Genomic DNA, 57671 nt, shown 5'->3' with positions numbered 1-57671 from the left:
GCACAGCGCGCGATGTACGCGCAGCAGGCCAAGGACGCGGACATCATCATCACCACCGCGCTGATTCCCGGCAAGCCCGCGCCGAAGCTCATTACGGCCGAGATGGTGCAATCGATGAAGCCGGGCAGCGTGATCGTCGACATGGCAGGCGAGCAAGGCGGCAACTGCGAGCTGACGGTGCCGGGCGAGGCCGTGGTGCGTCATGGCGTGACCATCATCGGCTACACGGATCTCGCGTCGCGCCTGGCACGGCAGTCGTCGACACTCTATGCGACCAACCTGCTGCGCGTGGTCGAAGAGCTGTGCAAGACCAAGGACGGCACGATCAACGTCGACTTCGCCGACGACGCGATCCGCGGCCTCACGGTCATCAAGGAAGGCAACGTCACCTGGCCGCCGCCGCCGATCCAGCAGCCGGCCGCCGCGCCGAAACCCGCCACGCCGCCGGTCGCGGCAACCGCGTCCAAGGGGCACGGTCACGGCAGCGGCGCGCCGATGTCGGCGAAGTCGCTCGCCATCGTGTTCGCCGTCGGCGCACTGGCGTTCCTGCTGGTCGGCCAGTTCGCGCCGGCCACGTTCCTGTCGCACTTCACGGTATTCGTGCTGGCCTGCTTCGTCGGCTACATGGTGATCTGGAATGTCACGCCGTCGCTGCATACGCCGCTGATGAGCGTCACCAACGCGATCTCGTCGATCATCGCGATCGGCGCGCTGGTACAGGTCGCGCCGCCGTTGGGCGACGCGGCGGCGGAGGGCCGTCCGTCAGGACTGATCCTGGGCCTGGCGGTGGGCGCGCTGACGCTCACGGCCGTCAACATGTTCGGCGGTTTCGCGGTGACGCGACGCATGCTGGCGATGTTCCGCAAGTAAGGAGACGACAACCATGACTTCCAACCTGACTACCGTCTCCTATATCGGCGCGGCCATTCTGTTCATCCTCAGCCTGGGCGGGCTGGCCAATCCCGAGACCGCTCGGCGCGGCAACCTGCTCGGCATGATCGGCATGCTGATCGCCGTGATCGCCACGGTACTCGGCCCGCGCGTCTCGGCCGGGGGCATTCCGTACATCGTGGCTGCACTGGTCGTCGGCGGCGCGGTCGGCCTCTACGCCGCGAAGAAGGTGCAGATGACGCAGATGCCCGAGCTGGTCGCGCTGATGCACAGCCTGGTCGGTCTGGCGGCGTGCCTGGTGGGCTTCGCGAGCTACATCGATACGTCGGTGCAGTTCACGGGTGCCGAGCACGCGATCCACGAAGTGGAAATCTACGTCGGCATCCTGATCGGCGCGGTGACCTTCGCGGGCTCGGTCATCGCGTTCGGCAAGCTCTCCGGCAAGATCGGCGGCAAGCCGCTGCTGCTGCCGGCACGGCACTGGCTGAACCTGGCCGCGCTGGTGATCGTGATCGTGTTCGGCCGCGCATTCCTGCATGCGGAGACTATCCAGGACGGCATGACGCCGCTCATCGTGATGACGGTGGTGTCGCTGCTGTTCGGCGTGCACATGGTGATGGCGATCGGCGGCGCGGACATGCCGGTCGTGGTGTCGATGCTCAACAGCTACTCGGGCTGGGCGGCGGCGGCCACCGGCTTCATGCTCGGCAACGACCTGTTGATCGTGATCGGCGCGCTGGTGGGCTCGTCGGGTGCGATCCTGTCGTACATCATGTGCCGCGCGATGAACCGCAACTTCATCAGCGTGATTGCCGGCGGCTTCGGCACCGGCAGCGGTGCGCCCGCGGCGGCGGGCGGCAGTGCCCAGCCGGCCGGCGAAGTGGTGGCGGTGAGCGCGCTGGAGACGGCCGAGTTGCTGCGCGATGCGAAGAGCGTGATCATCGTGCCCGGCTACGGGATGGCCGTGGCGCAAGCCCAGCACACCGTGCATGAACTCACGAAGGTGCTGCGCGAGAAGGGCGTCGACGTGCGTTTCGCGATCCATCCGGTGGCCGGGCGCATGCCGGGGCACATGAACGTGCTGCTCGCGGAGGCGAAGGTGCCTTACGACATCGTGATGGAGATGGACGAGATCAACGGCGATTTCCCCGAAGCCGACGTGTCGATGGTGATCGGCGCGAACGATATCGTGAACCCGGCGGCGCAGGAAGATCCGGCGAGCCCGATCGCCGGGATGCCGGTGCTCGAGGTGTGGAAGGCCAGGACCTCGATCGTGATGAAGCGAAGCATGGCGTCCGGCTATGCGGGCGTCGACAATCCGCTGTTCTACAAGGACAACAACCGGATGCTGTTCGGCGACGCGAAGAAGATGCTGGACGAGGTGTTCGGGGCGTTGAAGGCCTGACGCGGAGCATCGCCGGGTGCGTGCGCGGGTCGAACGACAGCCGTCGGATAGTCGGCTGATCGGGGCCCGGCACGCCGGGCATGCGCATCGGGGAAGGCACGGCAGTGCGAAGCGGGGTGGTACGTTTCGCACTGCCTGCCGGTAAAAGGCAGCGATCGATTGCCGGCGCGCAGATCGACGATCGACGCGCACGATGCCGTTGGAACGGGAGGCCGCCGCATCGCTGGCGTGACGATCGCAGCGGCTTCGCCGGTTGCCGGAATGGTTCCGGTCGGCCGCTGTCCTTCCCGCCCCAAGGCGCGGTCGCGCCTGACCGCACGAACACTTGACGAACACCGAGGTCTCGCCTGCCGGCGATACCGTACTTGCCGCGAACGATACCGGCGCCTTTCTTCCCCGTGTCATGCCGCCGCGCCTTGTCCATCCCCGTGACCGCGCCGGCGACGATGCCGTCTATCCGGCAGCGAATCCAAGCTCCGCAAAACAGGTAATCCTTGCGTCGCAGGCGCGCGCCAATGCCGGATCGTGACTCGAAAAGAAGACGGTCCGGTCTGCCGCCAACGTCCTGAACAGGTCGATCAGAACCGCACGCGACGCGGCATCGAGCCCGCTGTCCGGTTCGTCGGCGATCACGACGGCGGGCGCGCCGAGCGTCGTCGCCGTCAGGAACAGTTTCTTGCGCGTGCCGAACGACATCTGCTCGAAGCGCTTCTCCAGATGCGGTGCAAGCCCGAATCGATCCGCCAGCTCGAGCGTGCGGGTGTCGACGACGGCATTCCTGGCGGCCGCGACGAGACCGAGAAACTCGCGACCGGTCTGGGACGGATACGCCAGGCAATCGTCGGGCACATACGCCAGCGCGGATTTCGCATCGTGCGGCGCGGTGCGCAGCGAATGGCCGCCGATCCACACCTCGCCTTCGTCCGCGTCGATCGCGCCGGCGAGAATGGCGAGCAACGTCGATTTGCCGCTGCCGGTTTCGTCGCACAGCGCCACGCATCCGGCACCGGATGCGTGGCTGAGTCCTTTGAAGATGACGCGCTTGTCGTAGCGCTTGCCGAGATTGTCGAAGCGGAGCATGGATCGGTAGTCAAACGAAAATTTGCCGGGCGAGCGTGACCTGGACCACGGTCAGCAGGATGCCCGGCAGCACGGATTGTCAGGACGCGTAGCGTTGCGGCAGATAGTGTAATGCGAGGCGCGGTGCGCCAGGGCACACGAAGGCGAGCCCAAAGTCGCGGCGCGCGGGTCATACGGCTCGGGTATGCTGGATGAATGCCATCCGGATGACCGACCCGGGCGGCAAAACCGCACACAATCACCGCGATTGCATCGCAACCACCGGCCACACCGGGCCGATTTCAACTCCGGAACAGGGACTCGACATGGCAGAACTGGACAACGCACTGTACGAACGGATCGGCGCGCTGAGCGACGCGGGCGATGCATTGATGGAAGACGGCGACTACGCAAGCGCACTGGCGAAATTCTGGGCGGGATTCGACCTGCTTCCCGAACCCAAGACCCAATGGGAAGCCGGAACCTGGTTGATGGCCGCGATCGGCGACGCGAATTTTCTTCAAGCGGACTACGCGGCCGGACGCGACACGCTCGCCCAGTCGATGCATTTCCCGAACGCGATCGGCAACCCGTTCCTGCACCTGAGGCTCGGTCAGTGCCAGTTCGAACTGGGCGATCTCGACCGCGCGGCCGACGAGCTGATGCGCGCGTACATGGGCGGCGGGCCGGAACTGTTCGAGGACGAGGACGGCAAGTATCTGCGATTCCTGGCGACGCGGGCGGAAGGCATCGAGACGCCCTGACGCGCCGTTCGTGCCGGCGGCCGGCGTCGCGAGAACGCTTCGACGCTTGCGCTGCGACGCCGGGCCTTTTCTCCGCGTGAGCGCGATTTGCCCATGAACCTGACCTTTCCCGTTACCACCCGATCCGACGCCGAAACGCTGGTTGCGATCCGCATCGCCGCGATGCGCGACAGCCTCGAACGCATCGGCCGCTTCGATCCCCGGCGTGCGCGCGAACGCTTTCTCGCGTCGTTCGACCCGGCGCTGTGCCGCTTCATCGAAGCCGATGGAGTGAACGCGGGCTTTTTCGTGGTTCGGCGGCAGGAAGACCACTGGCTGCTCGATCATCTGTACATCGTGCCCGAGCATCAGGGAAAGGGCATCGGCGCGGCCGTGCTGCGCAGGATCTTTGCCGAGGCGGACGAGATGCGCGTGCCCGTACGCGTCGGTGCGCTGCGCGGCAGCGATTCGAACCGCTTCTATGCGCGGCACGGCTTCGTGCAGGCGGACGAAGCGGAGTGGGACATCTTCTACGTGCGCGAACCGGCTTCGACGGCGGGGTAGATCGCATGCGGTCGCGCGCCGCGGTAACGCATCCGCGGCGTGTTCCGGACGAGCGCATCAGCGTTTTCCCGGATATGGAATGCGCGGTGTATGCCGATGATGCAGAGAGAATATAAATACACGATCCGAGGCCTATCATGACGACATCTGCAACAAACGGACCGAATGCGGTATCGCCTGAAACGAGCGGGGCGCCGGCGACATCCGACGATGCGGGTGGCGTACCGTCGATCCTGCTGGTCGACGACGAGCCAAGCATGCTGTCGGCCCTCAAGCGCGTGTTCCGGCCTGCCGGCTACGAGATCCTGACTGCGCAAAGCGGTGAGGCGGCCCTCGAGATACTGGCATCGACCGAAGTCGACCTGATCGTGTCCGACATGCGGATGCCGGGCATGAGCGGCGCGGAGTTCCTCGCGCGGGCCCGGGCGCTCTACCCGGACACGATGCGCATCCTGCTGACCGGCTATGCGGAGATCGCGTCGGTCGTGCAGGCCGTCAACGACGGCGGCGTCTATCGCTACCTGAACAAGCCGTGGGACGATCACGACCTGCTGCTGACTCTCGAACAGGCGCTGGAGCAGCGGCGCTTGCGGCGTGAAGCGGCCCGGCTCGCCGCGCTGACGGAAGCGCAGAACGAAGCGCTGCGCCGTTTCAACACGGAACTCGAAACGCAGGTTCGCGCGCGCACCGAAGAGCTCGGCCAGACCGTGATGTTCCTCGAAGCCGCGCAACGTGACCTGAAAAGCAGTTTCACCGCGATGGTTCAGGTCTGCGCGAGCATGATCGAGATGCGCTGCGGGTCCGCCAGCGGTCACGCGATGCGGGTCGGCGAGATTGCGCGGCGGCTCGCGCTGGCCGCCGGGATGAGCGAGCTGCATGCACAGGACGTCTATTTCGCGGGGCTGCTGCACGGCATCGGCAAGTTGTCGCTGCCGGACGAATTGCTGCACAAGCCGCTCGCGAAGATGACGGCGGAAGAACACGGCCTGTTCCTGCAGCATCCGCTGCGCGCGCAGATGGTGCTGACGCCGGTCGCGCAACTGCACAAGGTCGCGTCGATCGTGCTGCACCAGTACGAACGCTTCAACGGACGCGGCACGCCGGACGGGCTGGCGGGCGACGCGATCCCGATCGGCTCGCGGATCGTGGCGATCGCGCGCGATTTCGAAGGGCTGCGGAATGGCGACATCGGCGTGCCGCATTCGGTCGAACAGGCGATCGATGCGCTGCGCTCGCAGGCGGGCGTGCGTTACGACGCGCTGGTCGTCGAAAGTCTGGTCGAACTGATGCGGGACCCGGCGGGCCTCGGCATCGCGGCGTCCGTCGCGGAGATCAAGTCCGCGCAGCTGCGCGAAGGGATGCAGCTCGCCGACGATCTGCGCACACATCGCGGCGTGCTGCTGATGACCAAGGGCAGCGTGATGTCGGCGCACCAGATCGAACTCGTGCGCCGCTTCGAGACGCGCGAGGGGACGTCGTTCGACATCCTCGTGCTGGCCGGCCAGGCGGCCGCGAAGCCGGCGTCGAACGCGGGGGCAGCGCCGGCCTGAGTCCGGCCGCGCGGCCTGATGGCCGCGGTGCGCGACCGGGCGCCGCGGCAACGTACTCACCTCGATCCGGGCGCTCGATCATGTACGGCACCTACAACCTCCCGCTGGTCCTGCTGTCGCTCGCGATCGCGACGCTGGCCTCCTATACGACACTCGACCTGGCCGCCTTCATCTCGCTGCTCGACAACCCGAAGCTCAAGCGGGCGTGGCTGGGCGGAGGCGCGGTGGCGATGGGTGCCGGCATCTGGTCGATGCACTTCGTCGGCATGCTCGCGTTCTCGCTGCCGATTCCGCTCGGCTACGCGTTGCCGGATACGGGGGCGTCGCTGGCGATTGCCGTGCTCGTGTCGTACTTCGCGCTGACCGTCGTCACGCGCGCGCGACTGGGCTGGCGGCGGCTGCTCGCGGGCGGCGCGCTGATGGGCGGCGGGATCGCCGGCATGCATTACGCGGGGATGGCCGCGATGCGCATGGAGCCCGGCATTCGTTACGATGCCGGGCTGTTCGCGGCCTCGATCGGCATTGCGGTGATCGCGTCGACCGCCGCATTGTGGATCGCGCAGGCGCTGCGCGTGCAGCACGCGCGCCATGCGACCGCCCAGCGGGTCGGCGCGGCCTTCGTGATGGGGATTGCCATCACCGGCATGCACTACACGGCGATGGCGGCCGCCCATTTCGCGCCGGACGCACGGTGCGGAGCCGCGAACGGGGTCGACACGCCGTGGCTCGCGACGACCGTCGCGTTGTTTACGATGGGGACGCTGGTCGTCACGCTGTTGCTGAGCCGATTCGATGCGCGCACAACCTTCCTGCGCGGCATGACCGATACGCTCGAGCGGCTCGTGCGGGTGCGGACCGCGGAACTCGAACGCGCGTTGCATCGCTACGAACAGACGACGACGGTACTGCAGCACACGCGCGAGATCATGGCGACCGAGATCGACGAGCGCAAGGTCGCGCAGGCACGGCTCGAACAGGAGAAGGACGAGCAGCGGCGCTTGTTGCATGAACTCGAAGACACCCACGAGCAACTGCTGCAGTCGGAAAAGCTCGCGTCGATCGGTCAGCTCGCGGCCGGTGTCGCGCACGAGATCAACAATCCGATCGGCTTCGTCAGTGCGAACCTCAATACGTTGAAGACGTGGGTGCACGGTCTGCTCGACGTGATCGCCGCGCATGAAGCCGCGCTGCCGCAGCTCGACCCGGCCGCGCGCGACGCGCTGGCGGCGATGGGCCGCGCGGCGGACCTGGACTACGTGCGCGGCGAGATCGAGACCCTGATCGACGAATCGATCGACGGCGCGCTGCGCGTGCGGCGCATCGTGCAGGACCTGCGCGATTTCTCGCGTCCGGCCAGCGACGAGTGGAGCGTGGTCGATCTCCGCGCGGGCCTGGAAAGCACGCTCAACGTCGTCCACAACGAACTCAAGTACAAGGCCGACATCGTGCGCGATTACGGTGACGTGCCGCAGGTCGAATGTCTGCCGTCGCAGTTGAACCAGGTTTTCATGAACCTGCTGGTGAACGCGGCGCACGCGATTCCCGAGCGCGGCGTGATCACGATCCGCACGTCGAGCGATGGCGAGCAGGTGACGATCGCGATCAGCGACACCGGAACGGGCATGACGCCGGACGTCGTCCGGCGGATCTTCGATCCGTTCTTCACGACGAAGCCGGTCGGGCAGGGCACGGGGCTCGGATTGTCGGTATCGCACGGCATCGTCGAGCGCCATCGCGGCACCATCGACGTGACGAGCGAGCCCGGCCGCGGCTCGACGTTCTGCGTGCGAATACCGATCCGGCGGGCCGGCGGCAATGCGAGTGCGGGTTCGTTTGCAACCGCGGCCGTGGCGGAGGCTAGCGCCGATCCAGCAGCGTATCGCCAAGCACACTGAACGCCGCGCCCGGCAACGCGTGCAGATGCTCGACCACGCTGCTGACCGGATAGAACGCCTCGACCGAATCGTCGAGTATCCCGACGCCGATCAGTTCGACGCGCCGCTCGCGCAGCGCATCGACGCGTGCGCGCAGGTCGGAGCGCAGGATCGCCGGGTTGCCGTCGCCGGTTGCCGGATAGCCGTCCGACAGCACCATCAGGATCCGCCGCCGCGCGCGCTTCGCCAGCAGCCGCTCGGCGGCCCAGCTCAACGCCTCGCCGTCGGGATTCTCGTGGCCGCATTCGATGCAGGCGAGGCCGCTCGGGTTGTCGGAGTCGAACCGCTTGTAGACGCGCAGGTCGAGCCGTTCGACGAACCGGTTGTAGCCGAACGTGTCGCGGCCGGCGTCGATCCAGCGCTGGTAGTGCGCGCGCATCGCGGCATCCTCGACGGAGCTGTAGCCGAGCACTTCGCACGCGAAGCCGAGCTGCGTCAGCGCATCGCACAGCGCCGCCGCGCACAGCGTGGCGAGCTCGATCTTCTTGCCGGCCATCGACCCGCTGCAATCGATCAGCAGGCTGACGGCCGCGTCGCGTCCGGGCGCCGCACGCCGGACGCGGAACGGCGTGCGATAGCCGGGCGCGGTGACGAGGTGGGCGAGTGACATCCGGTCGAGCTCGCCGCGCTCCTGTTCGCGCTTCCAGCGCGTCTGCTCGTCCACTTTCAACGCACGTTCGAGTCGCCGCTTGAGCGGCTCGGTCTGCGCGCGGGCCGCACTTCGCAGGCGGTGCCAGCGCGCCGGCTCGCCCTTGCCGGTGAAGTCCGTCACCGTGTCGAACGCGGTGGTCAGCGGGACCGACAGCAGCGGCCGGCGGTCGGCGGACAGGGGAATCGTGCGTGGCGTTGCATCGCCCGCCGACGGCGCGTCGGCCGACGATTCGGTGTCGGCGATCGCACCGGCGCTCGATTCGGCCGAAACCGGCGCACGTGAGTCGTCCGGCGCGCCCTGTCCGTCCGATTCGAATTCGGCGGCGATGCTGTCGCTGTCGATCGTGCTACCCGGATCGGCCGTGAACATCATGTTGTTCGCGCCGGCCGACGCCAGCGCGCGCACGCGTTCGACGATCCGGCGCGCGGCGCGGATGCTGTCGGCGGTCGATGTGGCCGCACGGGCTTCGTCGACGAGATCGTCCGAAGCCGCCATCGTCGCGTCGAGCGACGGCACGCGCTCGATGGGGGACGGCGGTTCGTCCCACAGCGCGCGCTCGATGCGCCACATCAGCCGGTCGCGCCACGCCATGCGCGGCCACCGGCGGAGCGTGTCGGCGGACGTCGCGACCCGCATCCGCCGCAGGAATGTCATCGCGCCGGGATAGATCGAGGCGAGGCGACCGGCCGCGCGCCGATCGTCGATCGCCTGCGCAATGGCCCGCACCGCGGGCGACGCCAGCGCGGCAACCTCGTCGATCGCGCCGAAGCGGACGCGCGCCGCGTGGAGGTCGACGAGGCCGGTGATCGCGTCCTCGTCCACGTCGCCGGCGAGCAGCGTGTCGGGCAGCACCAGCAGGTCTGGCCGCGCAACGTGCCCGTCGCGCGCGAACCGGACCTCGATGCCGTGCCGTTGCGCGAGCGTGCGGGCCAGCCGGGTCAGGTGAAGCGAGCGCGCGTCGTCGTCCCGGTCCATCGCGTCAGGCCTCGACGTCGATGTAGTGGCGAATGATGCTGCGGATCAGGTCGGCGTCTTCCGTGCTGACCTTCGCATAGATCGTCGGGCCGGCGGCCGATTCGGGGTCGCCGGTGCGCAGCATCAGTTCGGCCCAGTCGATCAGGCGCCGCGTCGAGAACGCGCTGGCCAGATCCTCGCGGACGAACGCGGCGCGGCAGTCGGCCGCGATGGCCGCGAGCGTGCCGGCCATCGCCGCGGTCATGGCCGCGCCGAACGTGCGCTGCAGCACGCGCGCCTCGTCGGGGGGCGGCAGGTAGTCGAGGCGGTAGACGCGCCAGCGGTCGAGAAACGCCTCGTTCATCACGTTGGCGCCCTGGTACAGATGACGGAACTGCCCCATCGCGCCCACCGCATTGGCCGTCGCGAACAGCCGGAACGACGGATGCGGGACGACGATCTCGTTGCCTTTTTCCTTCAGCAACAAGCGGCCGGCCGGTTCGAGCACGGCCGTCAGCACCGCGAGGATCGCCGGTTCCGCGAAGTCGATTTCGTCGACGATGAGCCACAGGCCTTCACGCATCGCGGTCGGCAGCACGCCGTCGACCCAGATCGTCTCGCCGCCCTTGACGGTCCAGAACCCGACGAAGTCGCCGACCGTCGTCTGCCCGTTCATGTTCGAGCGCAGCACGCCATGGCCGGCCAGCGCGGCGGCCTGCTCGATGAGGCTCGTCTTGCCCGTGCCGGTGTGGCCGATCAGCAGGATGCGCCGGTTCTCGACGATGTCTTCCAGCACGTTCGTCGCGCGCGCGGTGAACAGGTAGGCCGGGTTCAGCGGCGGCACGAGCGGGCCGCCCGGGCCGCGCGGCATCGGCACGCCGCCCACCTGCACGACGTGCGCTGCAGCGCCGGCTGCGGCCGGGCGCGCGGCGTGCGCGCGGCGCAGGTCACGCATGAACGCGCCGCGATGGGCGGGCGCCGCACGGTCGCCGGCTTCGCGCCGGACGAAGCCTTCCTGGATCCACTTGTGCAGCTTCGCGTCGAGGTTGTCCGCATCGACGACCGTATCGACCGATGTGCTGCCGTCGGGCCGGTGATGCTGGATGCGGTACAGGTGCGCACGCTCGGAGCGGCTGACGATCCATTGTCCGGCGGACGGGTCCGCCAGTTGACGATAGACGCCGAGTACCGACGGGGCGGACGGGGGGGAATCAGCGGGTGCGTTCATGGTGGCGAGCGAGAGTGGGGGCGGCTGGCGCTTCATGCCTGCAATGCATCGCGTCGATTGTAGATTTTTTTGTCGTGAAGGAGGGCATGCGCGCGGGAATCGATTCGCTGCGATCCGGTGCGGCGCAGGCGGCGCGTCGGCCAGCCGGATCGGGCGAGCGCGATGGAATGGGCGTTGCGGCAGGGTTTTTCGGCCCCCTCGGCATGGCGCCGAACCGCTTTTATCGCGCCGCTCCACCGGCAAGGTTGCGGCTCGCGGGCCGTCACGCCTTGATCAACCGGGGGGAATTTCAGTACCGTAGCGGGCTTGATCGCCGGGTTTCGATCGCGCGTCCTCGGGCGGCTCGGCACGACATCCAGTTGCGCGCCGGTCGTCGAATCCGGCGAAGGAGGGTTGAGCGTGAAGGAGACAGCAATGGACGAACAGGTGATTCGTCGCGCCAGTGCGCTCGATGCGCCGGCCGTGCTGGGGATCTTCGATGACGTGATAGCGTGGTTCGTTTCCATCGGTAACGACGGGCAATGGGGCCGCGAGCCATGGTCGACGCAACCCAGGCGGATTGCGCTCGTGACCGACGCCTGTGCGCTGCCCGACGCGTGGGTTGCAGAGGATCGGGAAGGCCGCGTCCTGGGCGCATTGATCCTCGGCGAGTCGATGCCCTACGTGCCGCCGGCGACCGAGCCGGAGATCTATGTGCGCGTGCTGGTGGCGTCGCGCGATGCACGGGCGCGGGGTGTCGGCCGGCGCCTGATGGCCTTCGCCGATGAGCGCGCCCGGGCGGCCGGCGTGGGGCGCTTGCGGGTGGACTGCTATGGCGGCGGGACGGGCGCCTTGGTGCGCTTCTACGAGTCCTGCGGGTATGAGCGAATTTCAACCTTCGACGTGGACAGCTGGCCGGGGCAGCTGTTGGGACGTAGCGTGTGACGGTGCGTGGCCGCCACTTCGCGTGCGACGCATCAGCCGACGGGCAACACGCAGCCCATGAACAGGCCGCCGTACCGGGCGGCAATGGGGCGCTGCTGGGTACGGCGCATCGTCGATGAAGCGTTCCAGGTCGTGCCGGTCGGCGGCATTCGCGTGGAAGATCGCCTTGAACGCGGGTTTCGGTAGCCGCGAGAAGTTACCGTGACGATCCGGCGACGGGTTGAAACCGGGCTATTTCGCGTCCGTCCGGCCCCCGGCGATTTCGATCGACGTTTCCCAGCGGAAATAACCGGATACGGTGCCGTCGCGGTCGAACACGGCGAAATCGGCCGTACACGTGGTGGCGCCCGCGGCCAGCACGTCGCTGCGCCAGTAGTGGTCCTTCATCGGCTGGCACGACGGATGCAGCAGGTCGTCGGCGACCGGCATCGGGGTGGCCGCATCGCGAACCTCGGCTTCGATCGGCGTGACGATGCCCGCATCCTTCAGCGCGAACCGGACGAACAGCACGCTTGCTTCGGCGCGCAATGCCAGTGCGGTTTCGCGCAGGTGCAGCTGGTCGCCGGGCGACAGGCCCGCAAAGAGCCGGCTGTCGTTGTGGCCGAGCTGCGCGGTGTCGCCCGGGCTCACCACGTAGAGGTGCCGGCCGTCGATCGCGGTCGGCGCGTCGGGGTCCCGGCTCGCCTCGGGGTAGGCCGACAGCAGCGTGACGGCGTCGACGATCACGAGCACATCGCAACGAAGACCAGGCATGAGCGCTTCCTCCGCAACAAGTGGGTGACGCGGGCAGCCGCCGCGCGGCCGCCCGCCTGCCGCGATCAGTTATGGATCGAGATGAACGGATCCCAGGAGAAGCAGCCCTGGCTCTGGCAGTTGCGATCGATGATCTGGAACTGGAAGTGATAGGTCACGCGGCCGACCTTCAGGCATTCCGACGACCAGTAGTAGTTCGCGACCTTCTGGCAGGTCGGCACCTCCGGCTTGCTGGTGTTCGGCACCGGAATCGACGCTTCCGCGACCCGCGGCGTGGGCGTCGAGATCAGCTCGTTGCCGACGTTGCCGATGAACTTGTAGAACACCACCTGGTTCTCGAAGCCGAGCGACAGGCTCGTTTCGCGCCAGCGGATCAGGTCGCCGACTTGCGCCTTCAGGTCGAGTTCGCCGCCCGCCTGACCCGAAACCACGTTGTCCTGGTTGGTGACCATGTACACGTGCTTCCAGTCGATCAGCGTCGGGCTATTCGGATTCTTGCTGGGATTCGGATATTTTTTGAGAATGGTTTCGGTATCGAAAGAGACGAGCACATCGGTAACGCGTGACATAGAAGCTCCCGTTTGAATGAATGGGACTTATTGTTGCGAGAATGGCTTCGTGCGGCCGCCATCGCCTTGTCCTGCAAGGCTTTGTTCCGATCAAGCCATGTGCAGTCGAGATGGCGAATGCAGGTTATCCCGTTCGGTTAATTCTGGAAGCTGTAAAAGTAAACAGGGTATTTAATATTATTTCAGACGGTAATTTTAAAATTTAATTCAATCGATTCGATGTGTTACTTAAATGCGGCGACATTGAACCTGTTAATTGAGTGGCCGATTAATTTCGGGAGCGGCTGGGGAGGGGAGCGACTTGCCGGTAGGTCCAGCACCGGTGCAGCACGAACGTGGTCGGCGGAACCAGCAGCGCGATCGCGACGATGCTCATCCCGCGGGATACGTCGAGCGCTTCGGCAGCCCGCGCGAGCAGCATCGTTTCGACGAAGCCGGCCAGCGTGACCGCGAGAAAGCGCACCGCGTTGCGCGTGCACATCGTCGACGAGAAGCTCCACAGCGTATTCGCGAGATACGAGAACGCCGTCGCGCAGAGGAAGGCGATCGCGTTCGCCGTCACCAGCGTCGCATCGAGCCGCGCGAACAGCGCCGCCGCGACCAGCGTGTGGATCGCGGTCGAGCCGAGCCCGGACACGCCGAAGCGCACGAGCCGCGTGCGCTCGCCATGGAGCAGGCCGATCATGGCCGCCGGCGCCCGTCAGCGTGCGCCGATCCGCGCACGGGCCGGCTGCACGCGCCGGCGTGCGGTCTGGCGGCGCGCATCGCGCGCGACCCGGAGGTCGATCACCTTGCTGTGCGCCTGGTAGCGGCGGCGGATCAGGTAGACGGGCCGTTGCTTCGACTCGTCGTAGATCCGCCCGATGTATTCGCCGACGACACCGATCCCGATGAGCTCGATCCCGCCGATGAACAGCGTGACCGAGATCAGCGACGCGTAGCCGAGCACCGCATTGCCGAACAGCAACGTGCGGACGATGATGAACAAGCCGTACAGGAACGAGAGCGCGGCGATGCCGACGCCGATGTAGGTCCAGCTGCGCAGCGGCACGGTACTGAAGCTGGTGATGCCTTCCAGCGCGAAATTCCACAGCTTCCAGCCGGAGAACTTCGAGTGCCCGGCGCTGCGTGCGTCGCGCTGGTATTCGACGATCACGGTCTGGTAGCCGACCCACGCGAACAGCCCCTTCATGAAGCGATGCCGCTCGGGCAGGTTCCGCAGCGCGTTCACGACCTTGCGGTCCATCAGCCGGAAATCGCCGACGTTCTCCGGCAGTTTCACGTCCGACAGCAGGTTGTGCACGCGATAGTAGATCGCGGCCGCCGTGCGTTTCGCGAACGAATCGCACGCACGGTTGCTGCGCTTCGCGGCGACGACTTCCGCGCCGTCGCGCCAGTGCTCGATCATCACCGGAATCAGGCTGGGCGGATCCTGCAGGTCGGCGTCGAGCGGAATCACGGCATCGCCGAGCGCTTCGTCGAGGCCGGCCGTGAGCGCGGCTTCCTTGCCGAAGTTGCGGGTGAGATCGATCACGCGCACGCGCCGCTCGCCGGTGCTGATCCGGATCAGCCGTTCGAGTGTGTCGTCGCGGCTGCCGTCGTTCACGCAGACGATTTCGAAACGGATCGCGTCGATGGACGTCATCAGCGGAATCACGACGTCGAAGAAGTGCTCGACGGCCTCGCCTTCGTTATAGAACGGCACGACCAGCGATACGAGCGGCGTATAGAGCGATTCCCGCATGATGATTCCCCTTGTGATGTCCGTTTCACCGATGCATGCCGATGGTGGGTCGGCCGGTGCGGCGCAATCCGTACGCCGGGCGGTGGTGCGTTCTGGCCTGATGGGTGAACGCGGTTTCTGTCGAGTGATCGCGTGCGTCCGGCATCGACGGCACGTCGCGTCGTTCCCGGCCGATCCGGCTGACGAGCAGCCCGAGCGACGCCAGCGTGACGAGCGGCATGAACTGGAACGACAGATGCGGCACGACCACGAGGCCCGCGAGCGGCGTCAGCCACAGCAGCATCAGCCATTCGCGATCGAAACGCCGCCAGCCGTGCGTCCACGCGTAGCGTGCGTACCACGCGATCACGATGCCGTACCAGGTCAGGTCGTAGTCGTACAGATAGGGGCTGACGAGCAGGCAGGCGCACGCGAGGGTCGCGGCGCGCAGCGCGTACGAGCATGCGCCGCGCCATGCATAGACGACGGCGAGCGCCCCGAGCGCCGCGGACAGCAGTTGCAGGCCGCCGGCGACGTAGGCGGGCCAGCCCGCCAGCGCGGCCAGCGCGAACACCGTAGGCATCCGCGTGAGCTTCGCATGGCCGGCGCCGACGACCTGGTAGACATCGTGCATCCCGTGTGCGAATGCGATCCACGAGTCGGTGCCGAACGCGAGCGCGGCGAGCGCGACACACGCGGCGATCGTCGCGGCCCACGCGGCCAGCGCACGCCACTGGCCGGCACACAGCAGCGCGAGCGGGAACAGGATGGCCATCTGCGGCTTCATCATCAACATGCCGAAGCAGATTCCGGCCCGCACGGGGCGACGATTCAGGAGCAGCAGGCCGAGGCCGCCGAGCGTGGCGGTAAACAGGCTGGTTTGCCCGACGACGATGGTCACGAATGCGGCAGGGAAGGCCAGCGCGCACAGCCACGCGGTGCCGCGCTGCACGGTCGAATGCACGACGACGGCGAACAGCGCGTACGTGACGCCGAGCCATAGCACGACCGCCAGCGTGTACGGAAGCCAGCCGAGCGGCATGACCAGCAACAGCATGCTGGGCGGATAGAGCCACAGGAGTATGCCGTCCTCGAGATTGATTCCCGGCACGGCAAGCTGCTGGATCGCAAACAGCGCGTTGAAATGCCAGACGTCGGCGGCACGCCCGTGCGCGGCGAGCCACGCCGCGCTCCAGATCGCGGAGAAATCCTGCGACAGCGGGACCAGCGAAGCGCCAGGCTGCAAGTACAGCCGGGCAAGGTAGATGCCGACGCACAGCAGTTCGGCCAGCAACGCCCCGCCGGCATAGACGCGCACGCGCTCGCGATTGAGCCAGTGAGGGTAACGGCGCGGGCCCGCGATCGGGAGTTCCGGATGGACATCCGTCGCAGGATGGGCGTGGCGACCGGAAAGGGGCGTCTTCATCGCGAATTCCGGGGCGAGTGCCGCACCGTGCGGCGAACGACGACGAACAGCACGGCAAGCAGGACGACCGGACCGATCTGCGGCAGCTTCATCAACCGGTTCAGCATCTCGAAGATCGGCAGCAGCCAGGCGAGCACGATCACCGCCTGGTCGCCGGGCCGCCAGCCTTCCTCTAAGCCAAGGGCGATCAGGCAGAAGATCGCGATCCCGAGCCAGGTCAGTTCGTAGTGCCACAGATAGGGCGTGGTCAGCAAGGTAGCGACGGAGAGTGCGGCGCCGCGCAAGCGCATGTCGGGCGTGCGGCGCCACACGTCGACGGTCGCCGCGATGGCGAGCAGTGCGATGGCCGCCTGCGCGGCCAGCGCGACCGGCACCGACAAGCCTGCGAGCCGCAGCGCGGCGAACGGCGTCGGCGATGCGAGCCAGTACGACGGCAGCATGAAATGCTGGTCGCGCACCGTCGACACGGCCTCGCCGAGCCCATGCAGCGCGCCGACCCCGGTCAGTGCGATCCCGGCCGCCGCGAACAGCATCGCGCTGATTGCCGCGGCGCCGAACGCGCGCCACGCACGCGCCGCGATCAGCGCGAACGGGAACACGACGGCCAGTTGCGGCTTGATCGCGAGCAGCCCGATCAGCACGCCGGCCGCGACCGGGCGCTTGCCGAGCAGATGCAGCGCGAGTGCGGCGAGGCCGGCGGTCAGGATGCTGTTCTGGCCGAACAGTGCGGACAGGCACACCGCCGAATACGCGATCACGACGAGCGCCGCGGCGCGCGGCACGGGAAGATGCGCGCGCAATCCCGACAACCGCGAGATGGCGAACGCGTAGCATAAAAGACTGCCCGCCGAAAAGAGAACGTAAGCGGGCAGGAAAGGCACAAGGGCAACCGGCGCGATGAACAGCAACATCGTCGGCGGATAGAGCCAGGGAAGCGGCCGATGCTGCAGATACGCACCGAAGTGCGCGGATTCGGCCTGCAGGAATGACGAGGCGTCGTAGGCCGATGCGGCATGGCCTTGCAACACGAGATGCGATGCGGTCCAGAACACCGAGAAGTCGATACCCGGGCGGACCGTGTCGCTCGAGGTAAAGCCATCGGACACGACACCCCACACGACCGCCAACGCGACGAAGAGCATCAGCATGATGCAGCTGTACGGAATGATCCGGTCGGCTGTCAGCCATTGCGCACGGCGTATGGCGCGAACGCGCGTCCCACGATCGGCTGTGTACATGATTCCCCGTATATGTGTAGAGGCTGCCTGGCGTGTCGCAGCCGTTTGTGTTGTCGTGCCCGCGGATCGAATCGCGCTCAAATGGCGCTGTCCGGTGAATTCATTGTTGAAGAAAAAACCGCGAGATGCAAACCGCTCACTGAAAGCCGGTATCTGGATTGACTGATGACGCACGTGAAAACCGCGTTTTCAGGGTTGAGAAATCGATGCGGCGGCATTTCATGTTTCTGCTTTGAAACATTCGGCCATTTTGACCGGCTCCGCATCCTGCCGGCGGCATGACACGCAGGCCGCTTCGCGCGTTCGGGAAAGTCCCGAGTAAAAATTTTTGACCCTTTGCGCAGCGCGGCGGCGGGCATTCCGGCTTACGACGCTTGCGGGAAAACCTATGTCAAATTTGAAACATTTCGCGTATCGGGCCCCGGGCCGGGGAACGCTGGCATCGCCGGAACCCTTGATGCGCCTCGATTTCGCTCCGGGTGGCCTGCTCTTTGCGTAAGCGTTGGCACGGCAGTCGACGAGGTGACGACCAGGCGGTCCCGGCAAGAAGCAGACGGAACCCGCTTCGGAATCACTTGCGGAAAGGCAGGCCGGAGCGCGTCGGGGAATACGCAGCTCCAGGTCGGTCAACCGCACGAGTTTTCGTCGAGTGACCCATGAGGCCCGGTATCGTCAGGGCAATAAGAAATTGGCATGGCCAAAGACGGGGAATAAAAATGAAAGACCACAGCACATCGCGGCTCGCAAACCGCGTTAAAGACACATTGCAGCTTTGCGGGGAGTTGCTCTCCCGTTCAACTGGATTCCATGCGTCGAACGGCAGTCGTGCCGTTCAGGTCGATCGGATCGTCCGGTTCATCCGGCCGGTCGCACCGTACACGCCTCTCTCGCGCTCAGCCTCGCTGATACCCGTTCGCACGGACAGGGGTGTGCCTCCCCGTTCCCGCAGCTGAGCGGCGCGTTCCGATTTTTCGAGTAGTGCCGGTGGTGCCCGTCCCGACGTCCTGAAGGACGAAGGGTAATTCGTAGCAGTCCGAAAGGAGATTATTTTATGCGAAGAGTCATCGAAAAGATCGCCTGGTTCGCTGAGGATCAGGACGCCGTGACGGCCATCGAATACGGCCTGATCGCGGCACTGATCGCGGTCGGCACCGTCGTTGCGTTGACGGCGATCGGTACGGACCTGTCGACCGTGTTCAGCACGATCACTTCAAGTCTGGACGCGGCGGTAACAGCACTTTGATGGACGGTACGACGAACGGCGCATCCGAATCGCTCGTCGACACCACACGGCATCAACACCCACTCTCGACGTATCGATGCAAGGTCATCCGACCAGCCGGCACGCGAGGGCTTTGAAAGTCACCACGCAAGGAGATCATCATGACCAAGTTCATTCAACAAGCCGCCCGTTTCGTTCGCGATGAAGACGGCGTGACCGCCATCGAATACGGCCTGATCGCGGCACTGATCGCAGTCGGCATCATCGTGGCAGTCACCGCGGTCGGCACGCAACTCAAGACCGTGTTCACCACGATCGCTGCCGACCTGACCGCGGCCGTTTGAGGCCGTTGAAAAGCAGAGCGTGCGGACGGCCCGGCCGGTGCAGCGTTCGAGCCGCTCCCACGCATCTGATCACCCGGTACCGGAGACCATCATGCAAACCAGGGTGCGTATTGCAAGCCTCGGGATCGGCGACGAGCAGGGCATGGCGTCGATCGAGTATGCGTTCCTCGCTGCGACGTTGGCCGTCGCGGTGCTGGGCACAGCAGTCACGCTGAAAGGCTCGCTTGCCGATACGTACGCGGTGATCGCAACGGCCGTCCTGGCCGCCGCGGCCACCGCGCTGGCGATGGTTTCCTGATCCTTCGATTCGCTCCGCGAGGTTCGCCATGTTACCCGTTGCGCCGCCTTACCCGATTCCGTTGTGCGTGACGCTGCTCGCGGTCGCCGCGGCCGGCACGGACATCGCGGCCCGCCGCATTCCGAATCGCCTCGTCGCGTTCGGCCTCGCCGGTGCGCTGGTCGCCCAGTGCCTGCTGCACGGCGTCCTGGCAGGCGCGCTCGGCTGGCTCGCCGGCGCGGCGACCGGTTTCGCACTGCTGCTGCCGTTCTACCTGTTGCGCGGGATGGCCGCCGGCGACGTGAAGCTGATGCTCGCGATCGGCGCGTGGGTCGGCGCGGAAATGACGGTTTACATCGTGCTGGCCACCTTCGTGGCCGGCGGGATCGGTGCACTCGCGGCCGTGCTGTTGCGCGGGCGGATGCGCCAGATGTGGGCGAATGTCCGCGCGCTGCTCGCGCGGCACGCGCGAGGCACGCGTGCGGAGGCCGCCGACGGCCCCGCGGCAATCACGTCGGTCGGCTCGCTGCCGTATGGCGTCGCGATCGCGGTCGGCACGCTGGTCATGCTGTTTGCGTCGTACGCATAGCGCGCCGCGCCCGCAACGAGGATGGAACGACCATGAACACGAGTCATACCGAACCGAGACGCGACGCGCAGGTGGCCCATCTGCCCGATCCGTTGCCGTCGCGGGAGGCGCCTACGAAGCTGGGCGCGCAACTGCCGGCTGCGCCGCGCTCGCTCGACGAAACGGGACTGAGCAAGACGTTCGTTGCCGGGCTCGTGCTGAAGTCGACGCTGATGCTCGGCCGCCCGTCGTACGGCGACCTGGTCGAGCGGCACCGCCTGCCGCTCGCGGTACTCGATGACGTCTTCGCGTTCCTCGTGCGCGAGCATCTCGTCGAGCTCACGCATCGCGGCGCGACCGATCTCGACGTGACGTTTCGCCTGACCGACGCGGGCCGTGTCAGTGCGCTCGAGGAACGGGCGCGCAGCGGCTACAGCGGGCCCGCGCCGGTGCCGCTCGACGCGTATCTCGCTTGCGTGGCCGCGCATTCGGTGCGCAAGCTGCACGTCGGCCAGGACGACGTGTGGGCCGCCTTCGACGGCATCGTGATCGACACGTCGGTGATCGACGCCGCGGCCGCGGCGCTGAACGCGGGCCGCCCGCTGCTGATCTACGGCCCGGCCGGCAGCGGCAAGACCTTCCTCGCCGAGCGGCTCGGTTCGCTGATGCACGGCTACGTGCCGGTGCCGCACGCGATCTGCGCGGCCGGCGAAGTGATCCAGGTCTACGACCCGCTCGTGCATGTCGACGCGGCATCGCAACCCGGCGGCCAGTCGGTCGATCGCCGCTGGCGCCTGTGCGAGCGGCCGGTCGTGATCTCCGGCGGCGAACTGACGCTCGACGAGCTCGACCTGCGCCGCGACGAGGCCGCCGGCTTCTACCAGGCGCCGCCGCACATGAAGGCGAACATGGGCATGTACGTCGTCGACGATCTCGGCCGCCAGCGCGTCGAGCCGCGCGACCTGCTCAATCGGTGGCTGCGCCCGCTCGATTGCGGCGTCGATTTCATGACGCTCGAATCCGGCAACCGCTTCGTGCTGCCGTTCGACGTCTGGCCGGTGTTCTCGAGCAACCTGTCGCCGGAGCAACTGGGCGACGACGCGTTCCTGCGCCGCCTCGGCTCGAAGCTGCACATCGGGGCGCTGTCGATCGACCACTACCGCGCGGTGTTCGACGCGGCCTGCGCGTCGCTGGGCCTCGTCGCGGCCGGCGATGCATTCGACTACCTGCTGCATCGGCTGCATCTGCCGACCGGCAAGGCGTTTCTCGCCTGTTTCCCGGCGGACCTGCTGCGTCTCGTCGCCGCCGGCGCGCGTTACCGCGGCGATCCGCCCGAAGTGACGCACGACGCGCTGTATGACGCATGGGCGAGCTATTTCGGCGCGGCGCCTGAACAGGACGGCTGCCATCCGCCGCCCGTCGAGCGCGGCGGGCGCACCTACGTCACCGGTTGAGCCGTTTCTTTCAAGATTCGTCGAGGAGCATTGCCATGAAGAACAGTCGAGCAGTCCTGATGCTGGTTGTCGCGATGGTCGCGGGTCTTGCCGCGGTAGTGTTCGCGTCCCACTGGCTGATGCAGACATCCACGAGCTCGGTCACGCCGGTTGCGGTGGCGGCCACCGACCTGAACCTGGGCGAACCGCTCGGGCCGAACCAGATCCGCATGGTGAACTGGCCGTCGGACAGCGTGCCGGCCGGTGCGTTCGCCGATACCAAGGCGCTCGAAGGGCGCGTGGTCCGCACCAGCCTGTCGCGAGACGAGCCGGTGATCGAATCGAAGCTCGCGCCGGTCGGCACGAAGGGCGGGCTGTCCGCGGTGATCTCGGACGGCAGCCGCGCGATCACCGTGCGCGTGAACGACGTGGTCGGCGTCGCGGGCTTCGCGCTGCCCGGCAACTACGTCGACGTGATCGTCAACACGCAGGAACAGCAGGGCAAGACCGACGGGCAGAGCATCTCGAAGATCGTGCTCGAGCACATCCTCGTGCTCGCCGTCGCGCAGCAAGTGAGCCGCGATGACACGGCGCCGAAGGTCGTCAACGCGGTCACGCTGGAAGTCACGCCCGACCAGGCCGAACGGCTCGACCTCGCGCGCAGTGTCGGCACGCTCTCGCTCGTGCTGCGCAACCAGGTCGACAAGAAGACGCTGAACACCGACGGTGCGACCAAGCTGACGTTGCTCGGCAAGGAGCCCGCACCCGAAGCGCCGCCCGCGCCGGCCCATGTGCGGACGGTACGCGTGCACGTCGCATCGCACGCGGCGCCGGAAGGACGGCGCGACTGCGTCGGCGTGCTGACGGGCGTGAGGGGCAGCGTCGAATGCTTCTGACGCAGACGCACCCATCCAGACAAACAGATCGGCCGTCCGTGAGACACGGCGGCCTTGGAAGTCGATAACCGGCGCAGCGCCGGACTCTCGGGGGATCAGACGAAATGAAGCTCAAACCGCAATGCACAGGTACCGGGCCGCTGCGTACACGCGTCGCTCGGGGCACGATGATGGCCGCGATCCTCTGTTCCGGATGGCTGACCGTCTATGGCGCACTGGCCCAGGAAGGCGTGGAGGCGGGCGCGCTGACGAAGGGCGGCGCCGGCGCGCCGGCCACCATCGGCAAGGGGCCGCTGCAGATGACGATCAGCATGGCGCCGGTCGCGGCCGCCGCGCCCGCCGCGTCGGCGGGACCGCTGCGCGGGCCGAACTGCGTCGGTGCGGTGCGTGATTCGACCAGCGTCAGCGTGCCGCTCGGCAAGTCGCTGCTGGTGCCGATGCCGGAGCCGGTCCGCAACCGGACGATCGGCAATCCGGCCGTCGCACAGGCCACGATGGTGTCGCCGCAGACGCTGTACATCCTCGGGCTGTCGGTCGGCACGACGAACATGATCGTGCAGGGCAGAAGCGGTGCATGCCGCGTGATCGACGTGGCGGTCGGCGCGGACGCCGGCGGCCTGCAGGCGTCGCTGCTGGAGCTGATGCCGAACGAGCGCGATATCCGCGTGACGACCGCGGCCGGCACGATCGTGCTGTCGGGCACCGTGTCGAGCTCGCAGGCCGCGCAGCAGGCCGTGCAGATCGCGCGCGCCTACGGCGACAGCAGCGGCGGCGGCGATCCGGCCGCGGGGAGCGCCAAGCCGGGCGGCGGCGTGCTGAACATGCTGGCCGTCACGTCGCCGCAGCAGGTGATGCTCGAGGTGAAGGTGGCCGAGGTCTCGAAGACGCTGATGAACCAGATGGGCAGCGCGCTCAACATCCAGGGCGGGTTCGGTTCGTGGAGCGGCGCGCTGGTCAGCAACCTGCTCGCGGGCGTCGCAAGCGGAGTCGCGTTCAGCAAGGCGAACAACAAGCCGTTCAACATCTCGGCCGACGCGCAGAACACCGACAACCTGGTCAAGATCCTCGCGGAGCCGAATCTCGTGACGATCAGCGGCCAGGAAGCGACGTTCCTCGCCGGCGGCAAGATCTTCATCCCGGTTCCGCAGAGCAGCGGCAGCGGCACGTCGTCGATCACGCTGCAGGAAGAGGAATACGGCGTCGCGCTGAAGTTCACGCCGACCGTGCTGGCGAACGGCCGGATCAGCCTGAAGGTCGCGCCGGAAGTGTCGGAGCTGTCGCAAACGGGCGTCACGCTGAGCGCGTCCAACATCGGCGGCACGTCGATCCTCCCGCTGATCACGACGCGGCGCGCGTCGACGACGGTCCAGATGAGCGACGGCGAATCGTTCGCGATCGGCGGGCTGATCAAGGACAACGTGAGCGGCGCGCTGAAGGCGATCCCGGGCGTGGGCGAAGTGCCGGTGCTCGGCGCGCTGTTCCGCAGCACGTCGTTCCAGCAGGACCGCACCGAGCTGATCTTCCTGATCACGCCGCACCTCGTGAAGCCGCTGCAGACCGCCGACGTGCCGTTGCCGACCGACAGCTTCTCGAAGCCGAACGAAGCCGACGTGTATGCGACGGGCAACATGGAAGGCCGTGGCGGGGTTCGCAAGCCGGTTGCGCAACCGTCGAACGGCGCGGCAGCTGCCCCGCAGGCGCCGGCGCAAGCACCCGCATCGGCGCCGCAATCGGACGCGCCGGCCGGCCCGGCCGCCGCGCTGCCCGTCCCGCGCGCGCCGCAAGGCGCGGACACGCAGCCGCCGGTACCGGCCGAGCCGCAGAAGGCGCCCGCGCCGGTGGCGGCCACCGTGCCGCAATCCGACGCGGCCCGCATCGCGCACGTCGAAGCCGCCGCCGCGCGCCTTGCGGCGGCCGGCCCCGACGCGCCGGCCCAGCCGGCTGCGCCGGCGCGACCGAAGCACCGGATTCCGGCGGCTGCCCACGCGCAGATCGCACGTGCCGATTCCGAGTCCACCGATCGTTGATGCCATCCCAAGGGGACCCTCATGAAATCCGCCTACCTCGTATTCGTGCGCCGCGCGGCGCTCGCCGCACCGCTTGCCTTCGCGCTTGCCGGCTGCATGTCGTCCACCCCGGTGTGGGACACCCGCTTCGGCGATTCGGTCCGCACCGTGATGAAGGCCCAGATCATCGATCCGCATGCCGCCGAACACGCGGCCGCGACGACGCTGGTCGACGGCAGTGCGGCTGCTTCGGCGCTCGACAACTACGACAAGTCGTTCAAGCAGGTCGATCCGCCCGCCAATGCGTTCGTGATCGGGGTCGGCAAGGCCACCCAGTAACGACGGCACGCTCAGGGAGAACGCCATGAACGGCGCAGCGCGCTATCCGCAGGTCATGCATCGCAGCCGGCATTGCCAGCGCGGCGCCGTCGCGATCGTCGCCGGTCTTGCACCGGCGGCGACGATGCCGCCGTTCACGACCACACTGCCGCGCGAAAGCCTGACCTTCGCGACCGGCGGCGCCAACCGCAATTGATCGAACAGGCGAGGCACACGACATGATCAACATTCTCGTAGCTTCCGACGACACCGCGCGCCTCTCGCAGATCGCGCGCCTCGTGGCCGACTGCGGACGCTATCGCGCCACGCGCGCGAACGGCCGCCCGTCGCAGATCGAACATCGCACCGACGGGCTCGACGCGTTCGACATCCTGCTGGTCGACGGCGCGTCGCTCGACGCCTCCGAGCTGGCGGCAATCGAGCGGATCTGCCGCACTCACGCCGGGCTGACCTGCATCCTGATGGCGGCGGACACGTCGCCGCAGGTGCTGCTCGACGCGATGCGCGCGGGCGCACGCGACGTGCTGCAGTGGCCGCTCGACACGCAGGCGCTCGGCAATGCGCTCGAACGCGCGGCCGCGCAAAGCACGCGGCGCGACACCGACGATACGCGGATCATGTCGTTCATGTCGTGCAAGGGCGGGTCCGGCACGAGCTTCGCGGCCAGCAATGTCGCGTTCGAGATCGCGGAGGGCTTCAAGCGCCGCGTGCTGCTGATCGACCTGAACCAGCAGTTCGCCGACGCGGCCTTCCTCGTCAGCGACGAAACGCCGCCGTCGACGCTGCCGCAGCTGTGCGCGCAGATCGAGCGGCTCGACAGCGCGTTCCTCGATGCGAGCGTCGCGCACGTGACGGAGAACTTCCACGTGCTCGCGGGCGCCGGCGACCCGGTCAAGGCCGCCGAGATGCGCGACGACGCGCTCGAATGGATCCTGGGCGTTGCCGCGCCGCGCTACGACTTCGTGATCTTCGACGTCGGCGTCGGCGTCAATCGGCTGTCGATGGTTGCGCTGGATCGCAGCGACCAGATCGAGCTCGTGATGCAGCCCACGATGCCGCACGTGCGCGCCGGCCGCCGGCTGCTGGAGATTCTCGTGTCGCTCGGCTACTCGACCGACCAGATGCGGCTCATCCTGAACCGTGCGACGCGCACGAGCGACCGGACCCGCACCGCGCTCGAGGAAGTGCTCGGCCTGAAGGCCGCTTGCACGATTCCCGACGACGCCGACACCGTGCTCGAAGCGATCAACCAGGGCCATCCGGTGTCGCGGCTCGCACGCGGCGCGGCGGTCACGCGTGCGCTGCAGGGTTACGCGAAACAGCTCGTCGAAGGAGAGGTGCGCGCGGGACCCGGCGCCGTGCGCGGCGAACCGCTGATGTCCAGGCTTTTCGGCCGCAAGGCCACGCCGAAGCTCAAGTCCATGTAATTCTTTCGGGGAATCGATCATGTCATTGCGCGAACAGATGTCGTTGCACCGGACCCCGCCGCTGGCGACGGGAAGCGAACCGGCCGGCCCGGCTCAATCGTCGTTACGCGACGCGTATCAGAAACTGCGCCGCGAAATTCATCTGGCCGTGCTCGAGCGCGTCGAGCTGGAGCGCCTGTCGCGGATGCAGCAGGATCAGGTCCGGCAGGAAATCGCCGCGCTGATCTCGCGCATCCTCGACGACGAACGGATGCCTGCGAACGATATCGAGCGGCGGCAGCTCGCGATCGACGTGTATGACGAGATGTTCGGCTTCGGTCCGCTCGAAGTGCTGCTGCGCGACCCCGGCGTCTCCGACATCCTCGTGAACACGTACCGGCAGGTCTATGTCGAGCGCAGCGGCCAGCTCGAACTGACCGACGTGACGTTCTACGACGACGCGCACCTGATGAAGGTGATCGAGAAGATCGTGTCGCGGGTCGGGCGCCGCATCGACGAATCGAGCCCGATGGTCGATGCGCGGCTGCCGGACGGCTCGCGCGTGAACGCGATCATCCCGCCGTCGGCGATCGACGGGCCGCTGATGTCGATTCGCCGCTTCGCGGTCAACCCGCTGAAGATGGACGACCTCGTGCGCTATCACAGCCTGACGCCGCCGATGGCCGACCTGCTCGACGCGCTGTCGCGCGCGAAGGTGAACGTGCTGGTGTCGGGCGGCACCGGCAGCGGCAAGACGACGCTGCTCAACATCCTGTCCGGCTTCATTCCGCGCAACGAGCGGATCGTGACGATCGAGGATGCCGCCGAGCTGCAGCTGCAGCAGCCGCACGTGCTGCGGCTCGAAACGCGCCCGCCGAACATCGAGGGCAAGGGCGAGATCACGCAGCGCACCCTGGTGCGCAACGCGCTGCGGATGCGCCCGGACCGGATCATCCTCGGCGAAGTGCGCGGCGCGGAAGCGCTCGACATGCTCAATGCGATGAACACCGGCCACGAAGGCTCGCTCGCGACGATCCACGCGAACACGCCGCGCGATGCGCTGACGCGGCTCGAGAACATGATCAGCATCTCCGGCCTGGCGCTGCCGCCGAAGACGATGCGCCAGCAGATCGCGTCGGCGATCTCGGTGGTCGTGCAGGCGGCGCGGCTGACCGACGGCAAGCGCAAGATCGTCAGTATCCAGGAGCTGACCGGGATGGAAGGCGACATCATCAACATGCAGGAGATCTTCACGTTCAAGCGCACGGGCGTGGACCGCGACGGTACGGTGCGCGGCCACTTCTGCGCGACGGGGGTGCGGCCGAAGTTCGTCGAGCGGCTGCAGGGGTTCGGCATCAACCTGCCGGATGCGCTCTACGATCCGTCGCAGCGTTACGAGACGAACTGACGACATCGCGCTGTTGGCTGCCGGGGAGGCCGCATGAACACGATCTTTTACGCCTTTTTGATTCTCACGTTCGTCGCGGTCGTGCTGGCGATCGAAGGCGTGTATCAATGGTGGAACGCGCGGCACGGCGCCGCCGCGCGCCGGATCGAGTCGCGGATTCGCGCGATGTCGGCCGGCGGCAACGTGCAGCAGGAGCGGCTGTCGATCCTGAAGAAGCGGATGCTCGACGAGTCGAAGCCGTTCGATCAGATGCTGCTGCGCGTGCCGCGCGTGCATGCGCTCGATCTCCTGATCCAGCAATCGGGCCTCGACTGGACGCTGCCGAAGCTGATGGTGCTCAGCGCGGTGTTCCCGGCGCTCGCGTGGCTGGCGTTGAGCTTCGCCACGTTGCCGCAACTGGCCGCGCTGCCGATCGCGCTGTTTGCGGGCTGCCTGCCGACGATGTACGTGATGCGCAGCCGCAGGCGGCGCATGCGCAAGCTCGAACGGCAGCTGCCGGACATCTGCGACATGATTTCGCGCGCGCTGCGTTCCGGTCATTCGTTCACGAGCACGCTCGGGATGGTGAGCGAAGAGTTTCCCGATCCGATGGGCGGCGAGTTCCGGATCACGTTCGACGAGGTCAACTACGGCGTGTCGCTGCACGACGCGCTGATGAACTTCGCGACACGCGTGCCGGTGCAGGATCTGCGCTACTTCGTGATCGCGGTGCTGATCCAGCGCGAGACCGGCGGCAACCTGGCCGAGCTGCTCGACAGCATCTCCGCGCTGATCCGCGAGCGCTTCAAGCTGTTCGACAAGGTGCGCGTGCTGTCGGCGGAAGGGCGGCTGTCGGCGTGGATTCTCGGGCTGCTGCCGTTCGGGACCGCGGGGGCGATCGCGCTGCTCAACCGCGAGTTCCTGTCGGTGCTCTGGGAGGATCCGGCAGGGATCAGGATGATCGGCGTGATGCTGGTGTCGATGGTCTTTGGTCTGCTCTGGATCCGCCGGATTGTCCGGATTCGCGTCTGACGCGCCCATCGAATCACGAACCGTTGCGAGGCTGTCATGCCAAACCTGAGCGTAGTCCACGCCGTGATGCTGGGCGGCTTGTTCCTCTTCGTGGCCGGCGGCGTGCTCGTCGCGATGCTGCTGTTCGCGCCGCGCAATATCCAGCGCCGCATCCAGCAGGCCGGCGGCGCCGGCGTGGCGTCCGGCGACGGCGACGACACGGCGTCGCGCTGGGTCGCGAAGCTGGTGGAGCTGTCCACCCCGATCTCGAAGCTGTCGGTGCCGAAGGAGGGCTGGGAGAGTTCGCCGCTGCGCGTCCGGCTCATGAATGCCGGCTGGCGCAACCCGAGCGCGGCCGCGCTGTATTTCACCGCCAAGACGGTACTCGCGCTCGCGTTGCCGTGCGCGGCGCTGCTGGTGCTGATCACGACCCGGCTCGGCGACGAGCGCGCGATTCTGTCGGTGATCCTCGTCGTGCTGGCCGGGTTCGGCTATTACATCCCTAACATCGTGCTGTCGCAGCGGATCAAGGTGCGCCAGCAGAAGATCTTCGAGGATTTCCCGGACGCCCTCGACCTGCTTACCGTGTGCGTCGAAGCGGGGTTGGGGCTCGACGCCGCGCTGATGAGGGTGAGCGAGGAGCTGCGTTTCAGCAGCGAGGTGGTCTCGAGCGAATTCGACCTGATGCTGCTCGAGATGCGCTCCGGCTTCACGAAGGAGGCGGCGCTGCGCAATCTCGCGCTGCGTACCGGCACGGAAGACATCGAGTCGTTCTGCACGATGCTGATCCAGGCCGACCGGTTCGGCACGAGCATCGGCGAATCGCTGCGGGTGCTGTCGGACTTGCTGCGCACGCGGCGCCGGATGCGCGCGGAGGAGCGGGCCGCGAAGATCGCGCTGAAGCTGCTGTTCCCGCTGATCTTCTGCATCTTTCCGTCGCTGATGCTGGTGCTGCTCGGGCCGGCGATGATTCACGTCTATCGCGTGCTGCTGCCGACCTTCGTCGGGATGTCGCCGTGAGCGGCGAGCCGGCGTCATGCCGGGATCGACGCGATCGCCTGAATCGTCGATCAAGGTTCTGCGTGCCGGATGGCCGCCCCCGCCGGCCGGCACGGTAACGGGCTTCATGGAAGCGCCCTCGCCAGGCGGCGCCGCGAGACAGGTCGACCATAGCGGCGTCAAGGCATCCTGGACCCATGGTCGACCATGGAACTAGCCGTAGTCCACCGCCTGATCGGCTGCCCCCTACTGCTAACCTGAATGCCGGCGATGTTTGCCGGCATCGCGTTGTGCGCGATGACGCGGAGGCGGCGGATCGCGGCCGGCGCTCCAGCGCGTCCCGAACGCCATCGCGGCGATGACAGGATCGGCGCCGCGCGATAACCTGAACGTTGTCGCCGACGGTCCCGACGTGCCGCGGCGGCGCTTCCGGATCGACAAGGCCGCCTCTGACCCGTTGCGCCACGGCGAGTGTATCCGTATCGCGTTCGTGCCGATCTCCGGCCGCGTGCTGGAGATCGGGCCGGCTACGTAACGGCATCTGATCTGAATCCGGGAGGATTCGCGGCGCGGGCGGTGGAAGGACGCATGGCCCGCCATGCGGCGGAAAAATCCGATCCGCACGATTGTTTCGCCGGTCATGTCAATCGCATCGATACCTTGAGTTTCATCATCCAGCGCGCTACATTGCCGCTCGCAGATTTCCGCACGGACTCCTGCTCAACTTGTAATGCGTACGTAAGGAACCCCGATGCGGCAACAGGCGGAAGGCAACGACGACAATCCCGGCAGCCCGGCCGGCCGCGACGCACTCGCGCCGGTCGCAGGGGCCGCCGCGGTGCTGGTCGTCGCGCTCGGCACGCTGGGCGCCGTCGACCTCCTGCCCGCGGATCTGCGCTGGTGCGCGCCGCTCGCCAGCGCATGGTGCAACGTGCTCGTCGTCGCGATCGGCGTGCTGCTCGCCCACCGTGCGCGCCGCCCTCTCCCGGAAGGGACGGCCGTCACGCTGATCGGCGACTGGCTGCGCAGCGCGTTCAGCCGCAAGCAGGAGCCGGAGGACGACGACAACCCGTGGCCGGCGATCGCCGCCGCGATCGACTGGCGGCCATGGGCCGTCGCCGCCGGCGGCGTGCTCTCCGCCGCGCTGGCCGCGCTCGCGTGGCAGCCGCCGTCGCCCGCGATGCTGGTGCGCGCGATGGCGGCGCCCGAACCCACGCTCGCGGCCGGCGCGGCCTGCATCGTCCTCGCCTTTCTGACGCTCGTCGCCGAGCGCCATCATGCGGCGGCGGCCAGCGGTTCGGCGGTGTCCGCGTCGCTCAAGCGGGTGCTGCGCGTCGCGCTCGTCACCGCGCTCGCGGGTGCGCTCGCCGCCGCCTGGTTCGCGTTCCGGCACCGTACCGCAGACCGGCTCGTGCATGCGGTCGCGCTGCTCAATGCAGCCGTCGCCGCGGAACTGGCCCTGCGCGGCGTGCTGACGTGGTTTGCGGTACCGCGCGGCGCCGTCGTGCCGACCAGCGCGATCGCCGGGCTGCTGAGCCGGCGCCCGTCGCCGTTCGCGTCGCTCGGCGCGGAGCTGCGCCATCGTTATGGCATCGATCTGCGGCAGAGCTGGGGCTGGCGCAGCTTCGTGCGGCTGCTGCCTGCCGCGCTCGTCGCCACCGCCGCGTGTGCGTGGCTGCTCACCGCCGTCGTCGTGCTGAACCCGGAGCAGCGCGCCGTCTATGAACGGTTCGGCGCGCCGGTCGCGGTCTGGCAGCCTGGCCTGCACGTCGGCCTGCCCTGGCCGTTCGGGCGCGCGCGCATCGTCGACAACGGCGCGGTGCACCAGGTCGCGATCGCGGGCAGCGCGAATGACGGCAGCGCCGATACGCCGCCCGTGCCGGCCGACGGACCGACCCCCGAACGCATCGACCGCCTATGGGATGTGCCGCATCCGTGGGAAACCACCCAGGTGATCGCCGGCGCGAACGGCGACCGCCAGAATTTCCAGATCGTCAACGCCGACGTGCGGGTCGACTACCGTCTCGGCCTGACCGATGCCGATGCGCGCGCGGCGCTCTATCGCACGATCGACCCGGAAAGCACGGTGCGCACGAGCGCCAATCGCGAACTCGTGCACTACCTCGCATCGCATACGCTCGAATCGCTGCTGGAAACGAACCAGGCCGCGATGGCCGACCAGTTGAAGCGCGCGATCCAGCAGCAGCTCGACCGGCTGCAAAGCGGGGTCGACGTGATCGCGGTCGTGATCGAGAGCGTGCATCCGCCGACCGGTGCGGCCGCCGCCTTCCACGACGTGCAGGCCGCGCAGATCCGCGCGCAGGGCAGCGTCGCGCAGGCGCGCGGCTTCGCGGCCGGCCTGCTCGGCAACGCGCAGCAGCAGGCGCTCGAACGGGTCGCGCACGCTGAAGCGCAGGCCGGCGACACGGTGTCGTCGGCGCGCGTGCAGCAGATCGATTTCGACGCCGACCTGGTCGCGTACCGGCTCGGCGGCCCCGCGTTTCCGTTCGAGTACTACCTCGACCGGCTGCAGCGTGGGCTGAGCAACGCGCGCATGACGATCATCGACGACCGGCTTGCCGACGGCACGCGCGCGACCGTCGATCTTCGCAACACTCCCGCCGGCGATCTGGCCGGCATCCATTGACATGTCGCGGCGTTATCCGCGCGGGCGGCGCAACACGGCGGCAGGCCGTGCCGCCGCCCCGCACGCGGGCGACGCCGCACCCGGGGCGACATCGTGAGTCTGTTTCATTCGCACGCGCATGATCATGCGCACCACGGCCACGGCCACCATCATCACGCGCATCACGGCGCACCGCAGCCGCCCGGCGCGTTTCGCCTGCGCGTCGCCATCGCGCTGCTGTGCGTGCTCGTCGCGCTCGCGGTCGCAAGCTTCGTGCAGGTACGCGCCGGCGAGGCCTCGGTCGTCACGCGGTTCGGGCGGCCCGTGCGCGTGCTGCTCGAGCCCGGGCTCGCGTGGCGGCTGCCTGCGCCGATCGATGCGGTGACGCCCGTCGACCTGCGCCTGCACACCACGTCGAGCGGCCTGCAGGACGTCGGCACCCGCGACGGGCTGCGCATCATCGTCGAGGCTTACGTCGCGTGGCGCGTGCCGGCCGATGCGCGCGACATCGGGCGTTTCATGCGTGCGGTCGGCAACGAGCCGGACGAAGCGGCGCGGCAGATCCGCTCGCTCGTCGGCTCCGCATTGCAGACGACGTCGGCCGGATACGATCTCGCGTCGCTCGTGAACACCGATCCGGCCCAGGTGAAGATCGGCGAATTCGAGGACGCGCTGCGCCGGCAGATCGACGCGCAGCTCTATGCGGCGTACGGCGTGCGGGTCGCCCAGGTCGGGCTCGAACGGCTCACGCTGCCGGCCGTCACGCTTGCCGCGACGGTCGACCGGATGAGCGCCGAACGCGAGACCGTGGCCGCGCAGCGTACCGCGGACGGCAATCGCGAGGCCGCGCAGATCCGCTCGGACGCCGAGCGCGACGCGCGCATCGCACTGGCCGACGCGAACGTGAAAGCGGCCGGCATCGAAGCGCAATCGCGCAAGGACGCGGCCGACATCTATGGCAAGAGCTATGCGGGCAATCCGCACCTGTACACGATGCTGCGTTCGCTCGACACGCTGAACGCGGTGGTCGGCACCAACACGAACCTGATCCTGCGCACCGACGCCGCGCCGTTCCGCGTGCTCGTGCAGGGCCCGGGCGACGCGTCGGCGCAGGCCGCACCCGCGCCCAACGCGCACAAGGCCAGGCGATGAGCGAACCGTCCGCACCGCCGCTCGGGCCGGGCGCGCAGGCCGTGCGCCTGTCGTTCTGGTTCGTCGCCGCACTCGCGGTGCTCGCCGCGTGCGCGTGGGCCGGCTCGAACATCCGGCGGATTCCGGCGGACAGCCGCGCGGTCGTGATGCGCTTCGGCGCGCTCGTGCGCACTCAGGACGCCGGGCTCGTGCTCGCCTGGCCGCAGCCGTTCGAATCGGTCCTGCTCGTGCCGGGCGCCGCGCGCGTGCTCGAACAGCGGATCCGCTCGCTCGATCGCGATCCGCGGGCGCTCGCGCCGTCCGCGCAGGGTGTCGCGCGGCTGCCCGACGCGCTGGCTGGTTCCGGCTACGTGCTGACCGGCGACGGCGGCGCGGTCGCGTTGAGCGCGGTGCTCTATTACCGGGTCAGCGATCCGTACGCGTACGTGCTGCAGCGGGACCGTCTCGACGCGGCGCTCGAGCGGATCGTCTCCGCGTCGGCCGTCGAGGTCGCGGCGAGCCGCGATCTCGACGCGATCCTGGTCGCGCGCCCCGAGCAACTCGCCGCCGACCGGCAGATGGCCGCGCGTCGCGAACGCTTGCGCGGCGATCTCGCCGATGCGATCGCGCGGCACCTGCGCGCACTCGACGCGGCGCACGCGGGGCTCGGCGTCGAAGTCGCGCGCGTCGACGTGCAGCCCGGGTTTCCCGGTGCGGCCGCCGATGCGTTCAACGCGGTGCTGACGTCGCTGCAGGTCGCCGAGCGGACCATCGCCGAAGCGCGCACCGCCGCCGAACAGCGGCGGCAGGACGCGCAGCAGGATGCCGACCGGATCGTCCAGGACGCGCAGGCCCGCGCGGCCGAACGCGTCGCCACCGCGCAGACCGACACGCTGGAAATTCGGCAACTCGATGCGACGCTGCGCGAGAACGGCGATCCGGGGCTGCTGGCGCGGCTGTATCGCGATCGCGTGCAGCGCGTGCTGTCGAAAGCCGGACGCGTGACGACGATCGATCCGCACGACACCTCGAACCTGATCCTGCCCGGAAACGCCCGATGAATTCGTTCGCCGAACCGGCCGTGCAGCCGGACGCCGCTCCCGCCGGCAAGACGGTCTACGCGCTGTCCTCCGACGAGCGCCGCACGATCACGCGGCAGATCGCGCTGGCGCTACTCGCGGGCGGCCTGCTCGTGCTGTCGTTCGCGTGGCGCATGCTGGCGCCCGGCGGCGACACGCTTGCACAACTGCTCGCCGCGCTCGCGTCGCTGATCGTCGCGGGGCCGGTGTTCGCGAGCGCGTGGCACAGCCTGCGCGCGCCGAGCCTGCACGGCGTGACCGATCGCCTGATCGCGCTCGCGATGCTGGCCGCATGGGCGATCGGCGACATGATGACGGCCGCGCTGCTGCCGATCGTGATGACGTTCGGCCATGCGCTCGAAGAGCGCAGCGTGCTCGGTTCGCAGGAAGCGATCCGCGCGCTCGGCCAGTTGACGGCCGGCCGCGTGCGCCGCATCGACGCCGACGGCAGCGTCACCGAAGTCGCGTATGACGTGCTGCGTGCGGGCGACCGCATCGAAGTGGTGGCCGGCGCGCGCATTCCGGTCGACGGCACCGTGATGGCGGGCACGTCGAGCGTCGACAACGGGCCGATCACCGGAGAATCGGTGCCGCACGACGTCGATTCCGGTAGCACGGTGTATGGCGGCGCGCTGAATCTCGACGGCGTGCTGCGTATCGAGGTCACCCACACCGGCAAGGATTCGACGCTCGGCAAGATCATCGCGCTGATGCAGCACGCGGAGCAGGCGAAACCGCCCGTCACGCAGGTGCTCGAGCGGCACATGGGCGCGTATCTCGCGCTCGTCCTGCTGATCGCGGCGATCGTCTGGTTCACGTCCGCGAATGCATCGGCGATGCTCGCGGTCATCGTGGCTGCGTGCCCGTGCGCGCTGGTGCTCGCCGCGCCGTCCACGGCCATTGCCGGGATCGCGGTCGGCGCGCGGCACGGCATCCTGTTTCGCAATGCCGCGTTCCTCGACAAGATCGCCGAGGTCGATTCGCTCGTGATCGACAAGACGGGTACGCTCACCCGCGGGGAATTGCAGGTCCGGCAGGTGTGGCTGCAGCCCGGTGTCGACGGCGCGCAGGCGCGTGCGCTGGCCGCGCGGCTGGGCGAAAGCAGCGCGCACCCGGCGAGCCGGGCGCTCGTTCGCGATGCCGCCGCGTTCGGCGTCACCGGCGCCGCCGTTGCGCCGTTCGAACGCACGCGGGAATTGCGCGGGCTCGGCGTCGTCGCCGACACGCCGGACGGCACGGCCGTGCTGGGTCGTCCGGCACTGCTGGCCGACCACGTCGTTGACTTGCCTGCCGCCCCGGAAGGATTCGACGGGCCGCTCGTCGGCCTCGCGCTCGGCGGGCGGCTGCTCGCATGGTTCGGGTTCGCCGACACGATGAGGCCCGACGCGCGCGAAGCGCTCGCCGAGTTGCGGGCGCTCGGCCTGGCGCGGCAGACGCTGCTGACGGGCGACCTCGAGCGCGTCGCCAGCAAGGTCGCGGCCGAGACGGGCATCGACACGGTGGTCGCGCAGGCGCTGCCGCACGACAAGCTCGATTACGTGATGCGCGAGATCGGCGCGGGCCTGCATCCGCTCGTCGTCGGCGACGGGCTGAACGACGTGCTGGCGATCAAGGCGGGCTCGACGAGCATCGCGATGGGCGAGCGCGGCGTCGACATCGCGATTGCGTCGGCCGATGTCGTGCTGCTGGGCGACGACCTGAAGCGGATTCCGACCTGCATCCGCCTTGGCCGCCAATGCCGACGCACCGCGACCACCAACGCGGCGATCGGCCTCGCGTGGACGCTCGCGGTGATTGCGCTCGCCGCGACCGGGATGCTCGGCGCGGTGTGGGCGGCGATCCTGCACAACGTCGGCACGTTCATCGTGATCGCGAATGCAGGGCGGCTGCTGCGGATCGACGAGGACGTTCGCGGCGCGTGAGCGGACGCACGGGTCGAATGGCCGTCACTGAAAGTGATGCACATACCGCAGCACCAGCCGCGTGCCCTGCGGCCGGTTCCGCGCATAGGTCTCGAAATAGGCGTTGAACATCAGGTGATCCTGCGGCGAGAGGCTGTACATGGCCCCCGGGCCGATCGCGAACACGGCCTCCCGCGTGCCCGGCACGTCCTGCCCGTTTTCCTTCATGTCGGTGGTCTGGCGCAGCCAGTAGCCGTTGAGCCCCAGCCGCAGGCCGGGGCGCACTTCGTACTCGGTCGCGAAGTTCGCGTGGATAGCCTGGCCGGCCTGCGTCGACGTCACGTCCGGGCCGAGCGACGTGGCCGGCTGGTGGTTGGCCGCGTTCCACAAATAATGCAGCCGCCACGACACGGTCCACTTGGGTGTGAGCCACAGCGTCGCCGCCCAGTACGGATCGAACGACCAGAAATGGCTGCCGGGATTGATCGCGCGCGACGGATCGTACGCGCCGGTCGGCGCGATGAACTGGAATTCGACGCGCTGCGCGAAGCGCGGGCCTTGTGCGCCCATCACCGGGTCGAACTGGATGAACGGGCCGATCAGCAGGTCGCCGAAGCCCGCACGCGCATTCAGCGCGACATGGCCGAGGCCGTCGTCGGTTCGCGCGGACTCGATCCACGGCAGGATCACGTCGAGTCCCGGATGCATGCCCGCGAACGTCAGCGGCGACTGATAGACGAGCTGGCTCAGCCCCGCGAACAGGTCGATGTCCTGCTTCGGCAGCCCGACCTTGTTGCCCGCGTTGTCGTTGACGCGGCTGGCCGTGTAGGCCTGCAGGTACTGCGTGCCGTACCAGCCGGAGCCGGCCGGCGGCATCCCGTCGAGGAAGCTGGTCATGCCGAGGTTGACCGCCGGCAGGTCGGCCGCGCCGGCAGGCGCGCTGGCGGCCATGCCGGCGATCGTGAGGCCTGCGACGACGAGCACGCGAGAGCCGAGTTTCATGTTCACCACCTCCTGGGTATTTATCTGTATAACTAATCAAACGGCGCGAAAGAGATCGGGGTGGTCGGCGATTGAGCGATACTGGCCCGCGTGGAACACCAGCGGCGCATGGCCGAACGCATCGAACTGTTCGATCCGGCCGATGAAGAGCAGGTGATCGCCGCCTTCGTAATGACCGACGTTGCGGCACACGAAGCGCGCGCTTGCGCCGTCGAGGCAGGGCACGCCGCCGGTCTCCGAATCCACGTGAAGCACGCCGTCGAACTTGTCGGCGCAGGGCGTCGCGAAACGGCGCGACAGGGCTATCTGGTCGTGCGCGAGGATGTTGATCGCGAAATGGGTGGCCGCGACGAAATCCGGGCGGCTCGGCGCGACCTTGCGCAGGCTCCACAGCACGAGCGGCGGATCGAGCGACAGCGACGAGAACGAGTTGGCGGTGAGGCCCACCTTGCGTCCGTCGGCCGCGCGCGTGGTGATCACGGTCACGCCGGTCGGGAATTGCCCGAACGCGGCGCGCAACTGCATCGGGTCGAGGGCCGGGCGATCGGTAGCGGTCGTTTCCATGCCGGTTACTCCGCGCGTGCGCCGTGTTCGCGGATCATCGCCGCGCAGGCCGACGGCTCGAACCACCACGGCGAGAACCGGCGCGGATCGTCGAAGCCGTCGACGATCGCCGCGGCGAGCGAAGGCAACTGGCCGGCCGTGCCGAGCAGTTCGAGGATGTGCGGCGGCGGCGGCGTGAGCAGCGAGTTGGTCCAGCGCACGACGTGCTGCGCATAGGCCCAGTAGCCTTCGAACGTCTGCTGCATCCAGTCTTCGCCGAACGGTGCGGCATCGCGCGCGATGATCGCGTCGAAATACGCCTTCGCGCATTTCGCGGCGTTGTTCGATCCCTGGCCGGTGATCGGATCGTTGACGACCACCGCATCGGCCATCCCGAACACCGTCCGGCCCGACGGCAGCCGGAAGAACGGCTTGCGCACCGTCGGCGCGAAGCGCCCGGCCAGCGTGCCGTTCGGATCGGTGAGCTCGAGGTCGCGGCAGCGCTCGAATTCCCACGGCACGTACTGCCGCAGGAACGACAGGCTCCGGTCCAGATGCTGCTCGGGCGTCTTCACGTCGGCCCAGCAGTCGAGCGGGCCGCCCGGAATGCCTTCGAACACCATGATTTCGCACGGGCCCGTCGTGGTCAGCGCGGGGAACACGAAGTACTCGCCGATGCCGGGCAGCAGGTTGAAGCGCACACGCGAATACGGCTGGCTCGGCGTCATCCCTTTCACGTAGGTGAGGGCCAGCGCGCGTTGCGGGCGGTCGAACGCGCTGCGCGCGTCGTCGCGACCGAGCAGGTTGACGATCTCGCCCTTGCCGGCCGCGAGCAGCACGAGGTCGTGGCTGCGCGCCAGTGCCTCGAGTTCGGGTACGCCGATGTCGTCAATGCGCACGTCCGCGCCGCGGCGCTGCACGCCGTCGAGCCAGTCGGCCATTTTCACGCGCTGGTCGACCGACTGCGCGTAGCGGGTCAGCCGCGACGACCAGTCGATCACCTTGCGGCCGTTGCCGTCCGGATGCGGCACCGCGATGCCGATCCCTTCGATGGACGGGCACGCTTCCTCCCAGGTGTTCAGGCCGAGGTCGCGCTCGATCTGCAATGATGTGTGGAACATGCACTGGCTCGACATGACCTTGCCGGTGCGGATCTGTTCGGCGTCGCGGTTGGTCGCGAGCGTGACGTGGTAGCCCTGGTCGAGCAGGGCGAAGGCGAGTTGCAGGCCGGACTGGCCGGCGCCGACGATGGCGATGCGTCTCATGGTTATGTCCTCGGTTGGCCGGATGCCGGCCGGAATCGTGTTGATGAAGGGAAGCGGCGGTGGGGAACGGTCACTCCGCCAGGCGCGGAATGGCCGGTACCGCCTGTTCGGGGCCCATCGCGGCATAGCCGCCGTCCACCGCGTAGTCGGCGCCCGTCACGAAGCTCGCCGCATCACTGCACAGGAACGTCACGACCTGCGCGACCTCGGACGGATCGCCGACGCGGCCGAGCAGGTGGAACGGCGCGGCGACGCGATCGGTCTTTGCACGGTCGCCGTGCGTCAACTCGTCCATCACGCGCGACCAGGTCCAGCCCGGCGACACGGAGTTGACGCGAATGCGGTCGGGCGCGAGATCCATCGCCATGCTGCGCGTGAGCTGGCGGATCGCAGCCTTGGACGTCGGGTACAGCCAGCGGCCGGTTTGCGCGCACTGGGCCGAGATCGAGCTGAAGTTCACGATCGCGCCGCCGCCGCGCCGCACCATGTGCGGATGCACGGCCTTGGCGAGCATCGCGGCCGATACGACGTTGACGTCCATCGCGGCGAGCCAGTCGTTGCGGGTCGCCTGGATGCCGTTGTCGACGTAGCTGCACGCGAGGTTGACGAGCACGTCGATCGCGCCGAACCGGTCGGCGATGGCCGATATCGCACGCTCGATCGCGCGATCGTCGGTGATGTCGAGCGCGACGAACATCGCCCGTTCGCCGAGCGAGGCGGCCGCGCGCGCGCCGTTCTCGGCATCGAGATCGAGAATCGCGACGCACGCACCGGCGCGGCTCAGGTCCTGCGCAACCGCGGCGCCGATCAGCGTGGCGCCGCCGGTGACGATCGCGACTTTGCCAGCAAGGGCAGTCATGGGGTGTCTCCGGAAATCGTTGAGTGAGGCAGGGGCCGCGTCAATGCGCGCCCGTCGACGGCTCGCTGTCCTGCCAGCGGCGCATCAGGCCGTTCGACGGCACGGTTTCGTCGAGCAGCTTGCGGGCCGTTTCGACGCCCGCGACCGGCAGGCCCGCCGGATCGAGCAGGCCGATCTGCACGAGCACGCTCGCCTGGTCCCAGTAGATATGCTCGTGATAGAGCTTGTCGCCGCGGAATTTGACGATCGCGACGAGCGGAATCTCGACGCGCTTGCCGGTCGGCGCGACGCCCGGCAACATCCAGTCGATCTCGGTGGTGTGCGTGAAGCAGAACAGCAGCTCGTCGACGATCTGGCTCGCGCCGATCGTGCGCGAGATCGGCGTGATCGTCGTGTCCGGCGGATTGGCATGCACGAAATGATGCGTGTAGAAGCGCTTGAGCTCGTCGTGGCCGACGCCGCCCGTCAGCGTGGGAATATGGTTGACGTACGGCTCGGCAACCATCGTTGCCATCGTTGCATCGACGTTGCGCGTGTCGAATTCGTGTTTGAGGTGCGCTTCCCACAGTGTGGACAGGTCGTAGCGCGGGCCGAGCGCGGCACGGAACGCGGCGATCGCGCGCTGGTGGGCCATGACTGCGGCGGCCTTGTCGAAATGATCGCCGCCGGCACGCGCGAACGCGTGATCGACGCCCGGATACGTATACACTTCGACGCCGTCGCGCCCGGCGAGCGCGTCGGCAATGCGCTGCTGCGCGTCGGGCGGGCAGAAGCGGTCCTGGCCGGCGATCTGCAGCACGAGCCGGCCGCGCAGGTGCGACGCTTCGTCGAGCGCCTGCTCGATGCCCACGCCGTAGTAGCTGACCGCCGCGGCCACGCCCGGCAGCCGGCACGCGGCGAGATACGCGAGCTTGCCGCCGAGGCAGTAGCCGAGCACGCCGGTTTCGCCCGTGCATTCCGGCAACTGCCTGAGCACCCCGAGCGCGGCGCCGACATCCTCGACACCCTTGTTCTCGTCGTATTCGCGGTACAGGGCCATCGCGCGTTCGACATCGGCCGCGGCATAACCGAGTTCGGTTCCCGGCGCCTGACGCCAGAACAGGTCGGGCACGAGCACCGTATAGCCTTCCTCCGCGTAGTAGTCGGCGGCTTCCCGCATCGTCGCGTTCGCGCCGAAGATCTCGTGGCACAGCACGAGGCCGGGCCCCTTGCCGGCGGCCGGCGTGCTCAGGTAAGCGCGAAACGTGCCGCCGTCCGGCGACGGAATCTCGATGTGACGTCCTTGCATGTGTCCCTCCATAGGGTTCATTTCTGCGACAAGCCCAGTATTGGCGGACGAAATGGGCGTTTCTATCCGCTTTCTTCGGCCGGTATCCGCGAATTCCGGAAACCTGTGGCACCGGCCGCCGCGCGTGGGCCGGCGCGCGGCTGACTGCGGGTATGTGCGGATGCGGAAGCCCCGTACAGTTTTCTACGATGCGCGAACGGTCCGCTTCTTGCGTCGTTTACGCGGGACTTGCGTGCTTCGGCGGCCGGACTGTCCGGATACTCCGGGCGCTATCCGGATCGTGCGGCGGATGCCCCCTTACCGGGAACGCATGCACGGCGCGAGTGCACTCGAGCATGACGGGAGAACATCGATGGCGCAATTTTCAGGAACAGGCTGGCTTGCCGACACCGCCTGTTTCAATCACGACAACCTGATGCTGCAGTCGAACGATGTCGACGAGGTGCGCGCACGCGTCGCCGACGTATTCAAGCCGCACCGGCTCACGCCGACCGGGGCATCGCGTGCGCTGCACAGCTGCATGCATCACGCGCGCTGGGGCAACCTGTCGTTGAACCTGCTCGATTATGGCGGTGGCGTCAGCATCGAGCCGGGGCCGCTCGAGCACTTCTTCCTGTTGCAGATCCCGCTGCGCGGCGACGCGGAGATCGAGTGCGGCTCGGCGCGTTTCGTGTCGTCGCCGGGTACCGCGTCGCTGATCTCGCCGACGCTGTCGCTGAAGATGCGCTGGGGCGACGCGTGCCCGCAAGTGATCCTGCGCATCGAACGCGAAGTGATGGAGCGCCACGCCCGGCGGCATTTCGGCGACGACCGGCGCGCGCCGGTCGAATTCGAGCCGGAGTTCAGCCTGTCGTCGCCGCAGGGAACGTGTCTGACGCAGATGCTGCCGATCCTCGCGGGCGCGATCGCGACGGATGCGCATCCGCTGCGGCACCCGCTCGCCTTCGAGCAGCTCGAATCGACGCTGCTCAACCTGCTGCTGCACGGCCACCCGAACAGCGCGCGCAGCGGCACGCGGCACCTGCCGGTGGCGCTCGCACCGTTCTACGTGCGGCGCGTCGAGGACTACATCCGCGCCCATCTCGACGAGCCGCTGACGATCGAGCGGCTCGCCGAACTCGCCGGCGTCAGCCCGAGCACGCTGTTCGCCGGCTTCCGCCAACGCCACGGCATCACGCCGATGGGCTTCGTGCGGCAGTTGCGGCTGCAACGTGTGCGCGAGGCGTTGCTGGCCGACGAGTCGCCGGGGCTCGCATCGGTGACGGACATCGCGCTGAAATGGGGCTTCGCGCACCTCGGGCGGTTCGCGATCGAGTACAAGCGCGCGTTCGGCGAGTCGCCGTCGGCGACGCTCAGGATGCGGCGCGTGCGCGCCTAGCGGCTCACGCGGCGACCCACTCGCGGATCGTCTACGGCAGCGGCACGCCCCAGGCTGCCGTCACGTTTGCGCCGAGCCGCCATTCGGTGAACGGGCGGCGCGGTGCGATGATCGCCGGCAGCCGAGCGTCGTGAAAACGCGCGTAGTACGGCTCGACCCAGCTCAGCTCATCGCGGAACGTCCACGGAAACAGGTCCTGTTTGACCGGCGTGATGGCCGTGAAGCTGGCAGGATCATCGACCGCATGGATGACGAGGTTCGCCAGGCGGCCGATCGCGCCGTCGTTTTCCCGATAGAGATCGAGATGGCGCCGCTGCACGAGTTCCGCAGCGAACACGAGCGGGAGCAGCGCGAACGTGTGATAGTGCAGCGCGCGGTTGCCGCGTTTGACTTCGCGCGCGAGCACCCCGTCGGGGCCGATGTCGCGGATGCCTTCGCGTACCCGCAGCAGCCCCGAGTCGACGAGGCCCGGGTTGTCGGTCACGGTGCCGATGGCGATCAGGTCGAGCCCGGCCCAGTACACGAGGTTGTTATGCAAATGATTGATCGCCTCCGCATCGCGGGTGGCGATCGCGATGCGTTCGAGCCACGGATCGATCGTGTCGAACCGCGCGCGGTTCGCGTCGCGCACGTCGCGCGGCATGCGCAGGATCACCATCGCGAAGTCGGTGCCGGCCCACGAACGCTCGTAGTAGCCCTGATAACCGGTGATTCGGCCCATCAGGGCATTGGCCCGCGCCCAGCTTTCCAGCAGGCTCGCTGCGCACGACCAGTCGCCCTTGTCAGCCGACGCATTGAGCCGGGCAATGAAATCGCGCATCGGCTTCACGGCGCGCGCATAGCCGGCGGCGTCGTCATAGTAGCCGGGCGGATCGATCGTCGTGACGGCTGCCGGGATGTCGCAGGCGCGGGCCGGCGACACGGTGGCGAAGAGCAAGCCCACGACGAGCAACGCAGCGGACAGCGGTCGGGTCGACATGCGGCGCATAGCGTCCTCGGTGATGACGGTGGTGGGACAAACAGGGAAGCCGCCCCTCGGCCTGACGACCCCGCGACGTCGGACGCGTGCGGCCAGCAAGACGCGGCGAAGCCCGGTGACGCGCGCAGGGCGTTGCAACCTGCCGTCACGCCGGCGGCGCACGCAGTCTAGCGTCCGCGTCTTTCATCCGCCTTGCCTGGCGAAAGCCGTCCGGAACGATGCCGAACCGGTTCCGCTTTCCACGCACCGAACCCCGCCGCACTTTTTTAAAGACTGCGTTATGTTCGCCCGGTATCATCGCTGCGCTCGCGACCGACGCCATGGGCCAGTGCATGCCGACTCGCGCGCAACCAGCATCGCAAAGAAGACAACACGGGGCGGACGCCGACGGTGCGTCGCGCCGCGATCAGGCCGGATCGGCCACCAGCACGACGGAGCATGGAACGATGGTAACGGGGACGGGTGCGGCGCGACGCGCGAGGGCGATTGCCGCCGGGGGCGCGTTGTACGTGGCGGCAGCGGGCGGCGCACATGCGCAGGCATCGGGGGTGGCAGCCACGCCGCCGGCCGGCGCGGCTGCGGCCGTGCTGCCGACGATCGACGTGACGGGAAAGGCCGACCGCGCGTCGAGCGGGCTCGTCGGGCTGCGCACCACGACCGGCACGAAGACCGATACGCCGGTGGCCGAGATCCCGCAAACGGTCAATCTCGTGACCGCGCAGCAGATCGAGATGACCGGCGCGACCGACCTGAACCAGGCGCTGCGCTACGTGCCGGGATTCGCGACGTTCGGCGCCGACAGCCGCACCGACTGGTATGCGGCGCTGCGCGGCTTCACGCCGACGCTGTATGTCGACGGCGTGGCCGCGCCGAATACGGCCGTCATCGCGAACTGGCGTGTCGACCCCGACACGATCGATTCGGTCGCCGTGCTGCGCGGGCCGACGTCGGTGCTGTACGGCGCCGGTGAGCCCGGCGCGATCGTCGACGTACACACGAAGCTCGCCGACGGCGAACGCGTCCGCGAAGCCGGCGTGCAGATCGGCAACGACGCGCGCAAGCAATTCACGCTCGACGTCGGCGATGCGCTCGACCCGGACGGCCGATATGCGTACCGCTTCGTCGGCGTGGCGCGCGACGGCAATGCGGTAACCGGCCCGAACGGCAACCGGCGCGTCGCGCTGGCGCCGTCGTTCCGCTGGCGGCCGAACGCCGATACGTCGCTGACGCTCTCGGCGACGTTCCTGCAGGACAGCGGCGATATTTCGTCGAACTTCCTGCCCGCGTCGGGCACGGTGTTGCCGAACCCGAACGGCCGTCTGTCGCAGGACATCTACATGGGCGCCCCCGGGTTCAACGACTACCGGAAGAAGCAGGAGTCGCTCGGCTATGCGCTGGAGCACCGCGTGAACGCCATCTGGTCGCTGCATCAGGACGTGCGCTGGTCGCACCTGTCGCTCGACGACGCGACGGTGTTCGGCAACGGCTTCATGCCCCGCAGCACCACCGACATGATGCGTTTCGCGGGGCTGTTCCAGCTCAACTACAGCCGGCTCGATCTCGACAACCACGCGCAGGCGCGCTTCGGCACGGGGCCGTTCGAACATACGCTGCTGCTCGGCGCGCAATATGACCGGCAGACGACGACCAACAGCGTGTGGCTCGCGCTCGCGCCGTCGCTCAACCTGTATCACCCCGTCTACCGGCCCGTCACGGACGCGATTTTCTCCGGCCCGACGTCGCTTGGCCACGTCGACCAGTACACGGCGATGAACGCGTTCGGCGTGTATGCGCAGGACCAGATCCGCTGGAAGCGCTGGACGCTGACGCTCGGCGGCCGCGAGGATTTCGTCAACGAGCGGTTCGACGACCGGACGGCCGGCACACAGGCGCAGCAGGACGTCAGTGCGTTCTCCGGGCGCGTCGGGCTCACCTATCAGGGTGACGCGGGGCTGTCGCCGTACGTGAGCTATTCGACGTCGTTCGATCCCGTCATCGGCGTGAGGATGTTCGGCGGCGGCTTGCCTCAGCCGACCCGCGGCAGGCAGACGGAAGCGGGGCTGCGCTGGCAGCCGCCCGGCAGGAACCTGATGCTGAGCGCGGCCGTCTACCAGATCGACCAGACCAGCGTCGTGACGCCGACACCGGCGAGTCTCGACCCGACCGGCACGACGTCCGTGCAGACCGGCAAGGTGCGCTCGCGCGGGATCGAACTGAGCGCGCTCGGCAAGGTCACCCGCGAGCTGTCGGTCGTCGCGTCGTATGTGTATCAGGATGTCAAGAACGTGCAGGCGAACGATGCGTCGCTGAACCACTGGCCGGTGGCCGTGCCGCTGCCGCGGCAGATGGCGTCGACGTGGGCCGACTGGACCTGGCGTACGGGCGTCCTGTCGGGCCTCGGGATCGGCGGCGGCGTGCGCTACCAGAGCGCGGCGGCCGGCGCGCCCGACAACGCGTTGACCGTGCCGAGCGTGACGCTGGTCGACCTGGCCCTGCACTACGAGATGCCGCACTGGCGGTTCGCGCTGAACGTCGCGAACCTGTTCGACCGGCGCTATGTCAGCGGCTGCCAGTCGTACGCCGTCTGCGTGTTCGGCAACGAGCGGACCGTGCTGGCCACCGCGAAAACCACCTGGTAATCGCGAGCGCGCGGAACGGCCCTACGCGTCGCGTTGCGGTTCCCGACGCGCGGCGCGCTCGCCGGCCTGACGCTGGCGTCGCCACTCGGTCGGCGTGAGGCCGAAACGTTCGCGGAATGCGGTCGCGAAATTCGCCGGCGTGGAAAAACCGATTTCCTTCGCAATGCTGGCAATGCTGAGCGACGTCGAGTCCAGCAGATCCTGCGCGATCCGCAGCCGCTCGTGCCGCAGATACTCGAACACCGTCTGGCCGAGATTGTCGCGAAACGCCCGTGACAGCCGCTTCTCGTGGGTGCCGACCGCGCGTGCCAGTTGCTCCACCGTCGGCGGATCGTTCAGCGTCCGTGCCAGGTGGCGGATGGCCGCGCGCACGATGATGTCGTCGTCCTTGCCGGCCACGAACGGGCTTTCCGTGTCGACCGGCCGCTCGCGCTTTTTCCGTGCGAGCTGCACGCGAATCCGCGCGAGCACTTCGGCGGGCTCGAACGGCTTCACCACATAGTCGACGCAGCCGATTTCGAACCCCTCGAGGCGTTCGTGCAACGCGCCGGCCACGGTCAGGAAGATCACCGGAATCGCACACGTCAGCGGATCGGCGGCAAGCAGCCGGCAAGCGGTGAAACCGTCCATCCGCGGCATGCGGACATCCATCAGGATCAGGTCGGGCATGAGCGCCTGCGCACGCTGGCACGCTTGCAGCCCGTCGGATGCAATGCTGATCCGGCACCCCGTGCCGCGCAGGATGTCGATCAGCAAGCGAAGCTGGTCGGGCTGATCGTCGACGATCAGGAGATGGGCGTCGCCCAATGCGGAGATCGATGGATGCATCGTGCACCTGTTCTGGAATGGCTGCTGGCTGCGTTCCTGCGGGTGGCCGGCCCGGTTCGGATAGTCGTCGGAAGCCGCTCTATGGCGACGCACAAACGTATCGATATTCGGATTTCGCCCAGCTACGCGACAGACATCCGGTCGGCGTAATACCCGGCATGGCTTGTTTTGATCACGGATCCGGTAAAGGCGCGGAGCGTTGCCGTTGTCGCGCGCCGAAAAGGGCGCGGCTGCCGGTACCGATTCGAGCCGAATTGTAGGGGCATATTTAGATTCTTGCCAGACGCATTGACTCTATTCGCTTCATTCCGATTTTTGAATCTTCATCGTGTATTGTGGTTTGCATTCTCAGTATGGCACGTGGGTGTCTGTCCATTTCCGCCATTTTCATTCCCGCCGCCGTGACCGGTCGTGCCGCGCGGCAACTTTTCGGTGGAAATTTTCTGCCGGAAATTGTCATTAATCCGCTTCAGCAAAGTATTTGTACGCCGGGAAAAACATCTTGATTAATTCCGACGGAACGAAATCGTTTGCGAGATGCGCGTTTTTAACGTAACGCATTGAATATATTGAATTTTACAATCTATAAAGAATGTTGCCTTCAATAATTCGAGATCGTGTCTCATAATTCGTCCGAACTTTGAAAGCAGGGTTGCATCGAGCAGCACAAGGCACGGTGGGTTGTGACGGATGTTGTGCGATTCGGGTCCGAGGCATCATTCGATGTGTATCCGGGCGAAAGTCCGTTGCGCACAAGTGAAAATCCGGTTGTCGTGGATGAAATAAAAGAAGCGGGGTTGGTCGCGCTCAACGCGACATCAAATCAGGGGCGTCCATAACGACGGGTTGAATCTCCGGATTCAGTCGATGGACGAATTCGTCCATATAAAACGATATGCATTCCTAATGCATTGCCTGGATTAACGGAACGGGCCGTAACACGAACGGCGTGCCCGGGCTTTCGAACGTCCGTCGCGACGGGCGGACGACGCGTGTCGCCCTCGGCACGCCCGGGCCGGGCATGAGAGCCGGGTTCCGAACTGAAGTCGCAATCGTAACCGTAGCTGAAGTCTTCAACAAAAAGTAAGTAGTCCGTATTCAAACCAAACGCTACAAAACGGAGCAGAAGACCATGAAGAGGAAGCAGATTTCGGCGCTGGCCGCCGCCATGTTCACGGGTGCAGGTGTCATGATCGCCGGCGCCGCGCACGCGGACAATTTCGTCGACCGCGGCAACCCGGACAACGCGCTGAGCGGTCAGTGCATCGACGGCACGAACCCGCTGTGCGTGTCGACCAAGAGCGGGACTTACGTGGCGGTGAGCACGGCAAACGTCACGATGGGGACGAATGCCAAGGCCGGCGCCAGCGGCATCGCGATCGGCGACCAGTCGAATGCGAGCAGCAAGGGCGGCACCAGCAGCGGCGGTGCGATTGCCGTCGGCGTCGGCGCGCAGGCGCTGGCCAACTCGGCCATGGCGATCGGCACGGTAGCCGTCGCGCAAGGCAACACGGCACTCGCCATCGGCCGCCAGTCGGCCGCGGTCGGCGATTTCTCGATGGCGCTCGGCAACGTCGCGGATGCGCACGGCACGAGCTCGATCGCGCTCGGCCACTCGGCACTCGCCAGCGGCGATCGTTCGGTTGCGATCGGCGGCGCCAACCCGACGTCGAGCGACGGCGTGTCCAGCGGCGCGGCGTACGACGCGGCGACGCAGACGCGCGCCGGCGGCACGCAATCCGTGGCGATCGGCGCGGGCGCGCAGACGAACGACAACAACCAGGTGGCAATCGGCTCGGGCAGCGTTGGTGCGAACAATGGCGGTACGCCGGTGTTCGGCGGCACGGCCGCGCCGGTTGGCGGCGCGGTGTCGTTCGGCGCGATCGGCAAGGAGCGCCAGCTCAAGAACGTCGCGGCGGGCGCGGCCGATACGGACGCCGTCAACGTCCAGCAGCTGAAGAACGTGAACGGCGCGCTCAGCACGAGCATCGCCACTGTCGACGCGCGCGTGACGTCGGTCGGCAATTCGCTGTCGACCACGATCTCGAACGTCGACCAGCGCGTGACCAGCGTGGGCAACAGCCTCAGCACCAGCATCGTGACCGCAACGAAGAACGTCGTGAAATACACCGACGATTCGCATGCGGCGATCGCACTCGACGGCAGCAACGGCACGACGATCAACGGCGTCGCGGCCGGCGTCGCCGATACCGATGCGGTCAACGTCGGCCAGTTGAAGGGCAGCGTCGCACCGCTTCAGACGTCGATCTCGACGGCGGCATCGAACATCACGAACCTGCAGACCAGCGTCACCGGCATCAACACGTCGCTGAGCACGGCGACCACCAATATCAGCAACCTGCAGGCAGCCGACGCACGCAACGTGAAGTACGACGGCCAGAGCGGATTCGACTCGGTGACGTTCGCCGGCGCGAACGGCACGACGCTGCACAACGTCGCAGCCGGTGTCGCGAACACCGATGCGGTGAACGTCGGGCAACTGAACGGCGGCCTGTCGTCGCTCAGCACGAGCGTGACGAACAACATCAACACGACGCTCGGCAATCTGAGCACGTCGATCAACAACCAGATCGGCAACGCGACGAAGAATGCCGTGCAGTACGACGACGATGCGCACAGCGGCGTGACGCTCGGCGGCAAGGGGGCGCAGTCGCCGGTCGCGCTGCACAACGTGGCGGACGGCATTGCCGCGAGCGACGCGGTGAACGTCGGCCAGCTCGGCAAGGCCACCGACACGCTCAACCAGTCGATCACGAACGTCGGCAACAGCGTGACGACGCTCGGCAACCAGGTGACGACGAATACGGGCAACATCGCCGCGCTCCAGCAGGACGCGCTGCTGTGGAACGCGAACCTCGGTGCGTACGATGCGAGCCACGGCGGCAACGGCCCGCAACGCATCGGTAACGTCGCGGCCGGCGTCGCCGATACCGACGCGGTCAACGTCGGCCAGCTGAAGGGCAGCGTCGCACCGCTGCAATCGTCGATCTCGACGGCGGCGTCGAACATCACGAACCTGCAGACCAGCGTCACCGGCATCAACACGTCGCTGAGCACGGCGACCACCAATATCAGCAACCTGCAGGCAGCCGACGCACGCAACGTGAAGTACGACGGCCAGAGCGGATTCGACTCGGTGACGTTCGCCGGCACGAACGGCACGACGCTGCACAACGTCGCGGCCGGTGTCGCGAACACCGATGCGGTGAACGTCGGGCAACTGAACGGCGGCCTGTCGTCGCTCAGCACGAGCGTGACGAACAACATCAACACGACGCTCGGCAATCTGAGCACGTCGATCAACAACCAGATCGGCAACGCGACGAAGAATGCCGTGCAGTACGACGACGATGCGCACAGCGGCGTGACGCTCGGCGGCAAGGGGGCGCAGTCGCCGGTCGCGCTGCACAACGTGGCGGACGGTATTGCCGCGAGCGATGCGGTGAACGTCGGCCAGCTCGGCAAGGCCACCGACACGCTCAACCAGTCGATCACGAACGTCGGCAACAGCGTGACGACGCTCGGCAACCAGGTGACGACGAATACGGGCAACATCGCCGCGCTCCAGCAGGACGCGCTGCTGTGGAACGCGAACCTCGGTGCGTACGATGCGAGCCACGGCGGCAACGGCCCGCAACGCATCGGCAATGTCGCGGCCGGCAAGAACGGAACGGACGCGGTCAACGTCGACCAGTTGAACGCGGCGGTTCAGAACGGCACGAGCCAGCTCGATGCGCTCGCCGTGAAGTATGACGACACGAGCAAGAAGCAGGTTTCGCTCGGCGCGGGTAACGGCGGGAGCCCGGTGCGCCTGACCAACGTCACGGAAGGCAATGTCGCGGCCGGCAGCACGGACGCGGTGAACGGCGCGCAACTGCGCCGCGCAACCGACGGCACGGCAGCCGCGCTGGGCGGCGGTGCGACGGCGAATCCGGACGGCTCGATCAGCGCGCCAGCCTATAAAGTCGGCGGCGGTTCGTTCAACAACGTCGGCGACGCGCTCACGAACCTCGACGGCCGCGTCGGCAGCAACACGACGACGCTCGAGAATCACGAAACGCGCATCGGCAACGCCGAAACGAACATCGCCGGCAACACGGCGGCGATCGCCGGACTGCAGCAGGACGCGCTCCAGTTCGACCCGAAGGCCGGCGCATACAATGCGGCGCGCGGCGGGGCGCCGACGAAGCTGACGAACGTGGCCGACGGCACCATCGCCGCGGGCAGCACGGACGCGGTGAACGGCGGCCAGTTGTCGGGCGTGAAGTCGTCGCTCGAACAACAAATCACGCAAGTGTCCAACCAGGCGGGCGAGGCCGTGAAGAACGTCGTCAAGTACGATGTCGACGCGAGCGGCAACCGGCTGAATTCGGTCTCGCTCATCGGCGGCGACGCGAATGCGGCCGTCGTGCTGAAGAATGTCGCCGCGGGCACCGACGATACGGACGCGGTGAACGTGAAGCAGCTGAAGAGCGTCCAGTCGAGTCTCAACCAGCTCGGCGCGCTCGCGGTGCAGTACGACGACAGCTCGAAGAGCTCGATCACGCTCGGCGGCGCCGGCGGCACGCGCATCACCAACGTGCAGGCCGGGACGCTCAGCGCCACCAGCACGGATGCGGTGAACGGCTCGCAGCTCTACGCGACCAACCAGCAGGTCGCGAAGAACACGACCGATATCACGAACCTGCAGGGGAACGTGACCAACATCGCGAACGGCAAGGCCGGCCTCGTGCAGCAGCAGGATCCGAACGGCGCGATCACGGTCGGGAAGGACAGCGGCGGCACCAGCGTGAACTTCTCCGGCACCGCGGGCGACCGCGTGCTGACCGGTGTCGCGGCGGGCGTGAAGGACAACGACGCAGTCAATATGGGCCAGTTCAACTCGGCGCTGAAGAACGTGGCGGCCAACGACCAGATCCGCGCGGCGGTGACCGATGCGAACACCACGTGGATCGCGCGTGCCGATGCGGGCGCCATCGGGTCGACGGCAACCGCAACCGGCAAGAACGCGGTGGCGGTCGGCCAGGGCTCCGTCGCCGATCGCGACAATTCGTTCTCGGTCGGCGCGAAGGGCAGCGAGCGCCAGATCACGAACGTCGCGGCGGGCACGGCGCCGACCGATGCGGTGAACGTGCAGCAGCTGAACGACAACCTGTCGGCCGCGACGAATCAGGCGAACGGCTACACCGACCAGCGCATCGGCCAGGTGTACAACTCGTTCAACGACCTGAAGAAGGACATGTACGGCGGCGTGGCATCGGCGATGGCCGTGGCCGGCCTGCCGCAACCGACGGGCGCGGGCCGCTCGATGGTCTCGGCGGCGACGTCGAACTATCACGGCCAGCAGGGTTTCGCCGCCGGGTACTCGTACGTGACGGAAAGTAACCGCTGGGTCGTCAAGGCGTCGGTGACGGGCAACACGCGTTCGGACTTCGGCGCGGTGGTGGGCGCGGGTTACCAGTTCTGACGTCGTTCTACGCTGGTGCCTGGCAGTGTTTGTGATGCCCTGCACCGGCGGGAAATCCGTGGCCCGGGGTGGATTGGTCTACCTCGGGCCATCGGCATTTGATGCGCCGCGAAGATCGACATGGCTGCGCCGAGCGCGTCCGGCAGTCCATGCCGCTTGCGCTGCGCTCGAGTCTCACACTTGGCAAACACCGGAAAAATGGCGTCGGCAGGACGCGTCGATAGCGGGTGTTCCAGCCAATCCCGGCGAATGCGAGTAGCGCGATCGGCGGCGATCACAACCTCGTCCCAACCCTCGATTTCATGCGGGTTCGCGCGCGGTCGAAGCATGCGTCCAATGCGAGTTGTCGAATGTGAGCGTCGACTCGTATTCTGAATTCGTCGGGCGGAACGGCATGGGGCCTCCGCCGATCCACGTATGACAGAGACTCGCAATGAACGACATGACGCAAACCATGAAGCTCAACCACCTGAGCTTCCCCTCGGCCGACACACGGGCCACGGCCCGATTCTTCGAGCGGCACCTCGGCTTCACGATCGCGGGAAGCTGGGAGAAATCCTGGATCCTCAAGCGCCCGGGCTTCGACGTGGTGATCGATCACGTCAGCGACGACGTACCGGCATGGCCGACGAATTTCCACGTCGGGTTCGAACTGCCGAGCCTCGATGCCGTCCACACGTTGTTCGAACGCTTCAGGGACGAGGGCGTCGAGATGGTGACGGACGTCTTCAACAATGGGCGCGGCTCGCGCTTCTTCTGTCGCGCACCGGGCGGCGTGATGTTCGAGCTGAACACGCGCGCGGATGCCGCACCGGAATATCGCGGCACGTTCGACGACTGACGCAGGCAAGCGCCGTGCCGTGCTCAACCGCTGGCGCGGACCAGCGTGTCGATGACTGCGCGGGTGCGCGAAGGCTGGGTGATTTCCGTCCATTGCAGATGCGCGTACTTCGGGTCGTCACGCAGGCTGGCGAACTTGACGCGATTCCTTGCGAACGTGGTGTATGACCACAGCAGCACCGACTCCCGGGAGAATGCCATCCGCAGCGACTCACGGTTTCCGTGCGAAAGCTCGGTGCGCATGAGCCCGCGGCTCAACGTGCGCCAGAGCACCCGGGAGAATACCGTGCGCCGCCCGAAGTTCAGCCAGATCACGTGGGTGGCGCTCGACCAGAGCACGTCGCGCACGGCGCTGTAGTTCCCGTCGGCGACCCATCGGTCGCCGGCCGTCGCGGCCCGCACGGCGTTCTCGAACTGTTCCGGCGGCACGGCTGTCCAGTCGGGGCCCCAGTAAAGTCGATCCAGCTCGATGTACGGGCAGGCTGCTGCTGCCGCCAGTGCGCTGGAAAACGTGGATTTCCCAGCTCCGCTGGTGCCGACGACGACGAAGCGCATGGTTTTGACCGCGGTGGAATGTGGAAACCCGCAATTGTGCCCGATGCACGAAGCGGCCGCTCGGCTGCAGCGGTGCGTCAATGAATATCGGCCATGGCCGGGCTCGCCTCGCCAACCCGTCTGCAGTAGCGGGGCGAGCCCGGTTATCGTCGTATCCAGCCGACGGGCCGTTGCTCGAACCCGTCACACACTGGCTGAAGACGGAACGCTTTCGGTCACGTCTTCAGCGACACCACCATGTTCTGCGTGTTGCCGACACGGACGTAATCGAAGCGGAGTTGCTTGGTGGTCGATTGCGGTACCCCGTCGATGGCGACAACCTGCTTGTTCAGCATCGCCGATTGCTCGAACGCGCTGCCGGCGCCGTAGAGGGTGAACTTGCCCGTGGCCGCGGACTCAGGGGTCGACTGGAAATTGAACAGCCCCTCGGGATACTTCTTGTTACTCAGGAAATCGAAAGGTTTTCCGCCGGAATACGTATCGAACTCCATGTTGGCGTTGTTCGAGATGGAAAACGTTGCTGTTGACGCGCTGTCGTAAAACTCGACCGAATCGGTGACGAACCTCGTATTCGCATGGTCCTGAGCCCAGGCCCGAACGCTTTTGCGCAGCGTAATCTGCTTGCTTGTCATCGCGCTCTTCGCACGCTGTCCGAACGCGAGACGCGATTCGGCGATCTCCATCTTGCCGCCCGTCGATTCGATGTGCAGCGAATAGTCATTGCCCGGAACCCGGGGCAGCGCCGCCGGCAGAACGGCATACTCGCTGAATGTCAGCACGACCTCTTCGGCACGGACATTCACCGCGGATTCGCCCAGGACACGCAGCTTCTTGGTGCTGGCGTACAACCGGCAGGCGACGTCATAGCGGCTGGCGCCGGCCAGTTCCAGATCGAGGAGGAGGTCGACATACATGTCGAGCAACGGTGGGACCAGGCCGCCCGCGTTCACGGTATCGAAACGGCTGGCCTCGAACTTGGCGTCGAGGATCCTGAAGTTGACGAACGGGTGACCGATGAACTTGTGCGGATACGGGCCCATCGTGAAATCGACGCCGCGCGAATCGCTGGAGATTCCGCGCATCACGAGGGTACCGCCGCGGAGATTGATTTCAGCGGGCGGGACGTCGTTGTCGAAACTTCCGCCCCATACCGACGACTGCCTGGACAGCAATGTCAACGTCCCGGCGGGAGGGATCATCGAGAAGGATTTGCCGGCTTCCTTGTCAAAGGAAGAGGCGCTTACTTCATTCGCACCTGGCGTGCTGTATGTCTGGTTTTCATTGGGCTTCCAGATGAAGATATCCGGCATGATGCTCTCCTGATTCATTCGAACGGAACGCACGGAAGCGTTGAATTCTTCCCCGTCAGTATCGAGGTTGATCGAACGATGACCGGCGCTTGATTGGCTCTATTCGACAAGCCTGAAGTCAGGGGCATGGCGAACGAGTGATGCCAATATAGGACCGGTGTTTTCAAGAATCGATTACACGTGATTACGCGGCGCGGCTCGCCGGCGGCGCCTGTATCGGGGGCGAGCGGATGCGTCTGGGCCGGGTTTCCCGCCGTCGCGTAAGGGCCTTTGAATGTGGCATCGACGTCGACGATTCGCTGCTCGCGCCTTTGTACGATCAACCGCACCCGTCTTGCCACACGCTGCCGCCTCAATCCCTGACGGGATCAAGTGAGAGAAACGGTGTCAACCGAACCCTGGTTGCAGGACAGCACGAACATGACGCGCATGCGATGGCCCAAGGACTGGCTGGCATCGCCGCGACAGCCGCGGTGTTGCAGCACCGTGGCGGCCCGTGGACGCTCGCTGTGTTCGTGCTGGGGGCGCTGACGTGGCTGGTGGTGCAGTTGAAGGTGAGGGGCGGGTAGGCGATCGACCGTTCGCAGTCGGTTCATCGGCCGGATGCGTCTTTCGCGAAGACAGCGTCGGCCCATGTCTTTGGCGGGGCGAGCCCGTCATTCGTCGCCGCGCAGGTCATCTCGAATCCAGCCTCTCTACGCCGGCAAACCGGATCAAAGACAATAGCCCTCCGTTTGCGCGGACATGCCGATGCGAAACGGCATGAGGTGCACGCATGCTATCGGCTGTACCACTCAAACCGAAGATTCGTAGAAAGCGCTTTCTCTTGCATCGTTCGCCAGGTTTTCACTACGAATTCAAAGGCGCCATCAAAAGCCGGAATCGAATACACATTGAAGAGTCGCATCGCCAAACCCGAAAAGGCAACAATCAAAATCAGTATTTAATAGCGCAAATAGCAGCCCCGGCCATACTCCGGCCTCACATCGTCCGCCCCGCCCGACCCGCGCCACACTCGGCCTTGCCCCGCCACACCAGGCTTGGCGGGCACATCCCGCCGACGCAACGGCGCCGATACCGCCATCGTGGCCGACGAGATCATTTCAAATTCCTCACCAAATCATGACTCGATTAACACCAACGACAGAAACAATTAATCCGTCAGAAAATATCTTGTAATTATAAAAATGACCTTCTAGCATCCCTCTGCGGTTCGTGACATGTCTTACATCAAAGTTTGTCCTTGATGCATTCCTCGAACATCACCCATCCATAACCGGGGGATTACATGAAGAAACTGTCTCGTCTGCTGTCCGTCACCGCGATTACCGTCGCGAGTCTCAGTGCCTTTGCCCAGGCCGGCGACCAGTCGACCACGGTCGACAAGGCCCTGCAACTGATCCAGCAGAACCCGTCCGCCTTCAGTCTCGCAGTCGGCGGCACGCCACGCGCGTTGAAGTTCGCAGGGCCGCAAGCGAGCGCGCCGACGGATGGCGATCAGTTCCAGGTACGCGACGTGATCGTCGATCCCGATGGCACCGAGCACGTGCGCTTCGACCGCTTCTACGCGGGCCTGCCCGTGATCGGTGGTGACGTTGTCGTCCATTCGAGCAAGGGGCAGTTGAAGCAGGCGAGCGTGACCCAGCTCGCGCCGATCAGTCTTGCCGGCACGATCGGCAAGGTCGGAGACCGCTCGGTGATCCGCAACGCACCGGACATCGGCGCCGCCCGGGTCAGGCGCATCGCTGCCGCGCATTTCAACTCGGACGTGCGCCGCGTCAATGACGCGGAACTCGTCGTGTTCGCACGCGACGTGACGCCGACGCTGGCCTATGCGGTGCGCGTGTACGGCAAGGCGACCGATGCGCACGGCGAAGCCGTGCAGTACTACGTCGATGCGCGCACGGGCGCCGTGCTCGACGCACAGGACCTGATCAAGACCGCCGCCGCGACCGGCACCGGCCGCTCGTTGTACTACGGCAACCTGACGCTCACCACCGACCAGACGGGCACGAACGCGTACCGGATGCTCGATCCGAGCCGCGGCTCCGGCTCGGTCTACGACGGGCGCGGCCTGACCTCGGACGACGTCGAACAGGCGACCGACCTGCCGATCTTCACGAGCAGCACGAACGTGTGGGGCAACAACACGACCACCGACCGGCAGACCGTCGCCGCAGACATCGATTATGGTCTCGCACTCACTTGGGACTACTACAAGACTGCGCACAACCGCAATGGCATCTTCAACGACGGCCGCGGCGTGAAGAGCTATGCTCACGTCGTATTCGATACCGGCAGCGGCACGACCGGCGCGAATGCGGCATGGCTGTCCTCGCACGTGATGGTGTACGGTGACGGCCAGCCCGGCAGCAGTCTGCCGAAACCGGTCGTTTCAGTGGACGTCGCCGGTCACGAGATGAGCCACGGCGTGACCGAGGCCACGGCCAACCTGAACT

At 67.1% G+C, this 57671-nt stretch carries 48 protein-coding genes (2 of these 48 running past the window's edge); 30 read left to right on the top strand and 18 right to left on the bottom strand.

Going from position 1 to position 57671, the window contains the following annotated elements; genetic code table 11:
• Both LGN17_RS19910 and pntB read left to right on the top strand, forming a co-directional pair.
• Window positions 1-870, top strand: the 3' portion of a protein-coding gene (locus LGN17_RS19910) for a Re/Si-specific NAD(P)(+) transhydrogenase subunit alpha (RefSeq protein WP_226198288.1). Its footprint begins 723 nt before the window's first position; 870 of the gene's 1593 nt are visible here — the last part of the coding sequence; its start codon lies beyond the left edge, outside the window; the stop codon is at window positions 868-870.
• 13 nt (window positions 871-883) lie between these two features.
• Window positions 884-2296, top strand: coding sequence for a Re/Si-specific NAD(P)(+) transhydrogenase subunit beta (gene pntB / locus LGN17_RS19905; protein ID WP_175952411.1), 1413 nt, complete (start codon window positions 884-886; stop codon window positions 2294-2296).
• Between the two features lie 453 nt (window positions 2297-2749).
• Here pntB and LGN17_RS19900 read toward each other — a convergent pair whose 3' ends face one another.
• Window positions 2750-3376, bottom strand: coding sequence for an ABC transporter ATP-binding protein (locus tag LGN17_RS19900; protein ID WP_226198287.1), 627 nt, complete (start codon window positions 3374-3376; stop codon window positions 2750-2752).
• A gap of 305 nt (window positions 3377-3681) precedes the next feature.
• On the opposite strand from LGN17_RS19900, the gene LGN17_RS19895 reads away from it, so the two are divergent.
• The 4 genes from LGN17_RS19895 to LGN17_RS19880 all read left to right on the top strand — a co-directional run bounded on the left by LGN17_RS19895 (window position 3682) and on the right by LGN17_RS19880 (window position 8107).
• Window positions 3682-4119 carry a tetratricopeptide repeat protein gene (locus LGN17_RS19895; RefSeq protein WP_226198286.1) on the top strand — a complete coding sequence of 146 codons (438 nt, stop codon included), beginning with the start codon at window positions 3682-3684 and terminating at the stop codon, window positions 4117-4119.
• A gap of 93 nt (window positions 4120-4212) precedes the next feature.
• Window positions 4213-4662, top strand: coding sequence for a GNAT family N-acetyltransferase (locus LGN17_RS19890; RefSeq protein WP_226198285.1), 450 nt, complete (start codon window positions 4213-4215; stop codon window positions 4660-4662).
• Window positions 4663-4799: 137 nt separating this feature from the next.
• Entirely contained in the window at window positions 4800-6212 is a 1413-nt protein-coding gene (locus LGN17_RS19885) for an HD domain-containing phosphohydrolase (RefSeq protein WP_226198284.1), read from the top strand.
• Window positions 6213-6292: 80 nt separating this feature from the next.
• The gene (locus LGN17_RS19880) at window positions 6293-8107 is read left to right on the top strand and encodes a histidine kinase (protein WP_226198283.1); all 1815 of its coding nucleotides are present in this window, start codon (window positions 6293-6295) and stop codon (window positions 8105-8107) included.
• Here LGN17_RS19880 and LGN17_RS19875 read toward each other — a convergent pair.
• Together LGN17_RS19875 and LGN17_RS19870 are read right to left on the bottom strand one after the other, a co-directional pair.
• Complete coding sequence (locus LGN17_RS19875) at window positions 8070-9773, bottom strand: cobaltochelatase CobT-related protein (RefSeq protein WP_226198282.1); 1704 nt, start codon at window positions 9771-9773, stop codon at window positions 8070-8072. The two genes, LGN17_RS19880 and LGN17_RS19875, sit on opposite strands and share 38 nt — an antisense overlap.
• A gap of 4 nt (window positions 9774-9777) precedes the next feature.
• Window positions 9778-10980, bottom strand: coding sequence for an AAA family ATPase (locus LGN17_RS19870; RefSeq protein ID WP_226198281.1), 1203 nt, complete (start codon window positions 10978-10980; stop codon window positions 9778-9780).
• A 414-nt stretch (window positions 10981-11394) separates the two neighbouring features.
• Here LGN17_RS19870 and LGN17_RS19865 point away from each other — a divergent pair, with 414 nt between their 5' ends.
• On the top strand, window positions 11395-11904 hold the full coding sequence (locus tag LGN17_RS19865; RefSeq protein ID WP_226198280.1) for a GNAT family N-acetyltransferase: 510 nt from the start codon (window positions 11395-11397) through the stop codon (window positions 11902-11904).
• Window positions 11905-12135: 231 nt separating this feature from the next.
• Here LGN17_RS19865 and LGN17_RS19860 read toward each other — a convergent pair whose 3' ends face one another.
• The 6 genes from LGN17_RS19860 to LGN17_RS19835 all read right to left on the bottom strand — a co-directional run bounded on the left by LGN17_RS19860 (window position 12136) and on the right by LGN17_RS19835 (window position 17613).
• A complete protein-coding gene (locus LGN17_RS19860) occupies window positions 12136-12657 on the bottom strand; it encodes an AidA/PixA family protein (RefSeq protein ID WP_226198279.1) in 522 nt (173 codons plus the stop codon).
• 65 nt (window positions 12658-12722) lie between these two features.
• Window positions 12723-13226: an inclusion body family protein gene (locus LGN17_RS19855; protein WP_027792733.1), complete on the bottom strand. Its 504-nt coding sequence runs from the start codon at window positions 13224-13226 to the stop codon at window positions 12723-12725.
• Window positions 13227-13494: 268 nt separating this feature from the next.
• On the bottom strand, window positions 13495-13911 hold the full coding sequence (locus tag LGN17_RS19850; RefSeq protein WP_175952421.1) for a GtrA family protein: 417 nt from the start codon (window positions 13909-13911) through the stop codon (window positions 13495-13497).
• 15 nt (window positions 13912-13926) lie between these two features.
• Window positions 13927-14970: a glycosyltransferase family 2 protein gene (locus tag LGN17_RS19845; RefSeq protein ID WP_226198278.1), complete on the bottom strand. Its 1044-nt coding sequence runs from the start codon at window positions 14968-14970 to the stop codon at window positions 13927-13929.
• A gap of 25 nt (window positions 14971-14995) precedes the next feature.
• Entirely contained in the window at window positions 14996-16375 is a 1380-nt protein-coding gene (locus LGN17_RS19840; RefSeq protein ID WP_226198277.1) for a glycosyltransferase family 87 protein, read from the bottom strand.
• A complete protein-coding gene (locus LGN17_RS19835) occupies window positions 16372-17613 on the bottom strand; it encodes a glycosyltransferase family 87 protein (protein ID WP_226198482.1) in 1242 nt (413 codons plus the stop codon). Before LGN17_RS19835 ends, LGN17_RS19840 begins: the two co-directional genes overlap by 4 nt.
• A 1051-nt stretch (window positions 17614-18664) precedes the next feature.
• On the opposite strand from LGN17_RS19835, the gene LGN17_RS19830 reads away from it, so the two are divergent.
• The 18 genes from LGN17_RS19830 (at window position 18665) to LGN17_RS19745 (ending at window position 36259) form a co-directional block, all read left to right on the top strand.
• Window positions 18665-18856: a Flp family type IVb pilin gene (locus LGN17_RS19830; protein WP_226198276.1), complete on the top strand. Its 192-nt coding sequence runs from the start codon at window positions 18665-18667 to the stop codon at window positions 18854-18856.
• A gap of 140 nt (window positions 18857-18996) precedes the next feature.
• Window positions 18997-19179, top strand: coding sequence for a Flp family type IVb pilin (locus LGN17_RS19825; RefSeq protein WP_021156632.1), 183 nt, complete (start codon window positions 18997-18999; stop codon window positions 19177-19179).
• A 91-nt stretch (window positions 19180-19270) separates the two neighbouring features.
• A complete protein-coding gene (locus tag LGN17_RS19820) occupies window positions 19271-19477 on the top strand; it encodes a Flp family type IVb pilin (RefSeq protein WP_226198275.1) in 207 nt (68 codons plus the stop codon).
• 28 nt (window positions 19478-19505) lie between these two features.
• Window positions 19506-20045, top strand: a complete 540-nt coding sequence (locus tag LGN17_RS19815) for a prepilin peptidase (RefSeq protein WP_226198274.1) — start codon at window positions 19506-19508, stop codon at window positions 20043-20045.
• A 32-nt stretch (window positions 20046-20077) separates the two neighbouring features.
• Window positions 20078-21478 (top strand): ATP-binding protein, encoded by a 1401-nt coding sequence (locus LGN17_RS19810; protein WP_226198273.1) that lies wholly within the window; start codon window positions 20078-20080, stop codon window positions 21476-21478.
• 35 nt (window positions 21479-21513) lie between these two features.
• Window positions 21514-22353, top strand: coding sequence for a Flp pilus assembly protein CpaB (cpaB, locus tag LGN17_RS19805; RefSeq protein WP_226198272.1), 840 nt, complete (start codon window positions 21514-21516; stop codon window positions 22351-22353).
• A 104-nt stretch (window positions 22354-22457) separates the two neighbouring features.
• Window positions 22458-24380 (top strand): type II and III secretion system protein family protein, encoded by a 1923-nt coding sequence (locus tag LGN17_RS19800; protein WP_226198271.1) that lies wholly within the window; start codon window positions 22458-22460, stop codon window positions 24378-24380.
• Window positions 24381-24401: 21 nt separating this feature from the next.
• Entirely contained in the window at window positions 24402-24698 is a 297-nt protein-coding gene (locus tag LGN17_RS19795; protein WP_226198270.1) for a hypothetical protein, read from the top strand.
• A gap of 25 nt (window positions 24699-24723) precedes the next feature.
• Complete coding sequence (locus LGN17_RS19790) at window positions 24724-24894, top strand: hypothetical protein (RefSeq protein WP_226198269.1); 171 nt, start codon at window positions 24724-24726, stop codon at window positions 24892-24894.
• Between the two features lie 22 nt (window positions 24895-24916).
• Window positions 24917-26125 (top strand): AAA family ATPase, encoded by a 1209-nt coding sequence (locus LGN17_RS19785; protein WP_226198268.1) that lies wholly within the window; start codon window positions 24917-24919, stop codon window positions 26123-26125.
• Window positions 26126-26144: 19 nt separating this feature from the next.
• Entirely contained in the window at window positions 26145-27512 is a 1368-nt protein-coding gene (locus tag LGN17_RS19780) for a CpaF family protein (protein ID WP_226198267.1), read from the top strand.
• 33 nt (window positions 27513-27545) lie between these two features.
• Complete coding sequence (locus LGN17_RS19775; protein WP_226198266.1) at window positions 27546-28523, top strand: type II secretion system F family protein; 978 nt, start codon at window positions 27546-27548, stop codon at window positions 28521-28523.
• 36 nt (window positions 28524-28559) lie between these two features.
• Entirely contained in the window at window positions 28560-29522 is a 963-nt protein-coding gene (locus LGN17_RS19770) for a type II secretion system F family protein (RefSeq protein WP_226198265.1), read from the top strand.
• Window positions 29523-29859: 337 nt separating this feature from the next.
• Window positions 29860-30036 (top strand): hypothetical protein, encoded by a 177-nt coding sequence (locus LGN17_RS19765; protein WP_226198264.1) that lies wholly within the window; start codon window positions 29860-29862, stop codon window positions 30034-30036.
• Between the two features lie 216 nt (window positions 30037-30252).
• On the top strand, window positions 30253-32148 hold the full coding sequence (hflK, locus tag LGN17_RS19760; RefSeq protein WP_226198263.1) for a protease modulator HflK: 1896 nt from the start codon (window positions 30253-30255) through the stop codon (window positions 32146-32148).
• A 93-nt stretch (window positions 32149-32241) separates the two neighbouring features.
• Window positions 32242-33279 (top strand): protease modulator HflC, encoded by a 1038-nt coding sequence (gene hflC, locus LGN17_RS19755; RefSeq protein WP_226198262.1) that lies wholly within the window; start codon window positions 32242-32244, stop codon window positions 33277-33279.
• Window positions 33276-34319: a protease modulator HflK gene (gene hflK, locus LGN17_RS19750; protein WP_226198261.1), complete on the top strand. Its 1044-nt coding sequence runs from the start codon at window positions 33276-33278 to the stop codon at window positions 34317-34319. Before hflC ends, hflK (LGN17_RS19750) begins: the two co-directional genes overlap by 4 nt.
• Window positions 34316-36259, top strand: a complete 1944-nt coding sequence (locus LGN17_RS19745; protein ID WP_226198260.1) for a heavy metal translocating P-type ATPase — start codon at window positions 34316-34318, stop codon at window positions 36257-36259. Before hflK (LGN17_RS19750) ends, LGN17_RS19745 begins: the two co-directional genes overlap by 4 nt.
• 24 nt (window positions 36260-36283) lie before the next feature.
• Here the strand turns inward: LGN17_RS19745 and LGN17_RS19740 are convergent, their stop codons facing one another.
• The 5 genes from LGN17_RS19740 to LGN17_RS19720 form a co-directional block, all read right to left on the bottom strand.
• Window positions 36284-37240, bottom strand: coding sequence for a transporter (locus LGN17_RS19740; RefSeq protein WP_226198259.1), 957 nt, complete (start codon window positions 37238-37240; stop codon window positions 36284-36286).
• A gap of 36 nt (window positions 37241-37276) precedes the next feature.
• The gene (locus tag LGN17_RS19735; protein ID WP_226198258.1) at window positions 37277-37804 is read right to left on the bottom strand and encodes a flavin reductase family protein; all 528 of its coding nucleotides are present in this window, start codon (window positions 37802-37804) and stop codon (window positions 37277-37279) included.
• Window positions 37805-37809: 5 nt separating this feature from the next.
• The gene (locus LGN17_RS19730) at window positions 37810-39048 is read right to left on the bottom strand and encodes a styrene monooxygenase/indole monooxygenase family protein (RefSeq protein ID WP_226198257.1); all 1239 of its coding nucleotides are present in this window, start codon (window positions 39046-39048) and stop codon (window positions 37810-37812) included.
• 70 nt (window positions 39049-39118) lie between these two features.
• Window positions 39119-39907: an SDR family oxidoreductase gene (locus tag LGN17_RS19725; RefSeq protein ID WP_175969292.1), complete on the bottom strand. Its 789-nt coding sequence runs from the start codon at window positions 39905-39907 to the stop codon at window positions 39119-39121.
• Window positions 39908-39947: 40 nt separating this feature from the next.
• A complete protein-coding gene (locus tag LGN17_RS19720; RefSeq protein ID WP_226198256.1) occupies window positions 39948-41195 on the bottom strand; it encodes a dienelactone hydrolase family protein in 1248 nt (415 codons plus the stop codon).
• Window positions 41196-41547: 352 nt separating this feature from the next.
• On the opposite strand from LGN17_RS19720, the gene LGN17_RS19715 reads away from it, so the two are divergent.
• Complete coding sequence (locus LGN17_RS19715; RefSeq protein ID WP_226198255.1) at window positions 41548-42573, top strand: AraC family transcriptional regulator; 1026 nt, start codon at window positions 41548-41550, stop codon at window positions 42571-42573.
• 31 nt (window positions 42574-42604) lie between these two features.
• Here LGN17_RS19715 and LGN17_RS19710 read toward each other — a convergent pair whose 3' ends face one another.
• Window positions 42605-43552, bottom strand: coding sequence for a mannuronate-specific alginate lyase (locus LGN17_RS19710; protein ID WP_226198254.1), 948 nt, complete (start codon window positions 43550-43552; stop codon window positions 42605-42607).
• A gap of 446 nt (window positions 43553-43998) precedes the next feature.
• On the opposite strand from LGN17_RS19710, the gene LGN17_RS19705 reads away from it, so the two are divergent.
• Window positions 43999-46191, top strand: a complete 2193-nt coding sequence (locus tag LGN17_RS19705; protein WP_226198253.1) for a TonB-dependent siderophore receptor — start codon at window positions 43999-44001, stop codon at window positions 46189-46191.
• Between the two features lie 21 nt (window positions 46192-46212).
• Here LGN17_RS19705 and LGN17_RS19700 read toward each other — a convergent pair whose 3' ends face one another.
• Entirely contained in the window at window positions 46213-47019 is an 807-nt protein-coding gene (locus LGN17_RS19700) for a response regulator (protein WP_226198252.1), read from the bottom strand.
• A gap of 1132 nt (window positions 47020-48151) precedes the next feature.
• Between LGN17_RS19700 and LGN17_RS19695 the strand changes: the two genes are divergently transcribed.
• Window positions 48152-52507 carry a YadA family autotransporter adhesin gene (locus LGN17_RS19695; protein WP_413227036.1) on the top strand — a complete coding sequence of 1452 codons (4356 nt, stop codon included), beginning with the start codon at window positions 48152-48154 and terminating at the stop codon, window positions 52505-52507.
• A gap of 433 nt (window positions 52508-52940) precedes the next feature.
• Window positions 52941-53348 (top strand): VOC family protein, encoded by a 408-nt coding sequence (locus LGN17_RS19690; RefSeq protein WP_226198251.1) that lies wholly within the window; start codon window positions 52941-52943, stop codon window positions 53346-53348.
• 23 nt (window positions 53349-53371) lie between these two features.
• Here the strand turns inward: LGN17_RS19690 and LGN17_RS19685 are convergent, their stop codons facing one another.
• Window positions 53372-53902, bottom strand: a complete 531-nt coding sequence (locus LGN17_RS19685; protein WP_226198250.1) for a toxin — start codon at window positions 53900-53902, stop codon at window positions 53372-53374.
• Window positions 53903-54117: 215 nt separating this feature from the next.
• Entirely contained in the window at window positions 54118-55212 is a 1095-nt protein-coding gene (locus tag LGN17_RS19680; protein ID WP_226198249.1) for a hypothetical protein, read from the bottom strand.
• Window positions 55213-56500: 1288 nt separating this feature from the next.
• Here LGN17_RS19680 and LGN17_RS19675 point away from each other — a divergent pair.
• A protein-coding gene (locus tag LGN17_RS19675) for a M4 family metallopeptidase (RefSeq protein ID WP_226198248.1) crosses the window boundary here: on the top strand, window positions 56501-57671 show its 5' portion. The gene runs 527 nt beyond the window's last position; 1171 of the gene's 1698 nt are visible here — the first part of the coding sequence; its start codon is at window positions 56501-56503; its stop codon lies off the right edge, out of view.

The organism is Burkholderia sp. AU30280 (assembly GCF_020420125.1).
GTDB lineage: Bacteria > Pseudomonadota > Gammaproteobacteria > Burkholderiales > Burkholderiaceae > Burkholderia.
The sequence above is the reverse complement of the archived record's forward strand: the minus strand, read 5'-3'. Positions and strand labels throughout refer to the sequence as shown.

Bases quoted from the DNA above. Each gene is read 5' to 3' on its own strand.
- LGN17_RS19875 (WP_226198282.1), bottom strand. From the start codon at position 9,773: ATGGACCGGGACGACGACGCGCGCTCGCTTCACCTGACCCGGCTGGCC.
- LGN17_RS19800 (WP_226198271.1), top strand. From the start codon at position 22,458: ATGAAGCTCAAACCGCAATGCACAGGTACCGGGCCGCTGCGTACACGC.
- LGN17_RS19775 (WP_226198266.1), top strand. From the start codon at position 27,546: ATGAACACGATCTTTTACGCCTTTTTGATTCTCACGTTCGTCGCGGTC.
- LGN17_RS19785 (WP_226198268.1), top strand. From the start codon at position 24,917: ATGATCAACATTCTCGTAGCTTCCGACGACACCGCGCGCCTCTCGCAG.
- LGN17_RS19900 (WP_226198287.1), bottom strand. From the start codon at position 3,376: ATGCTCCGCTTCGACAATCTCGGCAAGCGCTACGACAAGCGCGTCATC.
- LGN17_RS19695 (WP_413227036.1), top strand. From the start codon at position 48,152: ATGAAGAGGAAGCAGATTTCGGCGCTGGCCGCCGCCATGTTCACGGGT.
- LGN17_RS19780 (WP_226198267.1), top strand. From the start codon at position 26,145: ATGTCATTGCGCGAACAGATGTCGTTGCACCGGACCCCGCCGCTGGCG.
- LGN17_RS19810 (WP_226198273.1), top strand. From the start codon at position 20,078: ATGAACACGAGTCATACCGAACCGAGACGCGACGCGCAGGTGGCCCAT.
- LGN17_RS19845 (WP_226198278.1), bottom strand. From the start codon at position 14,970: ATGCGGGAATCGCTCTATACGCCGCTCGTATCGCTGGTCGTGCCGTTC.
- LGN17_RS19835 (WP_226198482.1), bottom strand. From the start codon at position 17,613: ATGTACACAGCCGATCGTGGGACGCGCGTTCGCGCCATACGCCGTGCG.
- LGN17_RS19725 (WP_175969292.1), bottom strand. From the start codon at position 39,907: ATGACTGCCCTTGCTGGCAAAGTCGCGATCGTCACCGGCGGCGCCACG.
- LGN17_RS19700 (WP_226198252.1), bottom strand. From the start codon at position 47,019: ATGCATCCATCGATCTCCGCATTGGGCGACGCCCATCTCCTGATCGTC.
- LGN17_RS19850 (WP_175952421.1), bottom strand. From the start codon at position 13,911: ATGATCGGCCTGCTCCATGGCGAGCGCACGCGGCTCGTGCGCTTCGGC.
- LGN17_RS19825 (WP_021156632.1), top strand. From the start codon at position 18,997: ATGACCAAGTTCATTCAACAAGCCGCCCGTTTCGTTCGCGATGAAGAC.
- LGN17_RS19855 (WP_027792733.1), bottom strand. From the start codon at position 13,226: ATGTCACGCGTTACCGATGTGCTCGTCTCTTTCGATACCGAAACCATT.
- LGN17_RS19795 (WP_226198270.1), top strand. From the start codon at position 24,402: ATGAAATCCGCCTACCTCGTATTCGTGCGCCGCGCGGCGCTCGCCGCA.
- LGN17_RS19895 (WP_226198286.1), top strand. From the start codon at position 3,682: ATGGCAGAACTGGACAACGCACTGTACGAACGGATCGGCGCGCTGAGC.
- pntB (WP_175952411.1), top strand. From the start codon at position 884: ATGACTTCCAACCTGACTACCGTCTCCTATATCGGCGCGGCCATTCTG.
- LGN17_RS19830 (WP_226198276.1), top strand. From the start codon at position 18,665: ATGCGAAGAGTCATCGAAAAGATCGCCTGGTTCGCTGAGGATCAGGAC.
- LGN17_RS19790 (WP_226198269.1), top strand. From the start codon at position 24,724: ATGAACGGCGCAGCGCGCTATCCGCAGGTCATGCATCGCAGCCGGCAT.
- LGN17_RS19740 (WP_226198259.1), bottom strand. From the start codon at position 37,240: ATGAAACTCGGCTCTCGCGTGCTCGTCGTCGCAGGCCTCACGATCGCC.
- LGN17_RS19720 (WP_226198256.1), bottom strand. From the start codon at position 41,195: ATGCAAGGACGTCACATCGAGATTCCGTCGCCGGACGGCGGCACGTTT.
- LGN17_RS19890 (WP_226198285.1), top strand. From the start codon at position 4,213: ATGAACCTGACCTTTCCCGTTACCACCCGATCCGACGCCGAAACGCTG.
- LGN17_RS19745 (WP_226198260.1), top strand. From the start codon at position 34,316: ATGAATTCGTTCGCCGAACCGGCCGTGCAGCCGGACGCCGCTCCCGCC.
- LGN17_RS19715 (WP_226198255.1), top strand. From the start codon at position 41,548: ATGGCGCAATTTTCAGGAACAGGCTGGCTTGCCGACACCGCCTGTTTC.
- LGN17_RS19880 (WP_226198283.1), top strand. From the start codon at position 6,293: ATGTACGGCACCTACAACCTCCCGCTGGTCCTGCTGTCGCTCGCGATC.
- LGN17_RS19815 (WP_226198274.1), top strand. From the start codon at position 19,506: ATGTTACCCGTTGCGCCGCCTTACCCGATTCCGTTGTGCGTGACGCTG.
- LGN17_RS19735 (WP_226198258.1), bottom strand. From the start codon at position 37,804: ATGGAAACGACCGCTACCGATCGCCCGGCCCTCGACCCGATGCAGTTG.
- LGN17_RS19870 (WP_226198281.1), bottom strand. From the start codon at position 10,980: ATGAACGCACCCGCTGATTCCCCCCCGTCCGCCCCGTCGGTACTCGGC.
- LGN17_RS19865 (WP_226198280.1), top strand. From the start codon at position 11,395: ATGGACGAACAGGTGATTCGTCGCGCCAGTGCGCTCGATGCGCCGGCC.
- LGN17_RS19860 (WP_226198279.1), bottom strand. From the start codon at position 12,657: ATGCCTGGTCTTCGTTGCGATGTGCTCGTGATCGTCGACGCCGTCACG.
- LGN17_RS19840 (WP_226198277.1), bottom strand. From the start codon at position 16,375: ATGAAGACGCCCCTTTCCGGTCGCCACGCCCATCCTGCGACGGATGTC.
- LGN17_RS19730 (WP_226198257.1), bottom strand. From the start codon at position 39,048: ATGAGACGCATCGCCATCGTCGGCGCCGGCCAGTCCGGCCTGCAACTC.
- LGN17_RS19705 (WP_226198253.1), top strand. From the start codon at position 43,999: ATGGTAACGGGGACGGGTGCGGCGCGACGCGCGAGGGCGATTGCCGCC.
- LGN17_RS19680 (WP_226198249.1), bottom strand. From the start codon at position 55,212: ATGCCGGATATCTTCATCTGGAAGCCCAATGAAAACCAGACATACAGC.
- cpaB (WP_226198272.1), top strand. From the start codon at position 21,514: ATGAAGAACAGTCGAGCAGTCCTGATGCTGGTTGTCGCGATGGTCGCG.
- LGN17_RS19820 (WP_226198275.1), top strand. From the start codon at position 19,271: ATGCAAACCAGGGTGCGTATTGCAAGCCTCGGGATCGGCGACGAGCAG.
- LGN17_RS19710 (WP_226198254.1), bottom strand. From the start codon at position 43,552: ATGTCGACCCGACCGCTGTCCGCTGCGTTGCTCGTCGTGGGCTTGCTC.
- LGN17_RS19885 (WP_226198284.1), top strand. From the start codon at position 4,800: ATGACGACATCTGCAACAAACGGACCGAATGCGGTATCGCCTGAAACG.
- LGN17_RS19765 (WP_226198264.1), top strand. From the start codon at position 29,860: ATGACAGGATCGGCGCCGCGCGATAACCTGAACGTTGTCGCCGACGGT.
- hflK (WP_226198263.1), top strand. From the start codon at position 30,253: ATGCGGCAACAGGCGGAAGGCAACGACGACAATCCCGGCAGCCCGGCC.
- LGN17_RS19690 (WP_226198251.1), top strand. From the start codon at position 52,941: ATGAACGACATGACGCAAACCATGAAGCTCAACCACCTGAGCTTCCCC.
- LGN17_RS19770 (WP_226198265.1), top strand. From the start codon at position 28,560: ATGCCAAACCTGAGCGTAGTCCACGCCGTGATGCTGGGCGGCTTGTTC.
- LGN17_RS19685 (WP_226198250.1), bottom strand. From the start codon at position 53,902: ATGCGCTTCGTCGTCGTCGGCACCAGCGGAGCTGGGAAATCCACGTTT.
- hflK (WP_226198261.1), top strand. From the start codon at position 33,276: ATGAGCGAACCGTCCGCACCGCCGCTCGGGCCGGGCGCGCAGGCCGTG.